Origin of the sequence: Streptomyces sp. NPDC058092 (assembly GCF_042884935.1) — a bacterium.
Classification (GTDB): domain Bacteria; phylum Actinomycetota; class Actinomycetes; order Streptomycetales; family Streptomycetaceae; genus Streptomyces.
The window spans coordinates 191,847-249,517 of the sequence record NZ_JBHVSY010000001.1; the positions used below are offsets into that span (position 1 = coordinate 191,847).

Genomic DNA, 57,671 nt, shown 5'->3' on the forward strand with positions numbered 1-57,671 from the left:
CGGCTGATCCAGCTGATCCACTTGCCGCACCCGCTTCACCGCACCACCGCGCACGGCACGGCGCCCCGCACCACGGGAGCGCCGTGCCGCGCTCCCCCTCGGCCATGTCGCGATCACCATCGGCCTCGGCACGATTCTCGAAGTGTCCGGCGGCGCCGAGGTGTTGAGCGCCCGCCTGCTGAACCTCTTCGGCGAGAAGCGTAGCCTGGCTCGCCATGGGCCTGAACGGCCTCATTTTCGGCATCCCGGTCTTCTTCGACGTTGGTATTTTCGTCCTCGCGCCGATCGTGTACGCCGCCGTCAAGGGCTCCGGCAAGTCGATCCTGCTCTACGCGATGCCGTTGCTGGCGGGCCTCTCGATGACCCACGCCTTCCTGCCGCCGCACCCGGGTCCGGTCGCCGCCGGACTCTTCCTCCCTCGGCTGGGTCATCCTGATGGGCGCCGTCGTCGGCATCCCGTCCGTACTCGCCGCCTGGGGCTACAAGCCGGTCGCGCTCTCCACCGTGCTCACTATCACCGGCACTCCGCTGGTGCTGATTCTCGCCGCGACGTTCTCCTCCATCGCGCTGGATCCCTCCACCTTCCGCTCCGTCATCGAGTTCTTCGGCAACCGTTCCTAACCAGTACACATGAGTGAGTCCTGGACCCACTGATGTGTACTGGGCGCATCCCGAACGGTTTTGGATGCGCTGGGTTGCCGCTTTCGCGTCCCGTTCGGTAACGGCTCTCCAGGGAGCCGGTCCGTTGCGGGCGGGCGGGTTCCCTCACGCGCTCGGGTGCCTGGTGGGGCCTGGGCGGTCCGATGCCCCGCACGATCACTCCGGTCGTGTGGGGGCGGTGCCGTCCTTCCCCAAGCTCTCAACTACGTTCGAGCAGGGGATACCGCATCCCGGACCGGGTGTCCGAGGGCGCGTCGTCCGATCGCGATGCCGGCGGCATCATGACGGGACATTCTGCGGTGCGGGGTGGCCAGTGGCTTCTGCCAGTGCTGGGCACCCCACATGCTGGTGTAGGCGGGATCGACCGCGACAATGCTCAGGCCCTGTTCGGCGGCCATGGAAACGAGCCGGGCCTTGAGTTTGCCGGTCGGGATGCCGGAGATCAGCTGCCGGAACCGCTTTTTGCGGCCATGTTTCTCGCGGGTCTTCTCGGCGGTGAAGTCGAGGTCTTCGATGCCGATTGCGGCGACCCCGACGTGCTTGGCCCAGTTGATGAGGCGGGTCAGTGCGTGGCGGATCTGGGCGTCGCGGTGCGTGGTGGTGCCGGACAGGTCGTAGGGGAAGCGGTGCGGGTTGCCGATGGGGTTGCCGTGTGGGTCGAGGTGGTAGGCGGCGAAGTGGTCGGCGTTGGTGTCGACACCGATCACGCCGAGGGCGCGTGCGGCCTCCAACGGGATGGTCTGGACGATGGGGCGTTGCCAGGACGCGGTGAGGTACCAGCGGCGACGGTCCACGTCGAGGTGGATGCGGTAGGCGACGGCCCGGTTCGCCTCGGTGCGGTCGGCCCACTCCTGGCCCCGGTGCGCGAAGCCGATACGGGTGGCGAGGATGTACCGGCCGTGCTTGGCGTTGGCCAGGTGGGCCAGCGGGGCGGGCAGCTTGATGGACACTTCACCGTCCGGGGTGACGCGGATTGTCTCGTTCCCGAACCGCTTCCCGGACTCGCCGTCGGCGGCGATGAACCAGCGTTCCGCTTCCCAGCGTTCCCGCCACTGCTCCTCGGTGAGCCGGGCGTCGGCGAGGTGATGGCGGGTGTTCAGGAGACGTCTGCCGCCCCGCACGACCCGCACCCGTCCGGCCTGCCAGTAACGGACCGCGGCAGCATGTCGCGCTTCCAGCCCCGCGAGACGGCGGGACTTCTGGAACCACTCACCCTTGGAACGGTAACCGCCCCCGGCCCGCTTCGTTCCTCGCTCGCCGATGGGGAGGGACAGGCGGTGCCGCAGCGTCCTGATCCCGGCCTCCAGCGTCTGGATGTGCGCGGCCTGGCAACGGCGCGCGAGCGCCCACTGATCGTGCGTGGCCTTGGTGATCGCACCCGCGATCCGCGACGACGACTGTGCCGTCAGGTCCCGCTTACGCGACGCCCAGCTGTCCGCGCCGTGCTCCAGACCATCCGCACAGCGAACCTTGAGATCACGGGAAGCGAGCGCGCCCTGATACGCGCCGACCGCACGCAGGACCTTCTCGTCCTGGGGCGTGAGGTCCTTGAGACGGTCCCGGACCGCCACCCCGCAAGGCCCCGGGACCACGAAGGGCGCCGCCAACTCCCGCAAACCACCCACCACAACACCCCCTCCCACCAGGCCAGGCACCTGCCACCCAGCCCAACGAGCAGCAACCGCCAAGGTCACCCATTCGGCCCCAGAACCCCCGTTCCCACCCCCGCACACCCACTGACAGGACTCACTCCCGCTCACTTCAGTGCAGCAAACCCGCAGCAGCTCGCAACCCCTTCGTCGCCCTGACGATGGCGCTGCTGCTCGCGTACTACCTGCTGGGGATCCGCCGCGGCTGGTCCCGGAAGCCCCTCGAATCGGTCTCCACTTCATCCCTCAAGCCGGTCGGCAACATCCTGCCTGTCGTCGGCGCGGGCGGCTCGATCGGTCGCGCATGCCGGCTTCGCCCTGTTCGCGGTAGCGGTCGGCCCATCGCTTTGCGGTGGTGGGTGGGGCATGGGGGTTTTCTGGTTTTGCGTGGGGAAGCGCGGGTTTGTGAGATTTCGGACGGTGAAACAGGGAAACCCGCGCGCAGGTCGGCCTGTTGAGGGCCATAGGCGCGCGGGTTGGGACTTGGGATGGTGCGGTGTCAGGCTCCGGTGAGCCTGCGGGAGGCGTCCATGAGGTGCTGAGTGGTCGTGGCGTCCAGAGTGATCGGGGTGCGCTGTTCGAAGCGACCGGCCTTGCCCCAGTAGAGGGGGGGTGCCAGTCGTCGCGCCGGGTGGCTTCGACGACGTTGTGCGCGGAGGTTTCGACGGAGTCGAAGAGGATCGGTCCGAGGAGCTTGGCGCCGGCCCGCATGTACCAGGGGGCGATGCGCAGGATGTCGGTCTTGGCGGTGCCCGCGTTGACGACGCCTGCGGCGAAGCCAGGTTCGGTGCGGGTGAGGTGTGCGGCGTAGTGGTGGTTGGCGAGTTGGATCGGCTTGCGGTCGTGACCGAAGTCGAAGGGCGCGAACTCGGGGAACTGGGCGAAGTCGGCGTCGCCCGGTGGGCGGGACGGCTGAGTCAATGTCGGCGTGGATCGGTGGCCGTCCGTAGTCGGCGTGCTGGGTCAGGCGCCGATGAAGTGCTCGGCCTGGTCGCGGCTGGTGTGGAGGGCCCAGTAGTCGAGGGCGATCTCGTCGGGCGAGCGGTAGGGGACGCCTTCCGGGGCTTCGGTGCCGATCACGAGGTTGATGGCCACGTTGGCCGCGTAGATGCCCTGGTCGGCGAGGGCGTTGTGGAGGTTGATCGCCCAGTTCCGCTGGCCCGCCTGGGCGATGTTGGCGGTGGCGAGCATCGGGTACGGGTTGATCGCGCCGCCGCCGGTGGTGAACACCAGGGTGCCGGATCCGGCCTCAAGCATCCCGGGCAGCACCGCCTGAACCGCGGCGACCGCCCCGTACAGGAGGCTGTCGATCTGCGGCCGCAGGGTGTCGATGGTCACCTCCTTGGGCGACGTCATGGACAGGCCCGCGTGCGGGGAGAACTCCAGGACGTCGATCTGCCCGAACCGCGCGATCGCGGTCTTGAGCGCACCGGTGAGCTGGGCGGGGTCGGCGACGTCAGCGGGAAAGCCTTCCGCGGTGATCCCGTTCTCGGTGAGTTCGGCGACCAGGGAGTCGAGCTTGTCCTTGGTACGGGAGATCAGGGCGACGTCGAAGCCATGGCCGCCGAAGACCTTGGCGATGGACAGACCCAGACCCGGGCCGGCTCCGACGATGGCGATGGTGGGCATACGTACTCCTTGACGAGGGGGTGGTGCGGTCCCGGCCGGTCGGCCGGGCGAAGACGACGGGGCGTGCGCGGGGGTCAGTCCCGGTCGGTCGGCGGGGTGGCGCCGGGCGGTGCCCAGTCGGTGGGACACGGCGCCTGCAGGGCGCCGAGGATGCGCTGCGAGACAGCACCGAGCTGACGCTGCTGCGCTTTGGTCAGCGGGTCGAAGACCAGGCGCCGCACCGCGTCGACATGGCCGGGGGCCGCGGCGGCGACCTTGTCCATGCCGTCGTCGGTGAGGGTGGCCAGGGTGGCGCGACCGTCGGAGGGGTCGGGATGGCGGCGCACCCAGCCGCGCTTTTCCAGACGGATAACCACGTTGGACAGCCTGGAGAGCGTGCTTCCGGCGTACTGGGCCAGCTCACTCATCCGCAGGGTGCGCTCCGGCGCCATCGACAGCGCGGACATCACCACGTAGTCGAAGTGGGCAATGCCCACGTCCCGCTGAATCTGCGCCTCCAGCGCCGCAGGCAGCTGGGTCAGTACATAGGCGAATGCGTACCACTGCTGCTGCTCGTCGGCGTCGAGCCAACGCGGCTCAGTGGTCTCCCGTTCCTCTTCCATACCCCCAACATACTCCAAGCGTGGAGCAAAAAGCCAAGCCGTTTACTCTTAGCTTGAAGTGAGAAGAAGCTATGGTTAGTCCAACCTTGAAGTTACTGGATGAAGTGGTGTGGACCGATGAACGTCTTCTTGTGGATCGTCGCGGGTGTGCTGGCGGCCGTGTTCCTACTGGCTGGGGCGATGAAGCTCAGCCGCCCGCTGCAGCAGCTGGCCGCCTCCGGACTGGGCTGGGCCGAGGACTTCAGTGCCGGACTAGTCAAGCTCATCGGCGCAGTCGAAGTCCTCGCCGCTCTCGGGCTGATCCTCCCGCCGCTCGTCGGCGTCGCGGAGACCCTGACCCCGGTGGCCGCCACCGGACTCGTAGCGCTGATGACCGGCGCGGCCGTCACCCACGGCCGCCGCAAAGAGTTCCAGATGATCACCGTCAACGTCGTCCTGCTGGCACTAGCGGCCGTGGTCGCCTGGGGCCGCTTCGGCCCGCACGCCTTCTAGCGCCCGGCCCCGTCGCCCGCCCGGTGCGGCGCGCGGGGACGCGCCGTTCCATGCCCCGAGGCGGAAGATCACCAGTCCGCTGTGAACGCGGACCAGGAACCGAGAAGGAAGCACACGATGCCCCCTGAGGAAAACGCCGGCGTCATCGCCATCTCCCGAGGCCCCGTCGTACCGCCGCGCTGCCCAGCAGCGCGGCGGCACGACACTTCACAACGGACGCACAGCATCTGGCCCGACTCGCGCACCGACCAGCACATTACGAACAAGCCTCAGCCGCCGTCGGTCGCCGTTCCTAACCTCCGTGGATAGAACATCTAGAGACCTTTAATGGCGGGGGTTACGGCGGTATGAAGTTGAAGCCGGTCTCGGCGAGGAAGCCCTCGGTGAGGGTGGGGCGATCTTGAGCCTGGAGCGATGTCAGAGCGGCTGACTATGCTCCCGATCATGAGCGATTCAACTCCCCAGTCACCCCCGTCTGCGACCACTTCTGAGGCGGAGTCCCTGCGTTCGGTCCTGGAGCGCAACCGACGGACCTTCGCCTGGAAGACGTCCGAGCTCGATGAGGCCGGGCTGCGGGCGACCACGGCCGCCAGTTCAATGACGCTCGGTGGCCTCGTCAAGCACGTGGCCTTGGTCGAAGCGGACTGGCTGGCCGTGAAGCTGGCCGGCCGCGAGTACGGGGCCCCCTGGGACGCTGTGGACTTCGATGCTGATCCTGACTGGGAATGGCGGACCGGGGCGCTGGACGCTCCGGAAGACGTCTATGCGGTATGGCACGCAGCGGTCGAGCGATCGCGGGAGCTTGTGGCCGAGGTCATCCAGGAGCGTGGGCTCGACGGACCGGCGTCGTTCACCTGGCCGGACGGTCGCATACCCAGCGTCCGCGACATGCTCCTGGACATGATCGAGGAGTACGGGCGACACACAGGCCACGCCGATATTCTCCGCGAGGCGGTGGACGGCCGCGTGGGCGAGAACGCACCCAAGGACTTCACCGTCTAGAGATCTCCAATGGCGGTGGGTTGCGGCGGTGCGAAGTCCAGGCCGGTCTTGGTGAGGAAGCCTTCGATCAGGCCGGTCCGGTACTGCATCCGCTTGAGCCGGGTCTTGACCAGCGTGGTCAGCTGGTCGATGCCGTGTTTGGCGAGGTTGGCCAGGGATCGTTTGAGGTGGGACCAGACGGCCTCGACCGGGTTGAGTTCCGGGGCATAGGGCGGGAGTTGGTAGACGGTGAGCCACTCGCGGGCGGCGATCAGTTGTCGCATCGTGCGGCTGACGTGGGTGTTGAGATTGTCCCAAACGAGCACGACGGGTCCGCCGAGCTGCTGGTGGGCGGCGTCCAGGAGGTGCGCGTAGTCGCTCTCGGCGAAGCCTTTGCGGCGGCCTCGGTGCGGGCCGCGATCGACGTGTGTGCGGTAGATCAGCCGCGGCCGACGACCGGGTCTGGTGCAGATCAGCGCGGCCAGCGAGATCCGCTTGGTGCCGGCCGAGGTCACCGCCACGACCGGGGTGTGCCCGCGCCGGCCCCAAGTACGGCCCTTCGGCGGCCTCAGCCCTTGGCCGGACTCGTCCTGGAAGCAGAGCCAGGCACCCAGGTGTGCCGCCGTCCTTTTATCACCGGCCAGTCCACCTCCCGCCAGGCCGTGATCCGTTCCTCGTCGCGCTCGGCCGCCCACCGGGTGGGCACCTGCACGCTCCAGCCGATCCGGTGCAGCAATAGATCCACCCCGGCCAGGGTTGTAGTCCACGCCGAACCGGCGGCGGATCACCTCGACGATCCGCGCCAGCGTCCAGCACTGGTCCTCGCCCCAGCCATGTGCTGCCGGACCGGCATCCAACTCCGCCTCCAGCCGTCGCAACTGCTCCGGGGCGAGCCGGCACCGAGCACCGCCGGGCCCTTTGGAGGCCAACGCCTGCCGGCCACCCGCGGCCAGCGTCCGCCGCCAGCGGTTCGCCGACATCCGCGTCACCCGGAAGTGTCCGGCCACCTCACGATCGCTGGCCCCGGCCTCGATCATGTCCGCCGCGGCCAGGCGCGTCAGTTCCCGCCGGGACCGCTCCTCCGCGGTCAACCCACCACCATCGGGATACCTCATACTCCCGGCATAGCGAATCCCGCGTCAGCAGTCACCCAGCCCAGAACCCCCGCCATTAAAGGTCTCTAGCGCCCCCACTTGTACGTACGCACACGTGCAGCAGCGCCGCCGGGGGAGCGGCGGCGCTGCTGGTCACCGGTGCCGGTCGGTGGTTACGGCAGGCCGTGGACGTGCGGGGCCACCGCGTTCGACCAGGCGTTGCCCGACTTGGCGTCCCAGTTGGTCGACCAGGTCATCGCGCCACGGAGACCCGGGTAGGTCTTCGCGGGCTTGAACGTGCCGCAGTTGGTGCCGACGGCCAGGCAGTCCAGGGCCGCGTTCACGACCGGGGGTGCCACGTAGCCGCTGCCCGCGCCGCTGGTGGAGGCGGGGACTCCGAGGCCGACCTGGGACGGGTCGAGGCCGCCCTCCAGCTGGATGCAGGCGAGCGCGGTGAGGAAGTCCACCGAGCCCTGCGAGTAGACCTTGCCGTCGCAGCCCAGCATCGAACCGCTGTTGTAGTACTGCATGTTGACGACGGTCAGGATGTCCTTGATGCCGAGCGCCGTCTTGAAGTACTCGCCCGACGTCGACTGCATGTCGATGGTCTGCGGGGCCATCGTGATGACGAGGCCGGAACCCGCCTTCTGCGACAGCGCGCGCAACGCCTTCGTCATGTACGTGGAGTTGAGGCCGTTCTCCAGGTCGATGTCGACGCCGTTGAAGCCGTACTCCTGGATGAGCGAGTAGACCGAGTTGGCGAAGTTGGTGGCGGAGGCGTCGCTGTTGACCGAGACGGACCCCTTCTCACCGCCGACCGAGATGATGACGTTCTTCCCGGCCGCCTGCTTCGCCTTGATGTCGGCCTTGAACTGGTCGACGGTGTAGCCGCTCAGGCCCGCCGTGTCCAGGTTGAAGGTGACGGCGCCCGGCGTGGTCGTGGCGTCGGCGAAGGAGACCGCGATGATGTCGTAGTTCGCGGGTACGTCGCCGAGCTTCTGCACGGTCGCGCCGTTGTTGAAGTTCTGCCAGTAGCCGGTCACCGCGTGCTTGGGCACCGAGGTGCCGGGGTCGGGGTTGCCGCCGCCCTTGGCCGTACGGCCGCCGACCGTGGCGGACTTGACGGACTCACCGGCCGCGTTGGTGGCGCTCACCGCGAACTGGTACGCCGTGTCGGCGGCCAGGCCCGTGATCGTGGCGGAGGTCCCGGTGGACGTGGTGGCCTTCGTGCCGTCCTTGTAGACGGTGTAGCCGGTCGCGCCGGGCACCGCGTTCCAGGACAGAGCCACGGAGGAGGACGTGGTCGCGCCGACGGCGAGACCGGCGGGCGCGGCGGGGATCTCCGGTGCGGGGTCGGTGCCGCTGACCGAGATGTCGTCCACCAGGTAGGCGGCCTGCCCGTACCAGCCGTGCGTGTACACCGTGACCGACGTGGTGTTCGGGCCCGTCCTGAAGCTGGTGGTGAGCTGGGTCCAGCTGCTGGAGCCGGGGGACCAGGTCGACACGTCGGTGGTTCCGGTGCCGCTCGCGCCGAGGTACGCGTACCCGCCCTGCACCCAGGAGCTGAGCGTGTACGTCGAGTCGGGCTTCACGGCCACGGTCTGGGTGCACTTCGCGTTGTCCTGGCCGGACGGGGTGGCCTTGAGGGCGGCGGTGCCCCCGTGTACGGGGGAGGAGACGGTGGTGCCGCTGCCGCCGGAACAGGTCCAGTTGGCGAGCCCCGACTCGAAGCCCGCGTTCTTGGCGACGTTGACATCGGCGGCCTGGGCGTTGCCGACGAGACCGGTGGCGGTCAGCGCGCCGGCCGCGAGGACGGCCAGGGCGCAGCCGAGGAGCGGCCGGGTGCGGCGCCTGCGGAGTTCGTGGCCGCTGAGGGGGGAAGGTTCCACTTTGCTGCCTCCGTGGGGGAGTTGGGGATGCCGAGCGGGGGTGTTGGGGGGAAGCCCGAGTAGGGGCGCTGGGGTGTACTCGGGGGTGCCCGGGGACGAGCCGGCGGGGTCGGCCGGCGGCACCTCGGGCTGTCCTTGGAGTGGTGCGGAGATGAAGGGGGAGCGGAGTCGGGCGACGGTGGTCACCGCTGGCCGATAAACTGGTCCAGACCAATCAAGTTGTCAAGACCTCTGGCAACGAGAGCCGCGCGGACCGCGTCCGCCGACCCGCTCTCCGCCCTTCCCGTCAGCCACCCCCGAACGCCCCCACGCAGGTTCCGGAACGGCCTTGGGCCCGCCAAGTGTTGACGTTTTGTTGACCCGGCGTGCCCCGTGCGGGTGACGTGGCCCAGATGTCCGGACAGTGACGATCCGGCCCTCGCCCGGGCGCCGGGCCGCCGGTTCCGCATCGGGTCTGACGTGCGGAAATGAATTCCGGCCGCAGGTAATCGAAAGGTGGATTCGTAACACTCCGCAGTGGTACAGGAGTTAACCGTTTCGGATTTGGTCCGATTTAGCACGGGGGCGTTGCCCGGACATCTCGTGCGCGCTGTCGTACTGGCCTCCGAAAAGTGTTCTCTGCCAGGTAAGACGTGGATAAAGTGCTGAGGCAGAACCGCGGAGCAGGAGCGATTGCGGCCTACGTCATGACCGGCGTTTGGCCGGAGCCGAAACGGGGAACAGCGTGCCGACCGCAATAGCAGTGACCAATGCTGATCTGGTACTACCTCCGACCGACCAGCAGACACCGACAGCTGCCCTGCTGCAGGCGCCCGACGCCCAGGCGCTGGAGATGGCCATCGGCGACATGCACGTGCTGCTCGAACAGCACGGGTACGTCGTCGCCGTCTATCCGACCAGCATCGCGCCCGCCCACGAGCGCCGCCTCCACTCCGTACGCTCCGTGCTGGAGAGCGACCGCATCGCGCTGCTCAAGGTGGACCTCCCCCCCTTGGGCATCGCCGTACTCGTCAGGCAGCTGCGCCAGTTGTCCATCTGTGACTTCAGCCCGGGAGTGGTCGCCTCCGCCGCCCGGCTGCTGTCCCACTACATCCACGCGGGCGCCCTGCTGAACTCGGTCACCAGGTTCGACCGGGTCCCGGTCGACCTCAGGACACACGCCACGTCCTGGGTGCCCGGCTCCCAGTTCGCCGTGGTCGCGGGACCGAATCCGCAGCTCATCAAGGTCGGCCCGAAGGCGGACCTGCCGACCGGCCCGGAGTTCGCCACCGACCTGATGACCGCCAAGGGGCAGTCCCAGTCGGAATGGGTGAAGCGGACTCTCGCACCCGCCTGGCAGGTCCAGTCCATTCACGAGGCGCCCCTTCCGTCCGATTCCCCGGCCTGGTGGGGAACCGGAAAACTGGTGGAATTCGCCGCCTATCTTCCAGACATCTCCGTCCTGTACCAATTGGTGTCCTCCGTACGTCGCGAGAACTGCCACTGGTGCGGAATGGAGCTCATCGGTGACCGCTGCGGGTTCTGCTCCTCCCCGCTGCCCGCGGCCGAGAACCGAATGCACCCCGCCGGTGTCCTCAGCCAGGGAGCGCCCGCACCACCGCAGTCCTAGCGCTTCCGCTTTCCTCCGTAGACGCCCTTCTGTCCGCTGCCCCACGCATCCGATTCGAACGAGGTTGTCCGGCCCATGAACTCCCGCCAGCGCCGCGGCGTGATACTCCTGCTTTTGTCGGTTCTGTGCGCCTTCGGCGCCTTCGCCGGCGTGCTCTCGGTGATCAGCGACGTCAACTCCAAGGTCGGCCCCGAGGTCTCGGCCTACCAGCTGAAATCCGACGTGGCGCCCTATACAGCCCTGTCCTCCGGTCAGTTCGAGAAGATCTCGATGCCGAAGCGCTGGCTCTCCACCAACGCGGTGACCGATCTCTCCGAGGTGAACGGCAAGATCGCGGTCACCCAGCTGCGCAGGGGCTCGCTGCTCCAGTCCGACATGATGCAGAAGCGCCCCGAACTGCAGCCCGGGGAGCAGGAGATCGCCATCATGATCGACGCCGCGACCGGCGTCGCGGGCAAGATCACGCCCGGCGCCACGGTCAACATCTACGCCACCTTCGCCGGTGAGCGCGACGGCGACCCCTCCCAGTCGAAGGTCATCGTCTCCAACGCCAAGGTGCTGGACGTCGGCAAGCTCACCGCCCTGGAGCCGAGCCGCGACGGCAAATCCAACATGGGCACCGAGGCCGTCCCGATCACCTTCGCGCTCAACACGCTCGACACCCAGCGCATCGCCTACGCCGAGTCCTTCGCGGCGCACGTACGCCTCGCGCTCCTGGCCTCCGGCAGCGACAGCACCATCCGCCCGGGTGACCGCACCTACACGCTCGACAAGGACAAGTGAGGATCCGATGACCACCAGGATCCTCCCGGCCGTCGGTGACATCGACGCGGCCAGATCCGTCACCACCCTGCTCAGCCAGCTTCCCGACGCGGAACCAGCAACTCCGGTCGGTGACTCGACCCAGCTCATCGACACCCTCGCCCGGCTCGCGGGCGAATCGCTCGACGATCTGCCCGAGGTCGTGCTGGTCCACGAGCGGATCGGCCCGGTGCCGGCGCTGGAACTGATCCGGGAGGTCTCCCTGCGCTTCCCCGCCATCGGGGTCGTGCTGATCACCGCCGACGTCACATCGGGCCTGTTCTCGTCCGCGATGGAGTCGGGCGCGCGAGGTGTCATCACCTTGCCCCTGAACTATGAGGAACTGGCCAGCCGGGTCCAGTCCGCCGCCCAGTGGTCCGTCGGCGTCCGCCGCCACCTGAGCGCCGGAGCCGATGTCTTCACCGGCCCCGGCGGTACGGTCATCACGGTCAGCGGCGCGAAGGGCGGGGTCGGCGCCACCGTCACCGCCGTACAACTCGCCCTGGCGGCCCAGACGTCCGGACGCACCGTCGCCCTGGTCGACATGGACCTTCAGGCCGGTGACATCGGCTCGTACCTCGATGTGCAGTTCCGGCGCTCCATCGTCGACCTGTCGACCATCACCGACATCTCGCCGCGCGTCCTGTCCGACGCGGTGTTCAGCCACGGCTCCGGCCTCGCGCTGCTCCTGGCCCCCGGCGAGGGCGAGAGCGCCGAGGAGGTCAGCGACCGCTCGGCCCGGCAGATCGTCAGCGCCCTGCGTTCGCGTTACGAGGTCGTGGTCATCGACTGCGGCAGCCAGCTCCAGGGCGCCAGCGCCGCGGCCATCGAGATGGCCGACACGGCGCTGCTGGTCACCACCCCCGACGTGATCGCGGTGCGCGGCGCCAAGCGGCTCGTACGCATGTGGGACCGGCTCCAGATCCGCAAGGCGGAGGAGACGGTCACCGTGGTCAACCGGTTCATCCGCAACACCGAGATCCAGCCGCAGCTGATCGAGAAGATCACCGGAACCCGGACGGCGAACACGGCCGTTCCCGCGAACTTCAAGGAGCTGCAGAGCGTCGTCGACTCGGGCCGGCTGCACGAACTCGATTCCAAGAGCACCGTCAAACAGGCCCTCTGGGCCCTTGCGGGCGAGCTGGGCATCGTGAAGGTTCCTGACAAGGCGGAGAAGAGCGGCACGAGGAGCGGCGCGAAGTTCAAGAACGACCGGGGCTCGATCAGGCGCCGACGCGACCGCGATGGCGACTCCCGGAACCGGCCGACGACCTAGGGGGCAAGTTGACCAATGGCACTTACCGAGACGACAGACATGGGGATACGGGGAAGGCGTTACGGTGACCCTTCCCCGGGCGGGCGCGGGGGTGGGATGCGCGTTCGCCTCTTCGGCCGGGGGCGGGACCGCGGCCAGACCGCGATCGAGTTCCTGGGCGTCACTCCGCTGATCATCCTGCTGGCGGTCGCGCTCTGGCAGTGCGCGCTGATCGGCTACACGTTCTCGCTGGCGGGGAACGCTGCGGATCAGGCCGCGCACCAGGGAGCCATCGCGCAGGGCCTGCGAGGGCAGGCGTGCCGGAAGGCGGCCGAGAAGGACCTGCCGAAGGCCTGGCGGGACGCGATGAAGCAGAAGCCGAACTGCCGCAGCTCGGACGGCATGTACAAGGCCCAGGTCAAGCTGCAGGTACCCGTCCTGGTGCCCGGCGTACTCAACTGGCCGTTCCGCGTCGAAGGCAACGGCGCGTTCCCGCTGGAGGCCGACCGATGAGCAAGCACCCACCCACACCCGGCCGAACGGCCGCCGCCACCACCGTCCGCCGCCGCGACAGGGGTCAGGTCGCCATCGAGTATCTGGGCTTCCTCCCCCTGCTGCTCCTGGTCGGCCTCCTCGCGATCCAGGCGGGCCTCGCCGCGTACGCCGCCAACCAGGCGGGGACCGGGGCCCGGGCGGGAGCCCGTATGGCCAGCATGTCGACAGGCGACTGCGACGAGCAGGCGGGCTTGGACGCGATGAGCGACTGGACGGCCGGCCGGGCTCACATCGAGGACAGGTCCTCCTCCTCCGACAAGGTCACCTGTACTGCCCGCGTCGATGTGCCCAACATCATTCCGGGTGTCCATCTCTGGGGTACGGCAGAACGCAGTTCCACGATGCCCCGCACCTGACCCCTGCGGCGCACGCGCCGCTGCTTCACCAGCGGTTCAACAAGCAAGTCGGAACGAGGAGTTACGGAATGAGTCTGCGGGCACGCATGACCGCCCCCGAGAAGAACGGCGGGGCGCGGGAGGACAGCCACATGGTGGCCACCTACCGCGCCAAGCTGCTCGAAGAGATCGACCTGGCAGAGATGTCCTCGCTCGCCGCCGCAGACCGGCGGGCCCGGCTGGAGCGCGTACTCAGCCACATCATCAGCCGCGAAGGACCGGTCCTCTCGACCGTCGAACGCACCCAGCTGATCCGCCGGGTCGTCGACGAGGCCCTCGGTCTCGGCATTCTCGAACCGCTCCTCGAAGACGCGTCCATCACCGAAATCATGGTGAACGGACCGGACCAGATCTTCGTCGAGCGCAGTGGCAAGGTCGAACAGCTCCCGATGCGCTTCAGTTCGCACGAGCAGCTGATGCAGACCATCGAGCGCATCGTCTCGACCGTCAACCGCCGCGTCGACGAGTCGAACCCCATGGTTGACGCGCGTCTACCCAGTGGTGAGCGTGTCAACGTGATCATCCCGCCGCTGTCGCTGAGCGGTGCGACGCTCACCATCCGACGGTTCCCGAGGGCCTTCACGCTCCAGGAAATGATCAACGTCGGCTCGCTCGACGAGCAGATGCTGATCCTGCTCTCCGGACTCGTCCAGGCCAAGCTGAACGTCATCGTCTCCGGCGCCACCGGTACCGGGAAGACGACGCTCCTCAACGCGCTCTCCGGCCTCATCCCGAACAGCGAGCGCATCGTCACCATCGAGGACTCCGCCGAGCTCCAGCTCCAGCAGAGCCATGTGATCCGGTTGGAGTCCCGTCCGGCGAACGTCGAAGGGAAAGGCCAGATCACTATCCGTGACCTGGTCCGCAACTCCCTGCGTATGCGCCCCGACCGGATCGTCGTCGGTGAGGTCCGTGGTGGTGAATCGCTCGACATGCTCCAGGCGATGTCGACCGGTCACGACGGCTCGCTCGCCACCGTCCACGCCAACAACGCCGAGGACGCGCTCATGCGTCTGCAGACTCTGGCCTCGATGTCAGAGATCAAGATCCCGTTCGAAGCACTGCACGACCAGATCAACAGCGCCGTCGACGTCATCGTCCAGCTCACCCGGCATGCCGATGGCTCCCGCAAGATCACCGAGATCGCCGTCCTCGACTCGCACGGCCGCGATCCCTACCGCATCGTGACCGTCGCCCGGTTCGACGCCCAGCCGATGGACGCCGAGGGCCGGATCAACGGAGAGTTCAGGTACCTCCCGATCCCGCGCAAGATCGCCGAGCGCCTCTACATGGCCAGCCAGCCCATCCCGCAGGCCTTCGGAGTCGCCGATTCCGCCGAACAGCTCGCCACCCGAGAGGCCAACTAGGACCGCGCCATGACGAATCTCCCTCTTCTCACGATCGGCGTCACGCTGCTCTGCGGTGTCACGGGCGTCGCGGGCCTGCACGCCTACTCCGGCGGGAAGGCCGACCGGGACGCCCTGGTGGACCGCCTCTCGCACACCGGCCACATCCCGGAGACCGGGCGCCGTCGCCGATTCCGCGGCCTCGACGCCAGGCTGCGCAAGACCGGTCTGGGCCGGAAACTCGAACTGAAGCTGGCCGCCACCGGCCTCGACATCACGCCAGGCGAGTTCTTCGTCTATTCGCTCGCTGCCATGGCCGGCCTCTGGATGATCGCCTCATCCATGCTCGCCAGCTTCTTCGGCCCGGTCGCCGCACTCATCGGCCTCTGGGGCACCAACGCCTTCCTGAACTGGCAGCGGACCAAACGCACCGAACGCTTCATCAACCAGCTCCCCGAACTCGCCCGTATCCTCGCCAACGCCACCCAGGCCGGCCTCGCGCTGCGTACGTCCATCAGCATGGCGGCCGACGAGATGGAGGACCCGGCGGGCGAGGAACTGGCCCGGGTCTCCCGACGCCTCGCCGTCGGCGAACCCCTGGAGGACGCGATGAGCGAGCTGACCGACCGGCTGCCCTCCCGCGAACTCGTCGTCCTCGTCACCACCCTCGTCCTGTCCAACCGGGCCGGCGGTACGGTCGTCAGCTCGCTGCGCAACCTCACGGAGACGCTGGAGGAGCGCAAGGAGACCCGGCGCGAGGTCAAGACCCAGCTTTCCCAGGTCACCGTCACCGCCTACGCCGTCCCGATGTTCGGCCTGGGCGCCATGCTCCTGATGAACGCGGTCATGCCCGGTGCACTCGACCGCATGACCGGCGCCTTCATCGGTCAGGTCGCGGTGGTCGTCTCCATCGCCCTTTACACGATCGGATTCATCGTGATCCGCCGCATGTCCCGGATCGACGTCTGATGGGCGGGGCGAACATGGGCCTGTTGCTCGCCGGTGTCATGGGTCTCGCGGTGTACGGAGTCATCGCCGGCATCCGCATGTACCGGCGCGACGCGAAGCTCCCCGGCGACCTCGCCATCGCCCTGGAGGTCGGTTCCACCCGCACCAGCGCGGTCGGTTCCGGCATCGACCGGCTCGGCATGCGCTGGGCCCCGGCGGTCCTGCGGATGATGGGCCCCAAGGCCGTCAACAAGAAGCGCCGCCAGATCGACCTGGCGGGCAACCCCGGCGGTCTTACGATCGACCGCTACGCCGCCCGCCGCGCCGTCTACGGCGGCCTCGGCGCGCTCGGCGCCTTCACGATGCTCCTGCGCGGCCAGATCTTCTTCGCGCTGCTGCTGATCGCCTTCGGTATCTTCTGGGTCGAGGTCGGCATCTGGTCCGCCGTACGTGTCCGCCGCGATCACATCGACCGGACGCTCCCCGACTTCCTCGACGTCCTCGCCGTCGTCGTCTCGGCGGGCCTCGGCTTCCGCCAGGCACTGGGACGCGTCGCCGAGAAGTACGAAGGCCCGTGGGCCGACGAACTCCGCATCACACTGCGCCAGATGGACATGGGCGTCAGCCGCCGCGAGGCCTTCGATCAACTGCGCAAACGCAATGACTCGGAGCAGGTCGCGATGTTCGTGACCACGCTCCAACAGGGCGAGGAACTCGGTGCGCCGATCGTCGACACACTGATCCAGATCGCCAACGACATGCGCCGCACCGACGCTCAGAACGCCCGCCGGAAGGCCGCCAGGGCCGTACCCAAGGCGACCTTCGCCGTCACGACGTTCCTGCTCCCCGGAACGCTGGTGCTGCTGACGGTCGGCTTCGTCTACGGAGCCAACATCGACTTCGGCTCCCTCACGGGCGGATGACGTGAACTCGGCGGCCGGCGGGCAGGACGGGCGAAGGGAGGTGACAGGCTCATGTCGTTCCAACTCGGCGGCATCCAGACTGGGCTGAATGTCGAGGTGCGTCAGGCGATTGCCGATCCTGGAGCACGTCCGGCGTTCGCGATCCAGGTCAACGCGCTCCAGGCGATGTGCCGCCAGGTCTTCGGCTTCCGGCTCGCGATGATCGCCATGGCCACACCGTTCGCGATCGGCCACACCGCGAAGGGACTGGCCTCCTGGCTGATCGGCTCGGCCATCCTCGTCACCTTCATGGGCTCGTACGTCCTGTTCCGAGACTGGGAACGCTTCGGCCCCGTACTCCTGCGCCACCCCTGGCTGCTTGGCATAGACGCCTTCTTCGGCGCCCTGCTGCTGATCACCGGCGGCCCTGAGTCCACCCTCGCGTATGTCACCGTGTGCACCCCGCTGCTGGCCGGACTCGTTTCCGGCTGGCGAGGGGCTGCGGTGTTCGCCGCACTTCAGATCGTCATCGTTCTCGGCGTGTACAACACCGGTCCGAAGCTGCAACCCGCCGACGCCACGGCGGTCCTCCTCCCCGGCTTCTGCGTCATCGCGGGTGCCGTCGGCGTCACCCTGCGCAACCTGCTCCTTCGCTTCGGGACGGCCAGCCAGGCCCTCACCGAGACCAGGGCCCGCCTCGCTGTCAACGAGGCCGTGGAGGGCGAACGCACCCGGCTCGCCCGAGAAATGCACGACTCCGTAGCCAAGACCCTGCACGGTCTGGCACTGGCCGCCGACGGCCTGGCCGGCTCGTCCGACCGCATGGACCCGCTCACCGTCAAGCACCAGGCCGAACTGGTAGCCCGCGCCGCCCGCCGGGCCGCCGCCGAATCCCGCGAACTCCTCTCCGACCTGCGCCGCGAGTCCGGACTCGACGGTGGCGTGGACGTGGTATGCGAACTCCGGGCACGCGCGGACGACTTCACCCGCCGCCACGGCCTCACCGCCACCTTCAGACTGCTCGACGACGCACCGATCCCGCACGTCCCCCAGGCCGTCGCGCGCCAGCTGCTCACCGTCGCCTCCGAGGCGATGGAGAACGCCCACCGCCACGCCCGCCCCACCTACCTCGTCGTACTCGTCGGCGTGAAGGGCGATGTCCTGCGCGTCAGCGTCTACGACGACGGACAAGGCCTGCCCCCGGGCACGACGCTCGACGACCTCCGGCAGGCCGGCCACTTCGGCCTCGTCGGCATGGTCGAACGCGCCGCGTCCATCGGCGCCCGCATCCGGATCGGAAAGGGCCAGGCGGCCAGCGGAACCGAAGTCCGCCTGGAACTCCCGATCGCCGCTCTCACCACCGCTCCGGAACCGCAGCAACCCGACTGAACCGCGCAACGTCCCACTCCACCCTCACCCCCCATAGAACCCTGAGAGGAGGTCGCAGATGCCGGACGACGTCTCCCGCGCGTCGGGCCAGAACTGGGCCGCACAGAACCACGCCTCCCAGCACACGACCTCGCACATCACCCCGCTCAACTCGGAGCCCGGTTCGCACGGGTTCCCCGCCCCCGTCCCCCAGCAGTCCGCGGCATCCGAGTCCATGTATCCCTTCCCCGCGCCCCCGCCTATTCCCGGTGCCCTGCGGGTCGTCGTCGCCGACGACAACCCGGTGGTCCGGGCCGGACTGGGCGTCCTGCTCTCCGGCCGCGACGACATCGACGTCGTGGCCGAGGCCGCGGACGGCCGCCAGGCCTACGACAGGGCCGTTCTGCACCGCCCGGACGTCGTCCTGCTGGACGTCCGCATGCCCGGCGTCGACGGCATCTCCGCCCTGCCCCACCTCGTCCGGGTCGCACCGGTCGTGATGCTGACCTACAGCCGCGAGAGCGAGATCGTCCACGAGGCGCTGCGCCTGGGCGCGAGCGGCTACCTGGTCCACGGCGAGTTCACCGCCGACGAGTTGGTGCAGGCCGTACGCGACACCAAGAACGGCCGGGCCCACTTCACCGCCACAGCAGCGAACGCGCTCCTGGCCCACATGCGCCAGGGCCCCGGCCCGCAGGGACGAGCGCTCCCGGAGGGCCTCGGCGCGGCCCTGACCACAGGTGTTCCCTACCAGGGGCCCGGCTACGACGGTCACGTCCCGAGTTCCGCTCAGCAACACGGTGCGCCTGCACATGCACCCAAGCCCGAACCGGTTCCACCTGCGATGCGACCGGGCCGCCCCGCACAGGGTCTTTCGCATCTGCAACCAGCTGTGGCACAGTCTTCCGTGACCGGGGGCTCGGGCGTTGCTCCCAACAGGCGGCAGTACGGGCTGAGTTCGCGGGAGGTGGAGGTCATGGAGCTGATCGCGTCCGGCATGAGCAATCAGCAGATCGCCGCCACCTGCTTCATCAGCGAGAAGACGGTCAAGAACCACATCAACCGCATCTTCACCAAGCTGCACAGCGCCACCCGCAGCGAGGCCATCGCCCGCTGGCTCGGCACAGCCCCCACGGCGGGTCCGGGGGCGCACGGGGCCGGTGGTCACCGTGGCTGAGCGTCGCAGCGGCAGCGTGGTGGTACGTGCGGGGCGTGGGGCCCCGCACACGCCGACGCCGGAGGCCCAACTCACGCTTTGGGCCCGGGAATGGGCCCTGGGACCCTCCGGTGAGCAGGGTGTGCCGCCGTATGTTTCTCATGTCGCCGGCGGCTCCGGCCAGGAGGAAGCCGGAACCGCGGGCGACACCCAAGAAACGTGCGAGTCGGCCGACCACCGGTCGGCCGAACCCGGAGGGGAATTCCATGTCGAAAATCACCCTGAAGACCGCCGTGCGCGTCAACGGCTGGGCCAACACCGCGGTCGGCGCGATCCAGAAGCGTTACGAGGCCAAGGACCGGGGTCAGACGGCGTTCGAGTACCTGGGCATCATCCTGGTGGTCGTGGCGATCATCGGGGCGATCATGGCTACGGGTATCGGCGGCAACATCTCGAGCCGAATCGACGGCCTGGTGACCTCCATCACCTCGGGGGGCAAGTGATCGGACGTAGCCGCCGCGATGCAGGGCAGGCCTTCCCCATCTACGTAGTGATGGTGGCGGGCCTGCTCTTCCTCGTGTTCGCATTCTTTGCCGTCGGCAAGGCGTCAGCCTTGCGCAATGGAGCCCAGGGTGCAGCGGATGCTGCCGCACTGGCTGCTGCTCAACAGAATCGTGAAAACTTCGGGACCGGGTTCCTCGCGTCGCTCCCCGGGGACATGCTGGAGCAGTTCCTTCAGGCCCACCGGGTTTACGGGTGCCCCGCGGCTCGCAAATTTGCCGCAGAGAATCAGGCAAAACTCAGCGACTGCTTGCCGACGCTCGGCGGCTATCGAGACCGGATCAAGGTTGAGGTCAAGGGCCGTAAGCCGGTGGACTCGTCGGTGATTCCCGGTACGAAGAAGAGGGTCGCGAAGGCCACGGCCACTGCCATTGTCGAGTTCCGTTGCCCCGGGTGGAAGGCCTTGGACTTCAACGATGACGGTGTCAAGGACTTGTACATCTTCACGTGTGAGGGCGCCGGGACGGTCGAAATCGCCCCGGGCAGTCCCCCGCCCTGGTCCGAGGTGAGCAAAATTCTCTACGACGTGCACCTGGTCGACAATTGACGGCGAACGACGAGTAAAGGAATCAGAACCCATGAGCATTCGGCGCTCCACCAAGTCCCGAAGGGCGGTGGCAGCCGTCTCGCTGGCGGCGGCCTTGGCTCTGGCCGTCACAGGTTGCGGCACTGACGGTGGTGGCAAGAAGACGAACGATGCTGGTTCGTCGCCGTCCTCCGAGCCTTCCAAGTCCTCCGACGGGGACAAGGGGGCGAAGCAGGAGGACACTGCGGCCGGGGACAACGTGGACCCGAATGTGAAACTCGCTCAGGTCAATGGCCGCGACGGGCTGATCCTTGTCGTCAATGAGGTAAAGCGCGATAGTGGCGGGTTCGTCACTGTCAATGGCGTGATCAAGAATGAAGGAGAAGATGTTAGCAGTGGCTCCCAATGGTCGGGGAGCGAGAGTGCCATCGTGGCCAAGAATCCGAATTCTGTAGCAGGCGCGACACTTGTGGACAAGGTCGGCAAGAAGCGTTACTACATTCTTCGGGACACGGATGGGCGATGCCTCTGCACAACCGGACTGACAGCGATCCCTTCCGGAAAGTCTGTCTCTGTCTTCATGCAGTTCCCGGCACCGCCGGAAACCACCAATGAAGTCGACTTCACACTGCCGACGTTCGCCACTGCCTCGCTGAAGATTTCTGGGTGATGGCCGACATGAAATGCGTTCGTACACGGCACGGGCAACGCCATGTCGCAGGGCGGGCCATCGCTGTAGCGGTACTGCTGGCCGGCAGTACCGTCTTCGGCGCGACGACGGCTCTGGCTGATGACGACCCGAGTGTGCCGCCGGGCACCGAGTCCACATCAGTGCCCCCGGTCGAGCTCGACCCCAACGATCCCGATCTGAAGATGCCCGAAGGCGGCATGCTCGCCCCGGCCAAGGTTCTCGACATCGTCCAGGTGATCGAGGACGAGGGCGGCGAAGAACGTCGCGAGGACAGCAACGCGAACATCAAGTTCGCGCTCCAGGCCGAAGTCCTCTTCGGCAAGGACAGCGCCAAGCTGAGCTCCGCCGCCAACGCGCGTATCGCGGCCATCGCCACCGAGATCAAGAAGCAGAACGCCACCAAGGTGCGCGTGTTCGGCTTCACCGACAATCTGGGTTCCTCGGCCCACGGTGACGTGCTGTCCAAGCAGCGCGCCAACGCCGTGCAGTCGGTGCTGGTCCGGCAGTTGGGCTCGAACGTCACCTTCGATATCCGCGGATACGGCGAGCAGTACCCGATCGCCGACAACAGCACGGAAGAAGGCCGCAAGAAGAACCGCCGCGTGGAGGTCTCCTTCCCGCGCGGTACCTCTTCCTGAGCACCCGGACCCCCACAGGGGCCCTGTAGGGTCTCAAAAGCCTTGGCAGAATCTCACGGCAGTTGGCAGATGGATGGCAGAAATGCCACTGCCATGAGACTTGCAGTTCAGGGGCTTCACTCGTTTGGGTGGCTCGGGCGGTAGTCCGGGTCACCCAGGACGGGCGCTCAGCGCCTCGTCTCGTACCTGGTCAGGATCACGCCGCAGGGAAGCGTCCGCGTCTCCACCAGGTTGAGGTTCACCCAGTTGTCCAGCGCGGTGAAGAACGGCGTGCCGCCGCCCACCAGGACCGGCGCGGTGGCCAGCACGTACTCGTCAATCAGCCGGGCCCGCATGGCCGCCCCGGCGAGCGTCGCGCCGCCGATGTCCATCGGGCCGCCGTCCTCGGCCTTGAGCCGGGTGATCTCGGCGACCGCGTCGCCGGTGACCAGGCGGGTGTTCCAGTCGACCTCGTCGATCGTCGAGGAGAACACCACCTTCGACATGTCCCGCCAGCGGCGCGCGAACTCGATCTCCGCCGGGGTGGCGTTGGGCTGCTGGTCGCCGGTCGGCCAGTAGGAGCTCATCGTCTGCCACAGCTTGCGCCCGTACAGCGACAGGTCGGTCGCCTGCAACTGGTCGGACCAAAACTGGAACAGCTCGTCGCTCGGCACGCTCCAGCCGATGTCGTCGCCGGGCGCGGCGATGTAGCCGTCCAGGGTCAGGTTCATGCCGTAGATCAGTTTCCGCATGGCGCCAGCCTTCCGTGAGTCGGTCTCACGCGTACAGACCGGCGCGGCGCGGAAAACTCATCGGTGTGCGATCTGAGCTCACATGTAGTCCTCGTGCTCGGTGGCTCAGCCGCAGACTCATCGTTCCGCCGAGGAAATGGCATCGATCTGAGACTGATCTTGGGTGACATCGCGGTGAGACAACAGAGAACCAGCAGGTCACAGAAGATCGACATTTCATCGGCGGCGAGACCCTACAGGCCCTGTAGGGTCTCAGATTTCGCTGCACAGTCTCACGCCTGCTGCATATCGGCTGCACTTATGAAGTGGACGTGAGACAACCAGTAAATCACCAGGTCACAGTCTCCTGTGGCATTGAGCCTGTCGGATTCTCACCGCTTCTCGTTCGTGCTGTCGGATTCTCATAGCGTCGCGCGCTGAGCGACGACGTTTGCCCCGTACGTGGGGTTTGATCTCATTTTCCTGGTCCGGTTCTCGCGGTACCTGTCACGGTCGTTTCGGCAGGTACGCGGAGCCGGAGGTGGCGATGGATCTGGGTCTGGTCGATATCGAGTGGGCTGACGGTGAGGGCGGCGCTCTGCGCCAGGCCGCGGAAGGTGATGGCCTCGCCGCGGCGGATCATGTCCCGTAGCCCCTTCTCGGCGCGGGCCCGTGCGGCGGCGCTCTTGCGGGCGGCGGCCTGGCGGAGGTTGTCGGGGTTGCGGCGCATGCCGGTCACCTCCCGTCCCGGGTGCGGGTGATCGCGTCGGATCCGGCCGCTGTGGGAAGCACGCCTGAGTCCGGTGCCGCACGTCCGGCAGCACCTGGGAGCCGCACTCCTGGTCAGCCTGATGGTGGTGAACAGCCGCACTGACCTCACTCCAGTGGCAGCTGAACTCGGCGGCCCTGCAACGTCGCCCGCGTCGCCGACTGGATCGACACCGCACCCAGAACACGACGCCGGGCCACGCACTTCCGCACTCTGTGCTCAGCCACCGCATGATCTGCCCGACATCACCAGCAGAGCCGCGTCGTTGGGTTTCGCGTCGAGGGCGCGATGCATGAAGAGAGGGCGCCGTGTCCCGGCGGGGCGGGTAAAAGCCGGTCCGTAGGGAAAGATGACAAGGCGCGGTCCTTACCCGTGCTGTAGCGGGCTGGAGGGAAGTTCTCGTGAGACGAACGCCTGCAAACGCAGGCACCGAGATCGCAGGGTGGGCCATCCCAGGGGACGGCGGGCAATGGTCTGCCCCCCTGCAGTGCAAAACCCGGGACCTCTCGCTGCTCAACCCCGGCCTTCCCCACGTAGAGCCGCACGTCACGGCGTGGGCGCAGAAAGTGGGGCTGCTGTCTGCGGAAGCGGCTGAGCAGGCCCGCAGGGAGCGTCATATTGCCTTCGCCGGACGGGTCTGGCCATGGGCACCCCCGGAGCGGCTGGCAGAGCTGTCTCGCTTGGCCCTGTGGATGTTCGTCGTCGATGACCGCAGTGACGCCCGCGGGGACGATTCCGGAGCGGTCGACACAGAGCTGCAAGCCATGATGCGCATCGTCACCTGCGCACAGGACGTTGTGCCCGAAAAGGCGCCGGGGACCGTACGCGTCCTGGCAGAGGTCGTGCCCCGATTGGCCGATCAGATGAGCCCCGCATGGAGCGATCGCTTCCGCCGGCATCTGGCGGAATGGATACGCACCAACCAGGACATGATCCGGCGCCGGGTGGAACGCAGCGTACCCACGCCTCATGCCTACGTCGCCTGGCGCCGGGTCTCCGGAGCGGTCGGCTGGTGCTTCGACCTCACCGAATACGCACAGGATGCGGAACTCACCGAGCTGGTGTGGTCCTCGCCGGCCTGCCGACAGCTGCGGGATACCGCCGCCGACATCATCTGCTGGACCAACGACCTGTACTCCCTCGGCAAAGAACTACGCACCGGCGAAACCAGCAACCTCGTCGTGATATTGCAGCACCATCACCACTTGACGCTGCAGGACGCTGTCAACGAGGTGCACCGCCGGCTCTCCCTGCGAATCATCGAATTGCCTGCCGCAATAGTCAGTCTGCAGACCACCGCCCTCGCCATGAACCTGACGGTGCAGGAACAGGCCGCAGTTGACCGGTACGTGGACGGGATCCGCGCATGGGCTCGTGGATTTCTCGAATACAGCCAGGAGTCGGCACGGTACGCCGAGGCCTCCGTTCCCCCAGCAACGGCGGGGCTGCGGTTGTGAGCCAGGATTACTGTGGAACGGGCGACCGGTCGATGTCCGCCCGACCGGCTCGGGAAGCCTCCCGAGCGCACTGTCAGCTCGCCGGACCGCCCCCGGTCCTGCTGCCGGCCCTTCACCGGCTGGCGGTACGCCCCGGAAAGCCCCGAGGCCGACGCCGGGTTCGACGACTCGTCCTGGCGGCTCTGCGACCTCACCACGTCCCACAGGCACGGCTGGGCCAACGACGCCTTCAAGTCGGCCCGTGGACATGCCCCCGACGGTCCCGCACGCCGTTCTCCCAGGTCAACCCACGAATCCGCCGATCACGTGTGTCTGCCTACCGATGAAGTCGGGAGACCCCGGCGACGATGGCCCGTGAAGCCGAACCCCACGCCGGCGTTGCGAGATGCCACCGCACGATCGCCCGCATCCAATCCCCCAACATCTCTGCCGTGTATATGTGTGTTTCGCTAGGCTTCCCCGCATGCTGGCAGAGCAGGGGGAACAAAGTGTCGGAACGTCACCGCACCGGGAGGACCACCGTCGTGGACGGACGCGATCGGGTGGGTAAGCCCCTGTACGAGCGCCAAAACGAGGTGGTCGCTGCTCGGAATGCGGTGGAGGGGATCTGCGCAGGCGGCGGGGACGGCGAAGGCAAGCAGGGTGGGCTGCTGTTCTTCAGCGCTGCCGCCGGGCTGGGCAAGACGACCGTGCTGGCCGAGGTCCGGCGCATCGCCACTGCCCGCGGCTGCACTGTACTGTCCGCCCGAGGCGGCGAGCAGGAGCATACCGTCCCCTTCCATGTCGTACGCCAGCTGCTGCAGCCCGTCCTCGCTTCCTGCACCGAGGCCGAGCGTCGCGAGATGTTCGGCGGGTGGTACGAGATCGCCGGCCCGGCCGTTGGTCTGTTCGCTCAGCAGACCGGTACCGCCGCCCCGGACCCGCAGGGCGTCCGGGACGGTCTGGACTGGGTCGTCACCCAGCTGGCCGTGCGACGGGCACCGATAGTGATCGTTCTCGACGACGCCCATTGGGGTGATCTGGAGTCACTCGCCTGGCTCGCCGCGTTCGCGGTGAGAGCGCAGGAACTTCCCGTGCTGGTGGTCCTCGGCTACCGCCCGGACGAAGTGCCCACCGAGGCCGCGACGTTCCGCGAACTGATCGACGGCCGCAGCGGACGCCCGATTCCCCTGCACGTTCTCAGCCCGGAGGCAGTGGGCGAACTGGTGCGAAGTTCGCTCGGAGCGGAAGCCGACGACCTCTTCTGCCGCGAGTGTTGGGCGGTCACGGGCGGCAACCCCTACGAGGCCGTCGAGCTCATCGCCAAGGTCCAGGACCGCAGCCTCGCCCCGAACGCGGAGTCGGCCTCCCTGCTGCGCGAACTCGCTGCGAGCGCACGCGGCGCCGGACTGGTCAAACGGCTGGAGAGGCTCGGCCACGCCTCTGTCCGGCTTGCCTGGGCCGCCGCGGTGCTCGGCACCGAGATCTCCCCGGAGCTGGCCGCAGCAGTGGCCGGACTGCCACCGGCCGAGGCCCAGGACGCCGTGGACCGGCTGCGCGTCGCCCGTATTCTCACCGGCAGCCGGACACTCGAGTTCATCCATCCACTCGTCGCCACCGCTGTATACCAGGCCATCCCGCCGACCACCCGCACCGCGCTGCACGGTCAGGCCGCCTGGGCGGTGGCCGACGCGGGCCTGGGCGTCACAGCCGCCGCTCGGCATCTGCTCGAGACCCATCCCGAGGACGACCCACACACCGTCCTTCAACTGCGCGCTGCCGCGCGCGAGAATCTCCGTCTTGGCGCGCCCGACGCGGCTCGACGCTGTCTGGAACGTGCGCTGCGCGAACCGCCGGCGCCCGAGGATCGCGCGGGCGTGCTCTACGAACTCGGCTGCTCTGCCCTGCTCACTGCCCCGGCCGTCACCGTCAATCACCTCACGGCAGCCCTGGAGCAGCCCTTCCTGGACCCCGCGCTCAGGGAGGACGCCACCTTCCGGCTGGCTCAGGCATTCGCCCACAACGACCAGCCCGCCAGAGCGGCCGCCGTCGCGGGCGCCGAGGCGGCACAGGCAAAGTCCGCTCGAGCGCGGCTGCGCCTGCAGGCAGCGCATTATCTGTGGCTGGCCTTCGACGCGCACGAGGCGCAGGCGTCCGAGCGCTCCCGTCGGCTCGTACGGCTTGCCGAGCACGTGCCCGGAAAGGACATCGAGGAGCGGGCCCTGCTGTGCGTTCGAACCTGGGACGCGATGTTGCGCGGGGAGCCGACCGCGAACACGCTGGCCATTGCCGCACGTGCCCTGGGACTGAGCTACACCGACCCGGACTGGGGTTTCGAACTCCCGAGCCTGACCGCGCTCAGCTACATGTACGCCGACGAGTGCGACCGCGCGGAAGAACTGTTCAGTTCGGCCATCGCAGAGTGCGAGCAGGTCGGGTGGAGTGGTGCCCACCTCTCTTTCGGCTTCACTCTCCTCGGCCTGGTCTGGTTCCGGCGCGGGATGCTCGTCGAAGCAGAGGACTGCGCGCGTGAGGGAGTGCGCCTGGCCGAGCGGGTGGGCCCCCGGGTGCCCGCCCAATGGTATGCCGTCGGACTGTTGCTGGACGTCCTGCTGTCCCGGGGCCGCGTCGAGGAGGCGCTTCGCGTCGCCGAGACGTACGACTTCGCGCCTCCCTACCCGAACGCGGTGGCCTTTCCCGACTCCCAAACCGTCTACGGACGACTGCTTCTCGCCCGTGGTCTGCGCGAGGAGGCTGTGGCACAACTCACCGCGGCCGGGAAACGGCTGGAAGCCAAGGGCATCCTCAACCCGACCTGGTGTCCCTGGGCGGGATACCTCGCCATCGCCATCGCCGAGGAGGACCCCCAGGGCGCCCGCGCCCTCGCAGCGGAGATGCTGCGTCGGGCAGAGCGCTATGGGACGCCCACCGCCATCGGTGAGGCGCTGTGCTTCGGCGCGGCGGTGGACGAGGACGGGCAGGCGCTGCCCCAGCGAGAGCGCGCGGTGAAGGTACTGAGCCGGTCCCCCAACCGGCACGCGTACGCTGAGGCGCTGATTGACCTCGGCGCGGAGCTCAGGCGCAACGGCCGCACCGACAGGGTAGCCGAGCTGCTGTTCGAGGGTATCGAGCTGGCGGACCGATGTGGTGCCGACCATCTCGCTGAGCGAGGCCGTGCGGAGATGGCCAAGGCGGGGCTGCGGCTGCATCGGCAACGCACTTTGGCGCAGCGTCGGGTGAGCGCCGCAGAGCAGGGCTGACCTCGAGCGAGGCAACGGGGTCGGCCCCCCTGAATGGGGCCTGTGTGATGTCGTGATCAATCTTGCAGATCCGGATCCGCCTGGAAGGCGGATCCGGTGGGAAGACGATCGCGACGCGCAGGCAACTCACCGATGAACAGTGGAAGTTGATCGAACCGTTCCTGCCGATAGCTGAGTACGGCCCGTACCCCGAGCGGCTGCGGGATCAGTTTGAGGGGGTGATCCGGCGGTTCAGGACAGGCGCGCAGTGGCGTGAGATGCCGGCCGTGCTTCACAGGCGGCACCCGCTGCCCGGGACGGTGACGATCACCGGCGGGTTGCCGAGCCTGGCACACAGCTTGCTCATCGTGACCTCGACGACGGTGGTGAACGGGTCGGTGTTGGCGTCCCACGCCTTGGCGAAATCGTCAAGTGGCCTTGGGCGCTCGAACGGTGTGGATCTCGGCGAAGGACAGGAGAAGTGCGGCGGTCCGCGGCGGATCCTCCAGAATGGGTGTGTGTCCGGCACCGGGCAGCAACTCGACTTTCGCGCCCGGAACGACGCGGTAGTCGGCCGCGGACGAGGGTCGCCATCTGCGGTCTTGGTCGCCGAAGATCACCTGCAGCGGCTTACCGAGGGCCATCAGCCGATCCGGGAGCGCATGCTGGTTCAGATAGGCGGTGGACGCCTGCATTGCTGCGGTGACCGCGTGATAGGTCATGCCGCGCAGTTCGTCGACGAGTTCTTGTGGGACCTGGTATCCCGCGCGGAATGCCGTGCTCGCGAACTGGCGGATCTGCTCGTCGGTCGGTGGCCACTGTGCGGGGTGGAACGCGGTGGGCCCCGGTGCGATGAAGGCATCCATGCTGGGGCCGGTGTTGATGAGCGCGAGCGCGGTCACCAGGTCGGGTCGTTGCTCGGCGAGAGCGGTGGCGGCATAGCCACCGCTGGAGTGGCCGACGACTATGGCGTGCTCGACGCCGAGCCGATCCAGTGCCATGCCGATCCTGCGTCCCTGCTCCGGGGTCGCGTAATCGCCGTCGACCGGTTCGGCCGAGCGGCCGTGCCCCGGCAGGTCGACTCGGATGACGCGATGGAGCGTGGTCAGCAGCGGAACCAGGGCGTCCCACGAACGGCTCGAGGCGGCGGATCCGTGGATGAGCAGGAGCACGGGGGCGTCGCGCGGGCCATCCTGGCAAACGTAGATGTCGCCGTGCTCCAGGCAGAGGATCGGATCCTCGGGGGCGCCGGCGTCGCCGTTCATATGAGGGTGCCTGTCGGGAGGAGTCATGAGCCCACTGTCGCCGCCGGTGCACACCGGCGGCTTGGACAAACGTTCCCTCCTTGGCCCGCGTAGCATTTGGTGATGGGGTCCACCATGAGTGAACGTGACGATTCCGCTGTGTGGGACGTCGCACGTCCGCAGCGGCCCAGCCGGGTGGCTGGTGTCGATATGGCAGGGTTCCGTGTCCCCGGCCCGCCCGTCGGTGGCCTGCGGGTGGTTCCGCACCCGGCCGTGATGCTGATCCTGGAGTTCGGGGCGAGCGCGTCCACCATGGAGGATGGCGCTGGGCGGCGACATCGGGGAAGTCTCGTCGCCGGGCCCGGGTTCGGCTCCGGAGGCGGGGTTCGGGCGTGGGGCGAACATGTCGAGTGCGTGCAGGTGCGCCTGTCCCCAGTGGTCGCAGGTACGGTTCTGGGCGCCTGTCCGGCCGATCTGGCCGGTTCCCTGGTGTCCCTCGACGAGGTGTGGGGCAGGGAGGCGTCACGGATTCGCGAGCAACTGGGCGAAATCCCCTCGTGGGAGGACCGCTTCGCGTTTACGGACGCGTTGCTCGCCCGCCGACTTGAGGCGCGGTCGCCGGTGGACCCGGCGGTGGCCTGGGCCTGGAACCGGATCGTCGTCGGCAGGGGCCTCGTCCGGGTCGACCACCTGGCGGCCGAACTCGGATGGAGCCGCAAGCGTCTGTGGTCCCGGTTCCACTCGCACATCGGCATTCCACCGAAAAGTGCCGCGAAGCTGGTCCGCTTCGACCACGCCGTGCACCGACTGGTCGCGGGTGAAGGCGCAGCCCAAGTCGCGGCGGACGGCGGCTACTACGACCAGTCCCATCTGCATCGGGACGTCATGGCGTTCACCGGTACAACCCCGGCGACCGTGCTGGGCGAGCCATTCCTGACGGTGGACGACCGCGCATGGCCGACCGTGGGAAACCCAACCAAGACCCGCGTTTCCACGGATCTCGGCTCGGTGGTCCCCGACGTCGGCTCACGAGGTCGCTGAGGAAGTGCAGCGACGCTGAGACGGCCCACAGTTGAAGTGGCGTGAGACAGCGGAAGAAGTCGCAGGTCGCAGCGTCGCCGTATGAAGCCGAGCGCGAGATCATACAGGCCCGGCACCGCGAGCGTGTCGCGATGCCGGGCCCTTGTTGTTACAGCAGGTGGTCGGCTTTGCCGGCCTTGATGTCGCGGATCATCTGCTGAAGCGCCTCTCGGCTGTCGGTGAGGTAGTGCGCCTCGGCGCCGGTGACCGCGATATAGCTGTTTCCCGCTTCATCGGTGCCGATCCGGTAGCAGGAGTTTCCTTCGCCGCAGAACGAGTCTTCCCAGTTGACGTCCGACATCGGTCATCTCCTCAGAGTTGGCGTGCGATCGTGTGGATGAAGTCCCGCGACTTGTCCGGCGACAGCGCGATCCCTTCCATCCAGTCCAAGTGGGCCCGGTACTTTGCGAGTTGTGCGTCCGAGTGAACGAAGACGGGGCCATGCGAGTTGTCGATCTGCACGGTGTCGAGCTGAGGCACCGGTCCTTCCGCGTACAGGACGGTCTGTCCGGCGCCCGGGAAGGCTCCCGCCTCGAACGGGATGACCAGCAGCGTCACATTCGCTTGCTCGGACTTCTTCAGCAAATGATTGAGCTGGGCACGGGCCACGTCGCGACCGCCGAACTGCATGCGGAGCGCTGCTTCGTGGACGATCCCTGTGTACGGCGTGGGCCCGTCCCCGTCCAGAACCTCTTGGCGCTCCACGCGATGTGCAAGCCGCAACGCGACTTCCCGTTCCGGCAGTTGGGGGATGACCACCCGGAAGAGGGCCAGGGCGTGGTCGGAGGTCTGGAGCAGCCCCGGGATGTGCATCGAGTACGCGGCTCGCATACGCAGCGCGTGCGCTTCAAGTTCGGCGATGTCGAGCAGACCTTGAGGCAGTGTGCCTCGGTACCTCTCCCACCAGCCGCGCCCGCGTGGTTGGGCCATCTCGACGAGTGCGTCGACGTACTTCTCGTCCGTGCACTCACAGTTGCAGGCCAGCGTGCGTAGGCGATCCGGGCTGATGGGGCGTGCGCCCGCCTCGATGTTCGAGATCTTGCCACGGTCCACACCGAGCAAACCGGCCGCGAACTCGGCGGAGAGGTCGGCCGACGTGCGCATCCTCCGCAGCTCGGCACCGAGTCGCCTCTGACGTTCGGTAGGAGACGTCCTTGCTGCCATGCCGGTCCTTTCTGCATGCGGTCACCGGCAGTCTGCCGCGTGCGCGTGCTACTCGGCCACGAAAGGGTTCAATCACCAGGATCTGAGGGTTATTTTGCCCCCATGGGGCTACATTAAGTGATGCACCGCTCACGCAGTGACGAGCTGAAGTGCATCACGCGGTCCTGCCCGCAACCTCCTTCCCTGGGAGGGGCAGTCCCGCGTCAGGGAGACAAGCCACTGCTCGTCCGCAGCGCAACAGTGTGAGCCACCTGTGCGCGCCCGCGCGAAAGAGAGATACCGCCAACTCGCCACCCGTATCAGGGGAGTCAGCCATGCACTCGTCTCCATTCACCGCAATCTGCCCGGTTCTTGCCGAGGCACGTACGGCGGGCCTGTATCCGCATCCTCATCCCCAGCCCCATCCCCACCCGCATCCGGATCCGCGCTCGGCCGCACCTCGCAGCCCGCACCAGCAACTCCCACAGCTCCCGCAGCCCTACCTGCGCTCCAAGGGCCGCTCCGCGCGCGGCCTCGCGCTGAGTTTCACGCTGCCGGGCGATGTCCGTAGCGCGTTCATCGGGCGTACGGCAATTGCCGCCGCGCTGAAGGCGTACGGGCTCGCCCCGTACGTCTGGTCGGCCACGCACGCTGCGGCCGAACTCATCGCCGTCACGGCCAGGATGAGCCCGGGAAAGGAGCTCTACGTCTCCCTGCGCCACCGGGACGACGCGCTCCGCCTCCTCGTCTGGGACCAGCACCCGCAGCACCCCGAACCGGACATGGCCACGCTCTGCGAGACGCGGCGTCGGCGGGCGCTCTGGCTGCTGGCCGCTGTTGTGGACGACTGGGGCGGGGAGTGGGGTGCCTGCGAGGCCAACCCGCCGCAGCGGGGCATCAAGTCGTGGGTGCAGCTGCCCCGTTGAGACGCGCGGCAATGGTCCCGACGCGCGGCTGGGATCGGTGTCTGCCGTACGGGGTCAGGGTCGTCCGGGTCGTCGACAGGTGCCCGGCATGCTGCGACTGCAACCACTCCGAGGAGATCAGGAACCCGTTACGGTGACGGGCATGTCTGACACCGACTTCTGGACCTCGCCTCCCGACCGCATAACCCAGGGCAGCGGCGGCCGCTACGAACTGACCGTCCTCCACCCGCCGTTCACAGTGGACGCCGGCGAGCTTCCGCCCAATGCCCGGGACCGGGCAGCGGAGTTCGCCCGCTCCCTGGAGACGATCGACGACGTGATCGAAGACCTCGGCCCCCGTAAGCAGAGCGACACGGTTACGGTCGCCACGAGGGCTGATCTGGACGTCGTCCAGGTGGGGGCGTGGGGGAACGTCATGTCGATCTCCGATCCGGCGTTCGCGGACGACGGCAACGACATGCCGCTGCTCGCGGAGGCCACCCGGCTGCGTGAGCGCTTCCCCGACGCGCGGATCGTAGGCCGGGTGGAGGTGCACTGCGGCGCCGAGCACACCGAAGACCTCGTGTGGCTGCCGGACGGCACCATGTTCCATACCTGCGGCTGGCCCGGTGACGAACCGTTCGTCGTGACCGGCGACCCGCAGGCGGTGATGTCCGCCCTCGGGATCACCGCGGAAGTCCTCGAAGACCTCGACGTGTACTTCGACCTGGACGACGACCCGAACCAGAACGACTGGGGCGCCCTCGCCACGGCATGCCTCGGGGACGCGGACCCGTGGGGAAGGGCCGATCTGGACGCCTCCTCACTGCGGGTGCGGCACAGTGAGCACGCGACCAGCCACATGGAAAGCCTGTACTTCACCGGCTGAGCACTCTTCAACTTCCTTCGCATGCAACCGGGTTGACGTGTCGACACGCCCTTAGCAGCTTCTTACATGCCGGCGGATCGTTCTAGGGTGAACGGGCGGCGCGTACACGTCACGGGGGCCTCACGCGCCGCCCCTATCCCCTCAAGGCCCCACACGTGAGGGAAGATCACACTTGAATAGAGCACTGCGCATACCCAAGCGGTGGCGTCTGGCAGGCCGCGTTCTGGCCGTGTTCGGGATCGCCTCCGCGATCACCGTGACCGGCCTGCCCGGCATCGAGACCGACACCGCCACCGCCGCGCCGCGCGCCGTCGCGGCCAGGATCAAGCCCGGCGCGAAGCGCTGCGACGTGAAGAACCTGGGAAGCAAGTACCAGAGCACGCCGACGAACTCGGGGTTCCCCAACGACCCCACCGGCTCGAACTTCTCCGCCTGGCAGGGCAACCCGAAGAACTTCAACTACGACCTGCCCGGCAAGGCGTACGACGGGGTGAAGCCGCCGACGGCCACCGACAGGACCGAGGCCCTGTCGAAGGTCCCGAACGACACGGAGAAGAACTACAAGGCGTGGCAGAAGATCGCGGACAAGTCCGGTGACCCGGAGGACCGTAAGTTCGAGATCTACGCCCGGTACTTCCACAACAAGGAGGGCCTGAGCTTCGACCACTGGTTCGAGCACCGGTTCATCCGCAACCAGACCAACAACCACAAGGGATCGGCGTTCGAACGCCAGCTCGTCCGTGACTTCCGCCTGGTCGGGCCGGACTGGCTGTGTGAGGTCACCGTCGAACTCATCGACGCACAGGGCAACGTCGTCGACACGCGCCGGTACGACGCCTACAACCAGCGGACCAAGGAGTTCAACGAGTTCAAGTCGAACTCGGAGCTGACGAACAAGCAGCTCGCGAAGGACCGGAAGATCGCCCGGTTCATGTCGGACCACAAGTTCCGGTTCACCGGCGCGAAGACGTTCACCGAGGGCCAGCGCAAGAAGATCGACAACCTGAACCGGTACGTCAACCGGCTGCGGCCCGGCCAGACGAACCAGGTCCGCGGTAACCAGCGGATCTACAACCCCGTCCCGCGGACCAAGCCCATCAAGGGCTACTCCGACTACCAGCGGTGGTTCGCCCCGGGCTGCCAGGGCGGTCAGGGCAGGATGCAGCTCGCCGCCGCCTCCACCTGCGGCACCCGCGGCCCGCTGAACGACCGCATCAACGGCTCCGGGAAGACCCTGAAAGAGGCCAAGAAGATCCAGGCCGACGCCCGCCGGATCGACACCCGGGGCACCCTCCCGCGCGGTGGCCCGGGCGGCGTCGACTTCACCACCCTGGAACTGCGCTACGTCGGCGGCCTGGGCAAGGGCAAGGGCATGCAGTACTCCATGCGTGCCGACCAGATGCCCAACCCCGACGAGAACCCCGGCTTCGGCGGCGAGGCGCGCATGCAGCTCTCCTCCGACGCCCTGTTCACCTGGCTCGCACTCACCCCGGAGAAGTTCTGGGTCAACCTCAACCCGGACGAGCCCGACCGGGTCATGGACGCCAAGTTCGGCAAGACCGACGCGGGCCGGGTCCTGCTCGAAGCCGACCTGGAGATGAAGCACGACTTCTCCGAGGCCCTCAACCCCGACAAGCACGCCGGCGCCAAGCGGTACTGGGACACCGCACCCCGCCAGAACGGCATGCCCTGCTTCCCCGGCGTGCGCATGTGGATCGAGCCCAAGCCCGCCCAGGTCCGCGAGCAGGACGGCGGAATCTACATCCTCGACGCACCCCTGAAGGTGTCCACCCAGTGGCTGGACGTTGAGTGGCAGGCACCCGGCTCCACCGAGTGCAAGGGCCTGACCGACGCGCAGAAGCGCGCCATTGAGGCGAACGCCCGCACGAACGTGATGCCGGTGGTAGAGGAACGGGTCAACACCGACCCCGACTACGCCGACCTGCGCGCCGTCTACACCGCCCGCGTCGCCGCCGAGTACATCCGCCAGCAGGACGCGAAGACCCCGACCGACTTCCACAAGATCATCAACTCGAACGACGGCTCCGCGTGGCCGCTGCGCGCCCCCAACGAGAACTGGACCCGCGAAGGCGTCCACAAGCGCTACATGGACTCCATCAAGGAGGGCATCGAGTGGTTCGAGCTGGAGTACGGCGGCAAGGTCTACAACCAGGGCGTCGGCGGCGTGGACTTCTCCAAGCAGCCCAAGCAGAACATCTCCCGCACCCGGTTCAACGTCGAACACCGCACCCTGGACAGCACCACCAAGACGTCCCTCCAGTCCGATGACGTCTCCTACCGGGACACCGACACCCTTTACCTCGGCGGCGGCCGCAACGTGGCGGCCGGCGAAGGCGAGGACCCCAACCCCACCCCCACCCCCACGAAGCCTGGTCCCGACCCGACCAAGCCGGGTGACGACCCGTCGACCCCGGCCCCGGACCCGACCCGGACCGGCGGGAACACCCAGCCGCCGGCGAACAAGCCGGACCCGGACGGCGGCCTCGCCGACACCGGCTCCGACACCCCGATCGGGCTGATCTCCGGTATCGCCGCGGCGGTCTTCGCCGCCGGCGCGGCCCTGGTGTGGTGGATGCGCCGCAGGCGTCAGGACGCCACCGGCTGAACCGACCAGCGGCGATTCGCACGCTCAACACGAGAAGGGCCCCACCCCCGAAAGGCGAGGGGGTGGGGCCCTTCTCGTATGCGCTCTACGGCTTTGCTTCGGCCGTCGACCCGGTCCACCGAGAACAGCGCACGCAGCGCGTCCTGAGGGCCCGTCCCCTGTCGGGCGGATCGGCCGGGGCACGGGATCACCGGGAGTCGGGGCCACCACGTGGAGCCCGGGCCGTGACCAGGAGGCCGGTGAGCAGGCCGGCGAGCAGTGTGAGGCCGACCGCCCACCAGAGGATGACGGAGTAGCCGCCCAGGACCGCCCTGTCCATCTCCCTCACGACGCCGGCCAGTGCTGCCGGAAGCTTCTGCCCGCCGAGCAGGACGCCTTGCTCGGCTGCTTTGGTCAAGCCCTCGGGAGCGCCTGACGTGTGATCCAGCCGGCCGGCGACCGCCGAGGCGAGGATGCCGCCGAACAGGGGCGAGGCGGCCCAGCCGCCCGACTGCTGGGCCATGCTGACCATCGCCGCAGTCCCGCCGGAGTCCTGCGGGGAGATCCCGCCGGTCGCGGTGGCGAAGAGCGGCACGAAGGCCAGGCCGAGACCGAAGCCGATGAGGAGAGTGCCGGGCAGCACCTGGGTGGCGTACGCACTGTCGGTGTCGAGGCCGGTCAGGAGCGCCAGGCCGATCGCCGCCAGTACCAGGCCCGGCACGATGATGTTGCGGGGCGCCAGCCGGCGGTACAGGCGGGCGGAGACCTGAGTCGAGGCGATGACGACCGCACCGGCCATGGGCAGCAGGGCCACGCCGATCTGGGACGGGCTATAGCCGAGGGCAAACTGCAGGTACCTGGTCAGGACCAGCTGCTGGACGAACACGCCCATGCCGATGAAGGTCAGGGCGAGGCAGGAGCCGAAACGGTTGCGGTCCTGGAAGACGTACGGCGGCAGAAGAGGGTTGGTCGTGCTGGTCTGCCACCAGGCGAAGAGCAGGAGCAGGGCGAGTCCGCCCACGAGGAGGATCACGACCAGGAGATCGGCCCAGCCGTGCGACTCGGCCTGGCTGAAGCCGTAGACGAGGGCGGCGAGCCCGACGGAGCCGAGCAGCAGGCCTGGTACGTCGAGGCGGGCAGGGGTGCGGACCGGGGTGTCGTGTACCAGGGCGGCCGCACCGATCAGGCTCACGGCGAGCGGGATGCCGGCGTACAGACACCAGCGCCAGCTCAGACTGTCGATCAGCCATACGTTCGCGTACAGGCCGATCGCCGTCCCGCCGCCGGCGATCGCCGCGTAGATCCCGAAAGCCCTGCCCCGCTCCTTCGGATCGGTGAAGCCGGCCGACACCAGCGCCAGCACGACCGAGGAGAGCAGCGCGGCGGACGCGCCCCGCAGGACGGCGGCCCCGAGGAGCGCGCCGAGAGAAGGGGCCGAGCCGCCGATCGCGCATGCCACCGCGTAGCCGGCCAAACCGGTGATCAACATCCGTTTGTGGCCGAGGAGATCGGCAATGTGTCCGCCGAGCAGCAGCAGTATGCCGAATGCCAGCCCAGAGGCGAGGGGCATCGAGTCCAGGTCGTCGGCGGAGAGGTTCAGATCGGCGAAGATCGACGGGAGCGCCATGTTCGTGGTCGTCGAGCCGATCAGCACCAGCAGCTGCGCCAGCGCGGCCACCCCCAGTCCCCACCACCGCCTGGGGTGCGGGACCTGGGCACCGGCCGGGGCGGGGGGCATGGGCAGGCCGCCGGGCACCGGGCCCGCGGATGGTGCGAATCCCGGCGGCGCCGGGCGGTGGTCGGGGGTCGTCGGGGTGTAGGCGGGAGGCGGGGGAAGTGGCTGGGGCTGCGGGGGATGCTGGGCCTGGGCAGGAATACGCGGGTCCGACTGCGCGACCCGTGTCTCGGGGGTGAAGTCCAGCAACTTGGCTGCGTGGCGCCCGAGTTGGGCGAGCATCGAGCCGGGTAGCCATTCGCCGTCCTGGTCGGTGGCCGTGCGGGCGGCCACGTCGGCGGGCGTGGGCCGCTGTGCCGGGTCCTTGTGCAGGCATTCCCGTACGAGATCGACGAGCGACTCCGGTACGCCGGTCAGGTCCGCCTCCTCCTCCGCGATCCGGAAGAGATGCGCGTTCAGGCCGGTTTCCGTGGCGCCGAAGAGGAGGCGGCCGGTCGCGGCGTAGACCAGGACGGCCCCCAGGCAGAACACATCGCTGGCCGCGGTGAGTTCGAGGCCGCGCACCTGCTCGGGCGACATGAAGCCGGGGGAGCCGATGAGCATCCCCGTGCGGGTGTGCAGGCTGTCCCCGGCGAGGCTGTCCATCGCCCGTGCGATACCGAAGTCGATCACGCGCGGGCCGTCCACCGTCACCAGCACGTTGGACGGTTTCAGGTCGCGGTGGATCAGGCCCGCCGCGTGGACCGACTGAAGAGCCACTGCGAGGCGGTTGGCGAGCGTGCGGACCGAGTGCTCGGGCAATGGCCCGAAGTCCTTGGCGACCACGGTGGTCAGATCGGGCCCGGGGATGTACTGGGTCGCCACCCAGGGCACCGGGGCCTCGGTGTCGGCGTCGAGCACGGCTGCCGTCCAGGTCCCGCCCACCCGCCGGGCAGCCGCCACCTCGCGGGCGAACCGCTTACGGAATTCCGGGTGCTGGGCGTGCTCGGCCTGCACCACCTTCACGGCCACGGTCCGTCCGGCTTCCGAGCGTCCCAGGTACACCAACCCCATACCGCCCGCGCCCAGACGGGCTATCAGGCGGTACGGGCCGATGCGTGTCGGATCCTCGGTGATCAATTGGTCCACGGCAACAAAGTAGTTGAGGAGCCCGGACCCCGGTGTCGATTCACGGTGAATGAATCCGCCCTCGGCCGTACTGCGCAGCCGTACCGGCAGCTCCCGCAACTCCCGCAGCCCTGCCTGCGCTCCAAGGGCCGCTCCGCGCGCGGCCTCTCGCCGGGCCTCATGGCACGCCACCGGAGCATGGGGGTCAAGAACAAACGTGACACTCCGGGGGCCGGATGTCACGTTCCAGGACAAGGGCCCCTACCCCCGGAGGCATTTCGAAGCCGCTTTCCGCCTCCGTGGGGTGAGGGCGACGAAACGCGCGGCGCTCGTCGCGTACCGGCCGCTGGCGTCACGAGGTCTTGACGGCGTACGGGCCCGGCACGGAGGTCGTCACCGTTCTTGGCGTAGCGGCGTTAGCGCGACGGGAGCGGTGTCCGGCTGTCAGTCCCCGCGCCTAGGGTGCCCGCGTGATCAGCTGGATACAGGGCTCGTTCCGCGGCCACGAGGTGAATGTCGTCCTCGCCCGCGGCGTCCCCCTCGACACGCTCACCCAAGGCCTTCGCGACCGGCAGCGAGAACCGCTCGCCTCCGGCGAAACGGACGGATGGGCGTGGGCGGTGCATTCTCTGAACTAGAGATACAAGACCGTTCCAGCGGCCGCTGCCCGCGTATTTCGGAACTGGCGTGGCCAATTGCAGCCCGAATTGCCTCGGACCGCTGCTTCGCGTTCGGCTCTTGCTGCCGTGAGTGAGGCTCTTGACCCTCACGTGGCGTCAGGCTGCATAGTCGGTGCCGTGGGAGATCACTGGACCGTGGGACGCGTGGCCGAGCTGGCCGGCGTGAGCGTCCGCACGCTGCATCACTATGACGAGATCGGGCTCGTTCGGCCGTCGGCGCGGACCCTGGCCGGGTACCGGGCCTATTCGGCGGGCGACGTGGAGCGGCTGCGGGAGGTGCTGGCCTATCGGCGGTTGGGCTTCGGGCTGCGGGAGGTTGCGGAACTGGTCGGCGACCCGTCCACCGACGCGGTCGCGCACCTGCGCCGACTGCGCGGCCTGCTGCTGGAGCGGCGTGATCGCGCTGACGCCATGGTGGCGGCCATCGACAGGGAACTCGAGGCACGGGCGAAGGGACTGAAGGTGACACCGGAGGAGCAACTGGAGATGCTCGGTGCACGGCTGTACGACGCGATCGGCGGCGCCTACACCGCGACACGGCGTACCGAGCCGCGGATCGCCGCGCAGATCTGGGACGCGCTCGGGGACGCGCAGACGGTGCTGAACGTCGGGGCCGGCACCGGCTCCTACGAGCCTGCTGATCGCGACGTGACTGCAGTGGAGCCATCGGCGGTCATGCGGGGGCAGCGGCCGGCCGGCTCGGCGCCGTGCGTGGCCGCCGCCGCGGAGAGCCTGCCGTTCGAGGACCACTCCTTCGACGTCGCGATGGCCGTCTCCACCGTTCACCACTGGGCGGACCCGATAGCGGGGCTGCGCGAGATGCGGCGCGTGGCCCGCCGCGTGGTGGTGCTCACGTTCGACACCGACGAGCCCGGATGGCAGGACCGGTTCTGGCTTACCCGCGACTACCTGCCCGAGTTCGCCGCCGTCCTCGCAGAATTTCCCTCGCTTGCTGGGATGGCCGACGCGATCGGCGCCCGCGCTGAGCCGGTGCCCATCCCGTGGGACTGCGCTGACGGCCTGTTCGAGGCGTACTGGCGCCGACCGGGGGCGTATCTGGAGGATCACGTGCGCCGTGCAATGTCGGTGTGGACGAGGGTCGGGCCGGAGGCCGAGCAGCGGGCGGTACGAAGCCTCAGCGACGACCTCGCATCCGGCCGTTGGGCCGAGCGCAACAGCGACCTCGCCGACCTCGACGCGGCAGACCTCGGCCTCCGCCTGCTCATAGCTTGAACCGCGTGGCAGCGTCAGTGTCATGGCGGCTCCTGGACGGCCCGCCGGTCATGTGCGGCGCTGAGCGGGCATGGCGCTGGGACAGGACAGGACCGGCGGCGCGACCCGGCATGCCCGGGTCGATCGCCCGCGAGCTCAGCTGATCGATCCGTGCAAGCTTGTCCTCCGCTCCGGCGAGGCTGATTCGCAGACCTTCGATCTCGCCGAGCCATCCTTCGCGTTCGGCTTCGGCGATACGGGCGAGCAGGTTGTCCCGGATCTCCTCCAACCGGGCGCGTTGGGCCGGTTCGGGTCGGAGGAGCGAGCAACGAACACAAGCGTGTTCATGAACACAAGGGCTTGAAAAGGCACGAGCGCAGATGCCGATGGATACCTTGCGCTTCTCGAAGTGCGCGAGGAATGCGTCCCACTCCTCCTCGGTGGGGGTCCGGTACTCTTCACCGGGTCGGGTGGCCCGGCGGCAGGCAATGAAGGCGCGGTGAGCCTCGATGGCTTCGGCCGGATAGATCGCCTTGTAGCCCATCGTCGTATCAAGGCTCTTATGGCCGCAGATCACTTGGGCGATGTGGGGTGGCAGGCCGTTCATGATGGCGTCGGTCACGAAGATGCTGCGGAAGTCGTGCGGCGAGGGGATTCCTCATATCCCGCGAGTCGAAGCGGAACGTTTCGACCTTGTGCCGACGGCTGTCGGGCCCCCGCTCGTACGTCCACTGTTTGGTCGCGGTGGTCGCCCGCCCACGGCCGTACTCGCGCGACGCGGACCGCCTGGGCGGGTCCCCGACCCACGTCACCTCCCACTGCTCGTCGAGGGTCCGCACCTCGCGCTTCGAGGGGACCAGGCGCATCCGGGTCCTGATGGTCCGCTCCAACTGCCCACGGGAGAAGGAGGAACCCGTGACAGGCTCCAGGATCCGCCACTCCGCCACCAGGTCGGCCTTCTCCGAGGGGTTGGCGCTGCGCACGGCGAACGGCACGTCCGGGCCGTGACCAGCGGAAGCGGCTCCTCGACCCGCCCCTCCGTTCCGTGAGGGCCGCAGCCCCCGTCTCCGTCGCACCTCGCGGCGCGGTACCCGAATTGACCTCCGCCACCGGCGGACAGTTCCGAGGCGCCGGAGAGGATCAGCACCGCGGCGTACGCGTCCGGGCATCCGTGCCGACTGCCGACCAGCCCGGACGACCGGAGTAGGCGTAGTGCCACGCACAACGCACACCCGGGCCGGAGGGAGCCCGTTGGCGCGCGAGATCGCCGGGGGCGACCGGCCGCCCGGAGAGCAACGCGGCGTACAAGGCCTCTGATTCCGGGTCGACGTCCAACACCTCAAGCCTGGCGGCCGTTCTGGCCGTCCGGACGGCCAGAACGGGGGGCGGAACAAGTGGCGCAGACTCGCCATTGACGACCTTCCGCCGGGCTCGGATGTTCCTGGCAGTGAGCCGGTCCGCTTCACTTCCACCGACAGCGCACCCGAACTGTCAGCCTGCGTTAACCCTGACGCTGCCGTTATGGCGTCACTCGGGTGCGTCCCGGCCCGCGCCCCCGAGAGGCAACCGATGCATATCTCCTCCGAACGAATACGGCGAACCGCCGCCACCGGGGCGGCTCTTGCCGTCGCCCTGTCCCTGACCGGTCTGCCCGGTGCCGCAAGCGCGGCGCCTGCCCCGCCCGGTCCGCGCCCGGCGGGCGCGGGAACGCTGCCCGTGTCGCAACGGCCGGCCCCGTCCATGGTGACCCTGATCACCGGGGACAAGGTCGCCGTGACGACCGCCGCCGACGGCAGGCAGTCGGCGAACATCGTCGACGAGGCCGGCTCGTCGAAGCAGTTCGAGATCACGAGCGGACCCGACGGCGACCTGTACGTCTACCCGGACGACGCTCTCCCGGGCGTCAGCGCCGGCATCGTCGACCGCGAATTGTTCAACGTCACCCGGGCCGTCAAGGACGGCTACGGCGACACGAAGTCCGGCAAGGTGCCGGCCATCGTCGACTTCCAGGGCACACCCTCCGCCGCCGCCTTGAAGCAGCAGTCCGAGGAACTTCCGGGCAGCGAGAGCAAGCGGGTCATGCCCCGGCTCGGGCTGACCGCGGTGAACGTCGACAAGGCGAAGGCGGCGTCCTTCTGGAATGCCGTCAAGCCGCGCCCCGGAAGGGCCAGGAGCGGGGCAGGCGCCGTCTCGCCCGGCAGCGCCGGTGTGGCAAAGCTCTGGTACGACGGCAAGGCGAAGGTGACGCTGGACCACAGCGTTGCTCAGATCGGCGCCCCCGAGGCCTGGGCCGAAGGCTACGACGGCAAGGGTGTGAAGGTCGCGGTGCTGGACACCGGCGCCGACCTGAACAACGCGGACATCGCGCCCAGAATCGCTGCCAGCCAGAGCTTCATCGCAGGGGAGACGGCCCAGGACGGCCACGGTCACGGTACGCATGTCGCGTCCACCGTCGTAGGCAGTGGCGCCAACTCCGGCGGCAAGTACAAGGGCGTCGCCCCCAGCGCCGACCTCCTCGTCGGCAAGGTGCTCAGCAATGAAGGCTCCGGGGCCGAGTCGGAGATCCTCGCCGGTATGGAATGGGCGGTGGCGCAACACGCCGACATCGTCAGCATGAGTCTCGGGATGTCGAACCCCGATCCGGACGGGGACGTGCTCACCGAGGCCGTGGACTCGCTCAGCGCCTCCTCCGGCACCCTGTTCGTCATCGCGGCAGGCAACGACGGCAGGAAGGGCGAGTCGACCCTGGGCAGCCCCGGCGTTGCCGACGCCGCGCTGACCGTCGGCGCGGTGGACGGGTCCGACGTACTGGCGGACTTCTCCAGCCGCGGCCCGCGCCTCGGTGACATGGCCATTAAGCCGGAGATAACCGCTCCAGGTGTCGACATCGTCGCCGCCCGGGCGGCCGGCACCGCCATAGGCACCCCGGTCGACGCCCACTACACGGCGCTCAGTGGCACCTCGATGGCCACCCCGCATGTCGCGGGCGCAGCGGCGATCCTGGCCCAGCGCCACCCCGACTGGACCGGACAGCGCATCAAGCAGGCACTGGCCGCGCACTCCCAGCGGTCGGACAGCCAAACCGTCTACCAGCAGGGCTACGGCCGGGTCGACATCCCGGCCGCGCTGGACTCCGTGCTGGAGCTGTCGGGCAAGGCCGACTTCGGCCTGATCAAGTGGCAGAAGGACACCTACAAGAAGCAGAGCCGGACGATCACCTTCCGTAACGCCGGAGCGTCGGACGCCACTGTGACGCCGGTCGCCTCGGCCAAGCGGAGCGACGGCAAGGACGTCGCCGAGGGCGCGATCGTCCTCTCCAGCTCGGGCCTGACGGACGGGAAGCTGACCGTCCCGGCCGGCGGCAGCGCCGAGGTCACCGTCACTCTCGATCCGAACGTGGTGACGGCCGGCCAGTACAGCGGCTACGTCACCGCGACCGCCGACGACGGCGCGCCGGTGCACACCCCGATCGGTTTCATCAAGGACGCCGAACACCGCGATGTCACAGTCAAGTTCACCGACCGCTTCGGCAACGTTCCTCAGGTTGTCAACGTGGCCGTCCACGGCATGGACAACAGCACCTCCAAGTCCGCGCGGCTGTGGGCCACGGACAGCGCCACCTTCTCGCTGCCGGTCGGCCGCTACTCGGTCGAGGGCACGCTCTACACCGCGTACCCCGGCGGCAGTCCGATGGACCTGTACTCGGGCGACCTGTTCGCCGTGCCCGAGATCGATCTCGCCGACCGGGACCGGACTTTCGCCGTCGACGGCACCACCGCCACCGACTTCACCGCCGAGACAAACGGCGAGAAGCGGCCGTTGGAGGACGCCGCGTACTCCATAGCTCTGCAGCGCCACGACGGGACCGGGGGCCATCTCGGCATGTTCGCCCTCACCGGCCTGCGCAATACGACCGAGCAGAAGTCCGGCGCCATCCCCAGTGAGGCGGCCACCACCGGCGCCCTGGGGCTGGAGAGCTTCGTCACCCGGCACGAGCCGCTGCTCCGCGCGTCGGTGACCAGCCCCGAGCGCCTCAGTATTCCCCTCAAGTCTCCGCAGCTCGCCCAGCGGTTCGAGGGCACCAAGAACGTCCCGCTGATCGACGCCGGCACCGGCACCGAGCAGGACTTCGCCACCATCGGCGCCACCGGTAAGGCGGTGCTCATCTCCGCGTACGACACCAGGTCCGTCAATGCCCAGGTCCGCCGCGCCGCGGCCGCCGGGGCCGTCGCCGTGATCGTGGCGCCGTCCACCCCGGGCCCGCGTGGCAGCGGGGTCGCGGGTGACCTGACCATCCCGGTCGCCGACACCAGCTACGACAGCGGACGCACACTGCTCTCGCTGCTCGCCAAGGGCAAGGTCACCATCAGGCTGGACGGCGCCCTGGAATCCGGCTACACCTACTCGGCGCAGTTCGCCGACAAGGGCCGCATCCCCGCCAGTCTGGCCAAGACCGCGGCCACCCGCGATTTCGTCAAGGTGCACAACACTTTCCACTCCGACCAGACCCGGCACATGGGCCACGAGGTCCTCAGTGCCTGGAGCCCGGGCCAGCCGATATCGGTCCACCAGATCCAGAACATCAATCTGGGTGTCAGCAGGGATGACTACATACTGGCGAGCCCCGATCTGGACTACCAGCCCACTGTGTATTCCAACTTCGGGGACAACCTGTCGATGGAAGTCCCTCGTCTCAAATACAGCACGCCGGGCAAGAACTACCAGCAGCACTGGTTCGCCGCGCCGATGCGCGTGTCCCCGTACGATCCGGGGTACTGCACCTTCTGCCGCACCGACACCTGGATGCGCGGCATGTCCGTCGGATACGGCGGGGACAGCGACCCGACACATGTCATGGGGGGCGGGCAGAGCAGCCGCTGGAGGTACTTCCGCGACGGCGAGCAGATCACCGACCCCAGCAAGCTGATGGTCCCGCAGAAGGCCGACTACCAGTTCGTCCAGGACCTGACCCGGGCCAGGGACAGTCTGGGTATCACCTTGGGCGGAAAGGTCCACACCGAGTGGAACTTCACGTCCGCCGCGGCGACCGGCATGGCCGTCAAGGACTGTGAGAAGTACCGGCCCGAGCCCACCGTCTGCGAGTCCATGCCCGCGGTCATGCTCGGTTACGACGTGCCGTTGAACATCCTGAACCAGGCAGCGGCCGGCCGGGCGTTCGCCTTCACCGTGGACGCCGGTCGTCCCAAGGGCTGGACCGGGTCCGGCGGCATCGCCGGCGCCAAGGTGTCGGTCTCCTACGACGACGGGGCCACCTGGAAGTCCGCCAAGGTGCTGCGCAAGGACAGCAACTCCTTCCGGGCCCTTGTGCAGCATCCCGAGGCAGCGGACACCAACGGGTTCGTGACCCTCAGGACCGAGGCCTGGGACGCCGCGGGCAACCGCACCGTCCAGACCATCACCCGGGCCTACGCCCTCAAGTAGCGAGACGCTCACGCCGGGCTGGACGCGGCGACTTGCGTGCTCGGCGCGAGCCCGTCGTTCAGCTCGGCCCTGTCCGAGGCAAGCAGCCAGGCCCCTGAAGGGTCACGGCTGAAAGTCAGTGTGTGGGGAAGTGAGTACTGCTCGTACTCCGGCGTATGCGTCGGCCGGGCGGCAGGAACGGTGCCGTATCGCGCGAGCCGGACACCCTGGCGGCCTCCATGTCGTGCCCGTGCCGGTTTCTCGTCCAGGGCTCCCACCGGCGAGCTCGTGGGCACGGGGCCGGCTCGGCCGGGTGTACCGAAATGCCGATGGCTCCGACCTCGCGTAGCGTGGCAAATCGGTTGCGAAGAACATGCCCGACCGCGCGTACGTGAACGTCGACGCAGTGCAGAGCGAGTACGCCAAGCACGAGTCCAGCTGAACACCTCGGCCGGGGCGGCGACGCCGTCCCGGTCTGCTCCCCCATGACCCGCGGAGGTCGGACGTGAAGCTCGGCTTGCACTACTGGAACTACTCGACACCGGCCGACCCCGCTCTCATCGCGCCGACCCTCGCGGAGTCGGTGCGGATCGCCGAGCAGGCGGGGATCGCGTCGTTCACCGCGATGGACCACTACTTCCAGATGGACACCGGGCAGACCGTCGCCGACGAGCCCATGCTGGAGGGGTACACCACGCTCGGCTACGTCGCGGCGGTGAGCGAGCGCATGACGCTCGGCCTGATGGTCACCGGAGTGATGTACCGGCACCCCGGGCTGCTGGCGAAGATCGTCACCAGCCTCGATGTGCTGTCGGGCGGCAGGGCCAGGCTGGGCATCGGCGCCTCCTGGTACGAGCGGGAGCAGTACGGGCTCGGAGTGCCCGTGGTTCCGGTCGCCGAGCGCTTCGAGCGGCTGGAGGAGACGATCCTGATCTGCCTGCAGATGTGGAGCGACGACAACGGCCCCTTCCACGGCCGTCATTACCAGCTCGCCGAAACGCTGTGCGTGCCCGAGCCGATCGGCGAGCGCCCCTCGATCATGATCGGCGGCGGGGGTGAGAGGAAGACGCTGCTCCTGGTCGCCCGGTACGCGGACGCCTGCAATCTGTTCGCCACCGGCCAGGAGGAAGTGGCCCACAAACTCGATGTGCTGCGCGCCCACTGCGCCGCGGAGGACCGGGACTACGACGCCATTACGAAGACCGTGATGTACAACGGCCCGGTGCTGGACCGGCCGGACGTGTTCCTCGCCGACGCGGAGGCGTACGCGAGCCTGGGCATCAGCGAGATCCAGGTGCTGCCGGACCGGCACCCGGTCAGCTTCACCCACCAGGTGGCCGAGCACCTCGCACCCGCGATCGCCGGGATCGGGTAGCCGAACGCCGAACGCCGAACGCCGTGCGACGCGGGTGCGATCGCGGCTCGCCGCCGAGGCAAGGCGGTCAGCGGCAACAGCCCGGACCGGCACTGCGCAAGGCGGACGCGTCCTAGACCCCGGTGGTGCCGTCGACGATCTCCCGGATCATGTCGAGGTGGCCGTTGTGCCGGGCCGTCTCCTCGATCAGGTGCAGGACGATCCAGCGCAGATCCGGGTAACGGCCGTCGCTGCGTGGCCGTTTGGCCGGCGTGTCCAAGTCGTGGGAGGCGACCAGTTCGCGGTAGCGGGTGGTCCGTGCCTCGTACTGCGCCAGCACATCGGCGAGCGGCATGTCCACCGCGATGCGCATCTCGCGGTCGGGGTCCTCGTCCGTCCAGGGGCCCTCGTCCTCGCCGCCGAGGAAGTCCACCTCGAACCAGGCGTACTCGACCCAGCTGAGGTGGTTGATCAGCCCGGCGATCGTCATCAGCGGGGAGCCGGGCAGCGGGGCCCGGCGGGCATCCTCCGGTGAGACGCCCTCGCACTTCGCGCGTGCGGTGTCGCGTACGTAGTCGAGGAAGGTGGCCAACTGGGTGCGCTCGTCCCATGCGGGAGGCGAATCGGTGCGTGTCATCGACGTACACCATGGGCGATTCAGCCGGCGTTGTCCATCGGATAGTCCAAGGGCGACGGACACCGGCCGGTGACCTCGACGCGGTCGGGCAGGGGGACCTGAGTCCCCCTGGAAATGGGGGTCAGGCCCAATGCTCCCGGCGCCGTCGCACGACAGACTGCTCTCTGCCGGACCAAGAGGCCACTCGCAGGAGGCAGCAGCCATGACCGCACCAGCACCGCCCAGACCCTGGCAGCCGCCACTGCGGGGACTCGCCCTGGTGGCGCAGAAGGTGCCACAGCTCGCACTCTTCGTCCTGATGGTGATCTCCCTCGTGTATCTCGGGCTCGGCGTGGGTGTGCTGCTCCTGCCGCTCGTCGTGGCGGGTGTACGGAAGCTGGCGAACCGGTCGCGGCGCCTCGCGCACACCTGGTCCGGGGTCAGGATCTCCGAGCCGTACCGTCCGCTGCCGGCCCGCGAGCCGGGATTCGCCGGCCGGTGGCACCGGTGCCGGCACCTGCTCTCCGACCCCGCCACCTGGCGGGACATGCTGTGGACGGTCGGCGACCCCGTCGTCGGCACCGTGCTCGCGCTGCTGCCCGCGGCGCTGCTGGTCTACGGGCTGGAGGGCCTGGTCTTCCCGTTCGTCTGGGACGCCCTCGTGTCGGCCGGCTACGACGACCACTACGCCGGTCTGATCCGGGTGAGCGGCGAGCGGGGCGTGGGCACCTGGCTGATGCCCCTGGCGGGCATCGGGTTCATCGGCCTCGGCCTCTGGGCCGGACCCCGGCTCCTCACCGCCCACGCCCGGTTCACCCGCAAGCTGCTCGGCCCGCGCCCCGGGGACGAACTCGTCGCCCGCGTCGGGCATTTGACCCGGACGCGCGGGGCGGTCGTGGACAGCCAGGCGGCGGAGCTGCGCCGCATCGAACGCGATCTGCACGACGGGGCGCAGGCCCGGCTGGTCGCCATGGGCATGAATCTCGACGCCGTCGAACAACTCCTGGACACCAACCCCGAAGCCGCGCGGGCCCTGTTGGCGCAGACGCGGGACTCGTCATCGAAGGCGCTCGGCGAACTCCGCGACCTTGTCAGGGGAATTCACCCACCGGTCCTCTCCGACCGGGGACTGGGCGACGCCGTACGTGCCCTGGGGCTGGACAGCCCCCTCCCGGTCGACGTCGTCGTCGATCTGCCGGGGCGGCTGGACGCACCGGTCGAGTCCGCCGCGTACTTCGCCGTCGGTGAACTGCTGACGAACACGGCGAAGCACGCCCGTGCCGGACGCGTCTGGATCGACATCCGGCACGACGACGACGCGTTGCGCATCAGCATGAGCGACGACGGGATCGGCGGTGCGAACGCGTCGGCGGGGACCGGGCTGCGCGGAATCGAGAGCCGCATTGCCGCATTCGACGGCATACTTGCCGTGAACAGCCCCCAGGGCGGACCGACGATGGTGACCATGGAGATCCCGTGCGCATTGTTCTCGCCGAAGATCTCTTCCTCCTGAGGGAAGGCCTGGTCCGCCTCCTGACGGCCCACGGATTCGAGATCGCCGCCGCCGTCGACAACGGCCCCGAACTCCTGGACGCGCTCATCGAGCACCGGCCCGACGTGGCGCTCGTGGACGTACGCCTCCCCCCGACCTTCACCGACGAGGGGCTGCGCGCCGCCATCGAGGCCCGGACCAGGATCCCCGGACTTCCGGTGCTGGTGCTCTCGCAGTACGTGGAGCAGCTCTACGCCCGCGAGCTCCTCGCGGACGGCTCCGGCGGGGTCGGCTACCTGCTCAAGGACCGGGTCTTCGACAGCCGGCAGTTCATCGACTGTGTGCGCCGGGTGGCCGCCGGAGGCAGTGCGATGGACCCGGACGTGGTGGCGAAACTCCTGGCGGGCAACGCGAGCGACGAACCGCTGGGCCGGCTCACCGCACGCGAGCGCGAGGTGCTGTCGCTGGTGGCGGAGGGCCGCTCCAACGCCGCCGTCGCGGGACGGCTCGGCGTCAGTGAGAAGGCCGTCACCAAGCACACGTCGAATGTCTTCGCGAAACTCGGCCTGGCACCCTCCGACGACGACAACCGCCGCGTTCTCGCCGTCCTCGCCTATCTGAATTCCTGAAGTTCGCAGCCGTACAGGCGCCGCACAGCCATCACGGGCGTGCCGCGCCCGATGAGGCATGACCTCATTCGGGGGAGAGGCCCTGGTTCCGTCGTGCCCGCGACCACGCGGCGGCGGCACTCGCCGCGCACCCCGCGCCCCGACTACGCAGTCCCCCTGCCCGACCCTGGACGAGGAGCCCCCATGTCAAGACCGCACAGCTGGGCCGACCGGCTCGTGACCTCACCTGCCGGAAGGAAGGGAAAGTGGCTGACGCTGATCGCATGGCTGATCATCGTCGCCGTGTCCGTGCCGCTCGCCGGACAGCTGTCCGGCATCGAGAAGGACGAACTCACCGTCGAGCTGCCCCGCGGGGCCGAGTCCACCGAAGTCGCGGGCCTCGCCGACCGGTTCGCCGACGGCAGGATCTCGCTCGGCATCGTCGTCTACGCCCGCGCCGAGGGGCTCACCGCCGAGGACAAGGCGAAGGTCGCCGCCGACATCGAGGAGTTCGCCACGCCGGCGGCCGGGCCGGTCGGGCCTGCCAGACCCTCCGCCGACGGCAAGGCGCTCACCGTGCTGGTGCCCCTCGACAAGGAGGACGGCACCGCGCTCGCGGACAACGCCGAGAAGGTGCGGGACCGGGCCACGGCCGGCCGGCCCGACGGCCTCGAAGCGAAGCTCACCGGCCCGGCGGGCAACTCGCTGGATGCCACCGACGCCCGTGAGTCGACCGGCCGCGCGCTGACCGTCATCACGGTCCTCGTCGTCGCCGGGCTCCTGCTGATCACGTACCGCAGCGCGATCCTGTGGCTGCTGCCCCTCCTCGTCGTGGGCGTCGCCTTCCTCACCACCCAGGCCGTCTCGTACCTCCTCGCCAGGGGCTTCGGCCTGACGGTCGGTGGCGGGAACGAGATCGTGGTGACGGCCCTGCTGTTCGGTGTGGGCACCGACTACGCGATGCTGCTGCTGGCCCGCTACCGCGAGGAGCTGCGGGTCCACGACGACCGGCACCTGGCGGCGCGGACCGCGCTGCGCCGGGCCGTACCGGCCATCGCCGCGTCCGCCGCGACCGTCAGCATCGGTCTGCTCTGCCTCACCCGGGCGGACGTCGGCTTCAACTACACGCTCGGCCCGGCCGGCGCCATCGCCATCGGCTGCGGACTCGCCGCGATGACCACACTCTTCCCGGCCGTGCTGGTGCTGCTCGGACGCTGGGTGTTCTGGCCCCGCGTGCCGCGCGCCGGGACGGCCGGGAAGAACGCCGGCCACCGCCTGTGGGACCGGATCGGCGACCGGATCTCCCGGCGCCCCCGCCTCGTGTGGATCGGCTCCGCTCTCGTCCTCACCGTCCTCGCGCTCGGCTCGCTCGGCCTGAAGACCGGACTCGACGACGAACACCTCGTGGTCGGCAAGCCGGGCTCGATCGCCGGCCAGGACCTCCTCGCCGCCCACTACCCGGCCGGACAGAGCCGGCCCGCCGAGGTCATCAGCAAGGCCGGCGCCGCCCCCGCGATCGCCGCCGCACTCAAGGGCATCGACGGGGTCGCCGAGGTCGCCCCGGCGGAGAAGTCCACCGACGGCACCCTCGCCGCCACGCGCGCCGTGCTGAAGGACAGCGCGGACAGCGCGGCCGCGGCCCGCACCGTGGACCGGATCCGGACCGCCGTGCACGCCGTGCCCGACGCCGACGCACAGGTCGGCGGGCCCACGGCGATGGCCCAGGAGAAGGCAGCGGCCCAGGCCCACGACCGCAAGGTGGTGATCCCGCTGGTGCTCGCCGTCGTCTTCCTCATCCTGGTGGCGCTGGTACGGGCGCTGGTCGCCCCGCTGCTTCTGATGGCGACCGTGGTGCTGTCCTACTTCGCGGCGCTCGGCATCAGCCGGCAACTGTTCGAGCACGTCCTGGGCTTCCCGGCGGTGGACGTCCAGGTCATGCTGATCGGCTTCCTGTTCCTGGTGGCGCTCGGCGTCGACTACAACATCTTCCTCATCCACCGCATCCGCGAGGAGGCCGGTCACCGAGGCCACCGCGCCGGGGTGCTCGCCGGCCTCACCTCCACCGGCGGCGTCATCACCAGCGCGGGCGCGGTGCTCGCGGCGACCTTCGCCGCACTGACCACCGCGCCGCAGGTGGCGTTCATCGAGATCGGCCTCGTGGTGGCCATCGGTGTCCTCATCGACACCTTCCTCGTCCGGTCCGTGCTGGTCCCCGCCCTGGCCCTCGATGTCGGCCGTACGTTCTGGTGGCCGGGCCGGCCCGACTCCGCGGCTGCCGCAGCACGGGCCGCCGAGGAGGCCCCCGCCGCGGCCGCGGTGGTCGCGGACGGCGGAGGCCGTGGTGTCCGGTGCCCGTGACCGGCGGGCCCTGCTCATTGGGGCCCGACCCTGGGCCCGTGGGCCCAAGCCCGGGCAGGCGGGGCTCATTACGCTCGTACGTGACCGACCGTGAGCACATCCGACCCGGCGCCCGTCACGGGCGCATGTCCGGCGCGCCCATACGCACGTTGATCTGCACCCTCCACCTGTATCCGTTCCCTGGGGTGATGTATCGATGAGTAACGGTTTCTTCTACTCGTACCATCTCGGCTGGAGCCGCCCGGACGCCGAGTCGCTCTTCGGCGATCTCGACGCTGCGGGGCTGCGGCTCAGCCACCCCGTCACACGGCGGGTCACGCTCCTCGGCCCCGGGCCCGATCCGTGGGGCACTCCCTCGTGGGTGACCAGGGAACAACTGGTACTCCTGGCCGGCCTGCAACGGATCGACACGGTCGACTTCCTGCTGTGGGTGAACAGCGGAACCGACGTCCCGGCGCGTGTCCGGCGGATGAGGGACGGAGTCGTCGCGCTCGAATTCGGATTCGGGCGGCTCACGCGGGACGAGCAGGAGGTGGCCGCGCGGGCGATCAGGGAGGCGATAGGGCGCGCTTCCGTGCTGTGCATCGGCTTCGTCGTCGACCGGGAGGGCGCTTCCGCGGCCACCGACTGGAGCGGTGTCGTCATCAACGGCACGACGTTCTTCGACAGTTGGCCCGACACACTCGCCGTACGGCACGAAATCGCCGCGACACAGCCGCAGTTGTCCGGAGTGGCATCGTTCGACCAGTCGCCGTGGATGCTGTTCGGGAGCGAGGTCCCCAGCCGTTAGCGCTGTGCCCGGGCAAGGCCTTGCCGGGAGGGGCACCGGCAGGTCAGAGCCACCCGCGCAGCGCCATGAACCCCAGCAGCAGCCCCACCGCGAACACCCCCGGCACCACGGCGAACACCGCGGGCATCACCACCGGCCCCCACGACCCCGGCCCCGCCACCGTCGCGTGCTTCGCCGGGTCCGCCGGGTCGTAACTGACCCGGACCGGCGCCCCGACCGCGAAGCCGAACGGGCCCGGGGCATGGTCGGTGAACTCGATCTCGCGGCCGTCGCGGGTACGGAACGCGAAGACGTACTCGGTGACGTAACTCCGCTCCGTGCCCGGCCCCCGGTCGACCGTCCGGCGGTCCGCGCACCGGCCCTCGGCGCGCTCGCCGTGCCGGACCAGCCGCAGCACGCGGCTCAGCCGCAGCGCCGACCGGATGGCGAACGCGCCGAGGAGGAGGCCGAACAGAAGCAGGAACGTGGCCGTGCCTCCGGGCAGGATCTGCATGAACGAGAGCCCCTGATCCGCTACTTGACCGTGATCGACTCGACGAACGCGTCGAGGTCCTGCCGGCTCAGCGAGCCCTTCACCGCATTGATCCGGACCAGGAACGGCACGTCCTTCGAGTCCATTCCCGCCACCAGGACCCCGGTCATCCGGGTGCCTTGCGCCGGGGTCTGCTCCTTGCCGCTCGACGTGAACTCGTAATCGATCCTGCGCGCGCCGAGGGCACCGTCGTCGCCCGCGAGCTGCACGTCCGAGGTCTCCTTGCGGGTCGCCCCGAGCCCGATACCGGCGCCCGCCGCGGCCGCTGCCTCACCGGCGTCGTCCACGCCCGAGGCGAAATCGAGCTGCACCGAGACCAGGCCGGTGCGCAGCCCGCCCACCTCCTTGACCGCGACGGCGGCGTTGGCCTTGGCGCGGTCGGCCGCGGGCTGCTCCTTGTAGCCCTTGTTCGCGGGGTAGCCGACGGAGAGGCTGCCGGTGTCGAGCCGGTCCCAGCCGTCCGGGAGCGCGGCTGCGTCGTCGCCGCCGCAGCCGGTGACCAGGGCGAGGCCCATGACGGCGGCAGCAGCTGCGCCGAGTGCCCGGGACATCTTCATCGTCGTCATCGCCTATCGCCTCGTCGTCGTGCGTGCTTGCTGCGCACCGTAGCCGTACCCGGTGTACGGACTACTTCGCGCAGTAGCTGTACGGAAGGTACGAGCGCTTGTCGCCCTGCGGAGCCCCGAGGAACTGCGCGTCCGTCAGTGTCTCCTTCTTGTGCTCGTCCGAGATGGAGATTCCCAGACTCATGCCGAGGGAGATCTCGAAGCCGAACTCCTGGGCGTCCGTCTCGCCGTGGTACTTCATGGTGCTCGACAGGCCGTCCTGGAACATCAGCTGATCGAACGGGTCGGTTCCGGTGGGCTTCTGCTGCGGGGAGTGGTCGCCGAACAGGTACTCGAACGGGGCGGTGTTGTTGCCGGAGCCGTCCAGCCACTGCTCGGCGACGGCCCGCTTGTCCTCGGTGGCCTTGTCCGTGTCCTTGCCGAAGACGATCGAGTTCGTCCTGACCTCGATGCCGGTCTCGCCGGAGGAGTCGGTGCCGCTGACCTTGCCGCCGCGCTTGTCCTTGCCCTTCTCGCCGTTGTCGCCGCTGATGTCGCCCTTGGCGGACGTCGAACCGTTCTCGACGGTCTGGGTCATGTCGATGCGGACGATCTTGCCGGTCTTCTGGTCGCGGGTGACGGTGATCGCCCCGGTCCGGCTGTCCTTCGCGGCGGCCGCGCCGCCGAGCGGGCCGGCCGAACCGCTGACCTTGCCCTCCAGGTCGAGCTTGGCGGTGTACGTGTACGACTCGTTGCCGTTGACGCCGTCCTTGGTGATGGTCACCTCGGGGGAGAACTTGGCCTTGCCGCCGAGCTTGGCGCCGAGCTTCGTCTCGTCGCCCGCGCTGATGGAGAGGCCGCCGTCCGCGTACGCGTTGAGACCGATCGTCGAGTACGAGATCTTCTTGTCGCCGATCTTGTCCTCGACGTCCTTCTTCTTGTCGGCCCACTTCATCCCGGAGTACCAGCCGCCGCCGTAGCCGCCGCTGTACTTGGTGGAGGTCTCCCACATCTTCATTTCCTCGATGTCGTCCCGCATCTTCTTGGCGTCCTCCTCGCTCTTGAAGACCCAGGTGTCACCGTTGGTGATCTTGATGCCGCCGCCGACGTCCACATCGGCCTTGCCCAGCTTGCCGAGCTTGACGCCGGGGGTGCCGGCGGTGACGCCGGCCGAAGCGGCGTCGGTGAACGTCATGTGGACCAGCTTGTCGTTCTCGTCGACCCTGCCGTCGTTGTTCACGTCCGTCCTGGCCTGGCTGACCTTCTGCTGGAAGCCGTACTCGTTGCCCCACTCGAACCAGCCGATCTTGACCTTGTCGCCGACGGTTTCGGAGATGCTGGAGACCTGGCACATCTTGGGCTCGTAGTCGGCGTCCGTCTTCGGCTTCGCGGTGGTGTCCCCGCCGCCGGTGGAGCAGCCGCCACCGCCGCCGCCCAGCGAGCTGATCGCACAGCGGATGCGTTCGCCGATCTGCCCGCCGACCCCCGCCATGGCCATCGCGCCGATCATCGTGACGACGAGGACGATCACCCCGAGGTACTCCGTGGCGGTGGCCCCGCCGTCCCGCCAGGAGTACGGGTGGTACGGCGACGGGGCGGGCTCTTCGTCGCGGTCGTCCAGCAGCCGGTCGACGGCCAGCCCCGCGGCCGAACCGGTCGCCAGTGTGACGACCGGCATCAACGTGCCCTCCAGGCCCACGAGATGCCAGGACACGGCGAATCCGTGGGCGAGCGCGGCCAGCGGGACACCCAGGGAGGCGAGCAGGGTCAGCGGCCGGGACTCGCGCTGCTCGTCGGGCAGGACGCGGGCCGAGGCCAGGACCGTGAGCACGGTCGTGATGACGGTCGGCACGTGCAGCAGGCCCAGGCGCCAGCCGAAGCTCGCCAGCCGCTCGTCGGTGGCGAGCATCTCGACGAGCCCGCGCGACACCAGATATCCGGCGGCGATGTAGACGAGAGCGCCGGCGGCCCAACTACGGGTCAGGGCGAAGAACACGCCACTGCTCGCGCCGGAACCACCCCCGACTCCCGGTGGTATGCGGCCCGTGCTTCCGCTTTCCCAGCCCCCGCCACCACTCACGGTTCTTCCTCTCCGACGCCTGCTTGACATGCCTGTGCCCGCAGTTCCGCACTTCGGGTGTGGCGTGAGCGTACGGGTGTACGAGCCGGGTGACCTGGGCCCTTGGCCCCAAACCCGGGCCCAATGAGCGATGCCCCGCCCCGCCCGCGGGGTGCGGGAGGGGCAGGGCATCGGGGGAGGAGGGGCGGGGCGGGAGAGGCGCGGGTCCGGCCACGGGGCGGCCGGTCCGGGGTCCGCTCCGGAGGGTCAGTCCAGGTCGTCCGCGAACGTCCCCGCGCGTTCGGCGACCTCCGGCCTTCGGACCCGCAGCACGGCGAAGCCGACGATGCCGACGACCAGCGCGCCGACGAACACGTACGGCAGCACGCTCAGCGGCCAGGCCGGGACGGGCCACAGGTTGCGGTAGAAGACGTAGATCATCGCGGCGGCGCCGATCAGCCCCAGGCACCAGGTGACGATCAGTCCGCGGGCCCCGATCCGTCGTACGAACAACGGCGCGGCCAGACACACCAGGGTGTAGCTGAGCATGTAGCCGAAGACGCCGACGGTGTCGATGTACGACGTCGCGTTCAGCGGCTCGGTCCCGGCGCCGACCACGAGTACCGCGGGAACGGCGACGAACGGGGCGACGGCCCAGATCGCCACGGACGGGGTCCGGTGACGGGGGTGGGCGACACCGAGCCGGGCCGGCATCACACCCTCCTTCGCCATCCCGAACAGCAGCCGGGCGGCGACGGTGATGCAGGCCATCACCACGGCCACGAACGACGCTGCGAAGCCCGCGTGCAGGAAGAACTTCAGGAAGCCGAGACCCGACAGCTCCGCCAGTTCGTCCATCGGGTCGCTGCTCCTCGCCAGGGCGTCCGCCCCGCCGAACCCGGCGACCTGCGCGTACGTGGCGAACATGTAGAGCACACCGGCCAGTACGGCGCTGCCCATCACCGAGCGGGGAATCGCCTTGTACGGGTCGGTGGCTTCGGCTCCCAGCGATGCGGCGCCCTCGAATCCGACAAAGCCGAGGACACCCAGCACCACCGCGAAGACGACACCGTCGAGGGTGGAACCGCTGAGGCTCAGCTGATCGGTGTCGATGATGTTCCCGCTCTTGAAGAAGGCCGGGACCAGCACGACGACGATGAGGACGATCGACACGACCTCCAGCACGGAGGCGACGCGTGCCGCCGTCCGCACACTGGCGATGGTCAGTCTGATCGCGACGGCGGCCAGCAGCACGTCGAGCAGGATCTGGCCGGGGATGCCGGTGAAGAGCCCGATGCCGATCTGGTCGAGGGCGCGCGCCGTGTAGTACCCGGCGCCCGCGAGCGAACCCGAACCGATGCACACCGCTCCGATGAGCAGGGCCCAGCCGGTCACGAACGAGCCGGGCGCCCCGAGCGAGAGCCGGGAGAAGGCGTACAGCGAACCGACCCCGGC

General features: G+C 68.7%; 47 protein-coding genes and 5 pseudogenes (2 of these 52 cut by a window edge). 34 read left to right on the forward strand and 18 right to left on the reverse strand.

Annotated elements, in window-relative coordinates; all coding sequences use genetic code 11:
- Positions 1–7, forward strand: the end of a protein-coding gene (locus ACFVV1_RS00975; protein ID WP_362206908.1) for a RidA family protein. The gene continues 404 nt to the left of window position 1, outside the view; 7 of the gene's 411 nt are visible here — the last part of the coding sequence; its start codon lies beyond the left edge, outside the window; its stop codon occupies positions 5–7.
- A gap of 90 nt (positions 8–97) precedes the next feature.
- Positions 98–612, forward strand: a pseudogene (locus ACFVV1_RS00980) (GntP family permease); the annotation flags it as partial.
- Between the two features lie 5 nt (positions 613–617).
- Here the strand turns inward: ACFVV1_RS00980 and ACFVV1_RS00985 are convergent.
- A pseudogene (locus tag ACFVV1_RS00985) lies at positions 618–2,285 on the reverse strand (IS200/IS605 family accessory protein TnpB-related protein).
- Positions 2,286–2,449: 164 nt separating this feature from the next.
- Here ACFVV1_RS00985 and ACFVV1_RS00990 point away from each other — a divergent pair.
- A pseudogene (locus tag ACFVV1_RS00990) lies at positions 2,450–2,609 on the forward strand (GntP family permease); the annotation flags it as partial.
- 663 nt (positions 2,610–3,272) lie between these two features.
- Here ACFVV1_RS00990 and ACFVV1_RS00995 read toward each other — a convergent pair.
- Positions 3,273–3,938, reverse strand: coding sequence for an SDR family NAD(P)-dependent oxidoreductase (locus ACFVV1_RS00995; RefSeq protein ID WP_389982517.1), 666 nt, complete (start codon positions 3,936–3,938; stop codon positions 3,273–3,275).
- A 74-nt stretch (positions 3,939–4,012) separates the two neighbouring features.
- Positions 4,013–4,540, reverse strand: coding sequence for a MarR family winged helix-turn-helix transcriptional regulator (locus ACFVV1_RS01000; RefSeq protein ID WP_389982520.1), 528 nt, complete (start codon positions 4,538–4,540; stop codon positions 4,013–4,015).
- A gap of 117 nt (positions 4,541–4,657) precedes the next feature.
- On the opposite strand from ACFVV1_RS01000, the gene ACFVV1_RS01005 reads away from it, so the two are divergent.
- Positions 4,658–5,032 (forward strand): DoxX family protein, encoded by a 375-nt coding sequence (locus ACFVV1_RS01005; RefSeq protein WP_389982523.1) that lies wholly within the window; start codon positions 4,658–4,660, stop codon positions 5,030–5,032.
- 444 nt (positions 5,033–5,476) lie between these two features.
- The gene (locus tag ACFVV1_RS01010; protein WP_389982526.1) at positions 5,477–6,034 is read left to right on the forward strand and encodes a DinB family protein; all 558 of its coding nucleotides are present in this window, start codon (positions 5,477–5,479) and stop codon (positions 6,032–6,034) included.
- Here ACFVV1_RS01010 and ACFVV1_RS01015 read toward each other — a convergent pair.
- Positions 6,031–7,128 carry an IS630 family transposase gene (locus tag ACFVV1_RS01015; RefSeq protein WP_389982529.1) on the reverse strand — a complete coding sequence of 366 codons (1,098 nt, stop codon included), beginning with the start codon at positions 7,126–7,128 and terminating at the stop codon, positions 6,031–6,033. The two genes, ACFVV1_RS01010 and ACFVV1_RS01015, sit on opposite strands and share 4 nt — an antisense overlap.
- A gap of 152 nt (positions 7,129–7,280) precedes the next feature.
- Positions 7,281–8,996 (reverse strand): chitinase, encoded by a 1,716-nt coding sequence (locus ACFVV1_RS01020; RefSeq protein ID WP_389982532.1) that lies wholly within the window; start codon positions 8,994–8,996, stop codon positions 7,281–7,283.
- Positions 8,997–9,720: 724 nt separating this feature from the next.
- On the opposite strand from ACFVV1_RS01020, the gene ACFVV1_RS01025 reads away from it, so the two are divergent.
- From ACFVV1_RS01025 to ACFVV1_RS01090, 14 genes are all read left to right on the forward strand, one after another.
- Entirely contained in the window at positions 9,721–10,605 is an 885-nt protein-coding gene (locus ACFVV1_RS01025; RefSeq protein ID WP_389982534.1) for a hypothetical protein, read from the forward strand.
- A gap of 75 nt (positions 10,606–10,680) precedes the next feature.
- Positions 10,681–11,388: a Flp pilus assembly protein CpaB gene (cpaB, locus tag ACFVV1_RS01030; RefSeq protein ID WP_389982536.1), complete on the forward strand. Its 708-nt coding sequence runs from the start codon at positions 10,681–10,683 to the stop codon at positions 11,386–11,388.
- A gap of 7 nt (positions 11,389–11,395) precedes the next feature.
- The gene (locus ACFVV1_RS01035) at positions 11,396–12,682 is read left to right on the forward strand and encodes a CpaE family protein (RefSeq protein ID WP_389982538.1); all 1,287 of its coding nucleotides are present in this window, start codon (positions 11,396–11,398) and stop codon (positions 12,680–12,682) included.
- A 96-nt stretch (positions 12,683–12,778) separates the two neighbouring features.
- Positions 12,779–13,174, forward strand: a complete 396-nt coding sequence (locus tag ACFVV1_RS01040) for a TadE family protein (RefSeq protein WP_389982541.1) — start codon at positions 12,779–12,781, stop codon at positions 13,172–13,174.
- On the forward strand, positions 13,171–13,572 hold the full coding sequence (locus ACFVV1_RS01045; RefSeq protein ID WP_389982544.1) for a TadE/TadG family type IV pilus assembly protein: 402 nt from the start codon (positions 13,171–13,173) through the stop codon (positions 13,570–13,572). The genes ACFVV1_RS01040 and ACFVV1_RS01045 overlap by 4 nt, the downstream gene beginning before the upstream one ends.
- 68 nt (positions 13,573–13,640) lie before the next feature.
- Positions 13,641–14,978 (forward strand): CpaF family protein, encoded by a 1,338-nt coding sequence (locus tag ACFVV1_RS01050; protein WP_389982546.1) that lies wholly within the window; start codon positions 13,641–13,643, stop codon positions 14,976–14,978.
- Positions 14,979–14,987: 9 nt separating this feature from the next.
- Complete coding sequence (locus ACFVV1_RS01055; protein WP_389982549.1) at positions 14,988–15,926, forward strand: type II secretion system F family protein; 939 nt, start codon at positions 14,988–14,990, stop codon at positions 15,924–15,926.
- Between the two features lie 14 nt (positions 15,927–15,940).
- Positions 15,941–16,828, forward strand: coding sequence for a DUF5936 domain-containing protein (locus ACFVV1_RS01060; protein WP_389983867.1), 888 nt, complete (start codon positions 15,941–15,943; stop codon positions 16,826–16,828).
- A gap of 51 nt (positions 16,829–16,879) precedes the next feature.
- Positions 16,880–18,196 (forward strand): sensor histidine kinase, encoded by a 1,317-nt coding sequence (locus ACFVV1_RS01065; protein ID WP_389982552.1) that lies wholly within the window; start codon positions 16,880–16,882, stop codon positions 18,194–18,196.
- Between the two features lie 58 nt (positions 18,197–18,254).
- On the forward strand, positions 18,255–19,352 hold the full coding sequence (locus ACFVV1_RS01070) for a response regulator (protein ID WP_389982555.1): 1,098 nt from the start codon (positions 18,255–18,257) through the stop codon (positions 19,350–19,352).
- Between the two features lie 245 nt (positions 19,353–19,597).
- On the forward strand, positions 19,598–19,834 hold the full coding sequence (locus tag ACFVV1_RS01075) for a hypothetical protein (protein ID WP_389982558.1): 237 nt from the start codon (positions 19,598–19,600) through the stop codon (positions 19,832–19,834).
- 50 nt (positions 19,835–19,884) lie between these two features.
- A complete protein-coding gene (locus ACFVV1_RS01080; RefSeq protein WP_389983870.1) occupies positions 19,885–20,439 on the forward strand; it encodes a pilus assembly protein TadG-related protein in 555 nt (184 codons plus the stop codon).
- A gap of 31 nt (positions 20,440–20,470) precedes the next feature.
- The gene (locus ACFVV1_RS01085; RefSeq protein WP_389982560.1) at positions 20,471–21,088 is read left to right on the forward strand and encodes a hypothetical protein; all 618 of its coding nucleotides are present in this window, start codon (positions 20,471–20,473) and stop codon (positions 21,086–21,088) included.
- Positions 21,088–21,747 (forward strand): OmpA family protein, encoded by a 660-nt coding sequence (locus ACFVV1_RS01090; protein ID WP_389982562.1) that lies wholly within the window; start codon positions 21,088–21,090, stop codon positions 21,745–21,747. Before ACFVV1_RS01085 ends, ACFVV1_RS01090 begins: the two co-directional genes overlap by 1 nt.
- Positions 21,748–21,914: 167 nt before the next feature.
- On the opposite strand, the gene ACFVV1_RS01095 is transcribed toward ACFVV1_RS01090, so the two are convergent.
- Together ACFVV1_RS01095 and ACFVV1_RS01100 are read right to left on the reverse strand one after the other, a co-directional pair.
- Positions 21,915–22,478, reverse strand: a complete 564-nt coding sequence (locus ACFVV1_RS01095; RefSeq protein WP_389982564.1) for a dihydrofolate reductase family protein — start codon at positions 22,476–22,478, stop codon at positions 21,915–21,917.
- Between the two features lie 454 nt (positions 22,479–22,932).
- On the reverse strand, positions 22,933–23,187 hold the full coding sequence (locus ACFVV1_RS01100) for a hypothetical protein (RefSeq protein ID WP_389982567.1): 255 nt from the start codon (positions 23,185–23,187) through the stop codon (positions 22,933–22,935).
- A gap of 440 nt (positions 23,188–23,627) precedes the next feature.
- Here ACFVV1_RS01100 and ACFVV1_RS01105 point away from each other — a divergent pair, with 440 nt between their 5' ends.
- The 3 genes and pseudogenes from ACFVV1_RS01105 to ACFVV1_RS01115 form a co-directional block, all read left to right on the forward strand.
- Positions 23,628–24,683: a hypothetical protein gene (locus tag ACFVV1_RS01105; protein ID WP_389982570.1), complete on the forward strand. Its 1,056-nt coding sequence runs from the start codon at positions 23,628–23,630 to the stop codon at positions 24,681–24,683.
- Between the two features lie 524 nt (positions 24,684–25,207).
- Complete coding sequence (locus ACFVV1_RS01110) at positions 25,208–27,922, forward strand: ATP-binding protein (protein ID WP_389982573.1); 2,715 nt, start codon at positions 25,208–25,210, stop codon at positions 27,920–27,922.
- Between the two features lie 107 nt (positions 27,923–28,029).
- A pseudogene (locus ACFVV1_RS01115) lies at positions 28,030–28,188 on the forward strand (transposase); the annotation flags it as partial.
- 5 nt (positions 28,189–28,193) lie between these two features.
- On the opposite strand, the pseudogene ACFVV1_RS01120 reads toward ACFVV1_RS01115, so the two are convergent.
- Positions 28,194–28,319, reverse strand: a pseudogene (locus ACFVV1_RS01120) (helix-turn-helix domain-containing protein); the annotation flags it as partial.
- Between the two features lie 10 nt (positions 28,320–28,329).
- The gene (locus ACFVV1_RS01125; protein WP_389982576.1) at positions 28,330–29,193 is read right to left on the reverse strand and encodes an alpha/beta fold hydrolase; all 864 of its coding nucleotides are present in this window, start codon (positions 29,191–29,193) and stop codon (positions 28,330–28,332) included.
- Between the two features lie 162 nt (positions 29,194–29,355).
- Between ACFVV1_RS01125 and ACFVV1_RS01130 the strand changes: the two genes are divergently transcribed.
- A complete protein-coding gene (locus ACFVV1_RS01130) occupies positions 29,356–30,186 on the forward strand; it encodes a helix-turn-helix domain-containing protein (protein ID WP_389982579.1) in 831 nt (276 codons plus the stop codon).
- A gap of 148 nt (positions 30,187–30,334) precedes the next feature.
- Here ACFVV1_RS01130 and ACFVV1_RS01135 read toward each other — a convergent pair whose 3' ends face one another.
- Both ACFVV1_RS01135 and ACFVV1_RS01140 read right to left on the reverse strand, forming a co-directional pair.
- A complete protein-coding gene (locus tag ACFVV1_RS01135; protein WP_389982582.1) occupies positions 30,335–30,526 on the reverse strand; it encodes a hypothetical protein in 192 nt (63 codons plus the stop codon).
- Between the two features lie 11 nt (positions 30,527–30,537).
- Positions 30,538–31,389 (reverse strand): helix-turn-helix domain-containing protein, encoded by an 852-nt coding sequence (locus tag ACFVV1_RS01140; protein ID WP_389982584.1) that lies wholly within the window; start codon positions 31,387–31,389, stop codon positions 30,538–30,540.
- A gap of 314 nt (positions 31,390–31,703) precedes the next feature.
- On the opposite strand from ACFVV1_RS01140, the gene ACFVV1_RS01145 reads away from it, so the two are divergent.
- The 3 genes from ACFVV1_RS01145 (at position 31,704) to ACFVV1_RS01155 (ending at position 35,788) form a co-directional block, all read left to right on the forward strand.
- Positions 31,704–32,294, forward strand: coding sequence for a hypothetical protein (locus ACFVV1_RS01145; RefSeq protein ID WP_389982587.1), 591 nt, complete (start codon positions 31,704–31,706; stop codon positions 32,292–32,294).
- 142 nt (positions 32,295–32,436) lie between these two features.
- Positions 32,437–33,162 carry a DUF6333 family protein gene (locus ACFVV1_RS01150; RefSeq protein WP_389982589.1) on the forward strand — a complete coding sequence of 242 codons (726 nt, stop codon included), beginning with the start codon at positions 32,437–32,439 and terminating at the stop codon, positions 33,160–33,162.
- A 172-nt stretch (positions 33,163–33,334) separates the two neighbouring features.
- The gene (locus tag ACFVV1_RS01155) at positions 33,335–35,788 is read left to right on the forward strand and encodes a hypothetical protein (protein ID WP_389982592.1); all 2,454 of its coding nucleotides are present in this window, start codon (positions 33,335–33,337) and stop codon (positions 35,786–35,788) included.
- 187 nt (positions 35,789–35,975) lie between these two features.
- Here the strand turns inward: ACFVV1_RS01155 and ACFVV1_RS01160 are convergent, their stop codons facing one another.
- A complete protein-coding gene (locus tag ACFVV1_RS01160; protein WP_389983873.1) occupies positions 35,976–38,570 on the reverse strand; it encodes an MDR family MFS transporter in 2,595 nt (864 codons plus the stop codon).
- A 449-nt stretch (positions 38,571–39,019) separates the two neighbouring features.
- Between ACFVV1_RS01160 and ACFVV1_RS01165 the strand changes: the two genes are divergently transcribed.
- Both ACFVV1_RS01165 and ACFVV1_RS01170 read left to right on the forward strand, forming a co-directional pair.
- Positions 39,020–39,187, forward strand: coding sequence for a hypothetical protein (locus ACFVV1_RS01165; RefSeq protein WP_389982595.1), 168 nt, complete (start codon positions 39,020–39,022; stop codon positions 39,185–39,187).
- 177 nt (positions 39,188–39,364) lie between these two features.
- Entirely contained in the window at positions 39,365–40,462 is a 1,098-nt protein-coding gene (locus ACFVV1_RS01170; RefSeq protein ID WP_389983876.1) for a MerR family DNA-binding transcriptional regulator, read from the forward strand.
- Here ACFVV1_RS01170 and ACFVV1_RS01175 read toward each other — a convergent pair.
- A complete protein-coding gene (locus ACFVV1_RS01175; protein ID WP_389982598.1) occupies positions 40,452–41,063 on the reverse strand; it encodes an integrase in 612 nt (203 codons plus the stop codon). The two genes, ACFVV1_RS01170 and ACFVV1_RS01175, sit on opposite strands and share 11 nt — an antisense overlap.
- Before the next feature lie 947 nt (positions 41,064–42,010).
- Here ACFVV1_RS01175 and ACFVV1_RS01180 point away from each other — a divergent pair.
- Both ACFVV1_RS01180 and ACFVV1_RS01185 read left to right on the forward strand, forming a co-directional pair.
- Entirely contained in the window at positions 42,011–45,883 is a 3,873-nt protein-coding gene (locus tag ACFVV1_RS01180) for a S8 family serine peptidase (protein WP_389982601.1), read from the forward strand.
- Positions 45,884–46,367: 484 nt separating this feature from the next.
- Complete coding sequence (locus ACFVV1_RS01185) at positions 46,368–47,237, forward strand: LLM class F420-dependent oxidoreductase (RefSeq protein WP_389982604.1); 870 nt, start codon at positions 46,368–46,370, stop codon at positions 47,235–47,237.
- Positions 47,238–47,349: 112 nt separating this feature from the next.
- On the opposite strand, the gene ACFVV1_RS01190 is transcribed toward ACFVV1_RS01185, so the two are convergent.
- Positions 47,350–47,853: a DinB family protein gene (locus ACFVV1_RS01190; protein ID WP_389982607.1), complete on the reverse strand. Its 504-nt coding sequence runs from the start codon at positions 47,851–47,853 to the stop codon at positions 47,350–47,352.
- Positions 47,854–48,055: 202 nt separating this feature from the next.
- Here ACFVV1_RS01190 and ACFVV1_RS01195 point away from each other — a divergent pair, with 202 nt between their 5' ends.
- The 4 genes from ACFVV1_RS01195 to ACFVV1_RS01210 all read left to right on the forward strand — a co-directional run bounded on the left by ACFVV1_RS01195 (position 48,056) and on the right by ACFVV1_RS01210 (position 53,080).
- Positions 48,056–49,345, forward strand: a complete 1,290-nt coding sequence (locus ACFVV1_RS01195; protein ID WP_389982610.1) for a sensor histidine kinase — start codon at positions 48,056–48,058, stop codon at positions 49,343–49,345.
- Positions 49,309–49,953 carry a LuxR C-terminal-related transcriptional regulator gene (locus ACFVV1_RS01200; RefSeq protein ID WP_389982613.1) on the forward strand — a complete coding sequence of 215 codons (645 nt, stop codon included), beginning with the start codon at positions 49,309–49,311 and terminating at the stop codon, positions 49,951–49,953. Before ACFVV1_RS01195 ends, ACFVV1_RS01200 begins: the two co-directional genes overlap by 37 nt.
- Before the next feature lie 183 nt (positions 49,954–50,136).
- Entirely contained in the window at positions 50,137–52,290 is a 2,154-nt protein-coding gene (locus ACFVV1_RS01205; protein ID WP_389982616.1) for an MMPL family transporter, read from the forward strand.
- Between the two features lie 196 nt (positions 52,291–52,486).
- Positions 52,487–53,080: a hypothetical protein gene (locus ACFVV1_RS01210; RefSeq protein WP_389982619.1), complete on the forward strand. Its 594-nt coding sequence runs from the start codon at positions 52,487–52,489 to the stop codon at positions 53,078–53,080.
- 43 nt (positions 53,081–53,123) lie between these two features.
- On the opposite strand, the gene ACFVV1_RS01215 is transcribed toward ACFVV1_RS01210, so the two are convergent.
- The 4 genes from ACFVV1_RS01215 to ACFVV1_RS01230 all read right to left on the reverse strand — a co-directional run.
- A complete protein-coding gene (locus ACFVV1_RS01215) occupies positions 53,124–53,573 on the reverse strand; it encodes a DUF3592 domain-containing protein (protein WP_389982622.1) in 450 nt (149 codons plus the stop codon).
- Between the two features lie 20 nt (positions 53,574–53,593).
- The gene (locus tag ACFVV1_RS01220) at positions 53,594–54,169 is read right to left on the reverse strand and encodes a hypothetical protein (protein WP_389983879.1); all 576 of its coding nucleotides are present in this window, start codon (positions 54,167–54,169) and stop codon (positions 53,594–53,596) included.
- A gap of 70 nt (positions 54,170–54,239) precedes the next feature.
- Positions 54,240–56,237, reverse strand: coding sequence for a hypothetical protein (locus ACFVV1_RS01225; protein WP_389982625.1), 1,998 nt, complete (start codon positions 56,235–56,237; stop codon positions 54,240–54,242).
- 246 nt (positions 56,238–56,483) lie between these two features.
- A protein-coding gene (locus ACFVV1_RS01230) for an APC family permease (protein ID WP_389982628.1) crosses the window boundary here: on the reverse strand, positions 56,484–57,671 show its 3' portion. 243 nt of this gene lie beyond the right edge of the window; the window shows 1,188 of its 1,431 coding nt (coding positions 244–1,431); its start codon lies beyond the right edge, outside the window; it ends in the stop codon at positions 56,484–56,486.

What these genes read in the sequence shown, in the direction of transcription:
- ACFVV1_RS01135 (WP_389982582.1), bottom strand. Translation starts at nt 30,526, where the DNA reads ATGTCGGACGTCAACTGGGAAGACTCGTTCTGCGGCGAAGGAAACTCC.
- ACFVV1_RS01100 (WP_389982567.1), bottom strand. Translation starts at nt 23,187, where the DNA reads ATGCGCCGCAACCCCGACAACCTCCGCCAGGCCGCCGCCCGCAAGAGC.
- ACFVV1_RS01205 (WP_389982616.1), top strand. Translation starts at nt 50,137, where the DNA reads ATGTCAAGACCGCACAGCTGGGCCGACCGGCTCGTGACCTCACCTGCC.
- ACFVV1_RS01015 (WP_389982529.1), bottom strand. Translation starts at nt 7,128, where the DNA reads ATGAGGTATCCCGATGGTGGTGGGTTGACCGCGGAGGAGCGGTCCCGG.
- ACFVV1_RS01075 (WP_389982558.1), top strand. Translation starts at nt 19,598, where the DNA reads ATGTCGAAAATCACCCTGAAGACCGCCGTGCGCGTCAACGGCTGGGCC.
- ACFVV1_RS01195 (WP_389982610.1), top strand. Translation starts at nt 48,056, where the DNA reads ATGACCGCACCAGCACCGCCCAGACCCTGGCAGCCGCCACTGCGGGGA.
- ACFVV1_RS01140 (WP_389982584.1), bottom strand. Translation starts at nt 31,389, where the DNA reads ATGGCAGCAAGGACGTCTCCTACCGAACGTCAGAGGCGACTCGGTGCC.
- ACFVV1_RS01080 (WP_389983870.1), top strand. Translation starts at nt 19,885, where the DNA reads ATGGTGGCGGGCCTGCTCTTCCTCGTGTTCGCATTCTTTGCCGTCGGC.
- ACFVV1_RS01065 (WP_389982552.1), top strand. Translation starts at nt 16,880, where the DNA reads ATGTCGTTCCAACTCGGCGGCATCCAGACTGGGCTGAATGTCGAGGTG.
- ACFVV1_RS01000 (WP_389982520.1), bottom strand. Translation starts at nt 4,540, where the DNA reads ATGGAAGAGGAACGGGAGACCACTGAGCCGCGTTGGCTCGACGCCGAC.
- ACFVV1_RS01150 (WP_389982589.1), top strand. Translation starts at nt 32,437, where the DNA reads ATGTCTGACACCGACTTCTGGACCTCGCCTCCCGACCGCATAACCCAG.
- ACFVV1_RS01060 (WP_389983867.1), top strand. Translation starts at nt 15,941, where the DNA reads ATGGGCCTGTTGCTCGCCGGTGTCATGGGTCTCGCGGTGTACGGAGTC.
- cpaB (WP_389982536.1), top strand. Translation starts at nt 10,681, where the DNA reads ATGAACTCCCGCCAGCGCCGCGGCGTGATACTCCTGCTTTTGTCGGTT.
- ACFVV1_RS00995 (WP_389982517.1), bottom strand. Translation starts at nt 3,938, where the DNA reads ATGCCCACCATCGCCATCGTCGGAGCCGGCCCGGGTCTGGGTCTGTCC.
- ACFVV1_RS01215 (WP_389982622.1), bottom strand. Translation starts at nt 53,573, where the DNA reads ATGCAGATCCTGCCCGGAGGCACGGCCACGTTCCTGCTTCTGTTCGGC.
- ACFVV1_RS01070 (WP_389982555.1), top strand. Translation starts at nt 18,255, where the DNA reads ATGCCGGACGACGTCTCCCGCGCGTCGGGCCAGAACTGGGCCGCACAG.
- ACFVV1_RS01095 (WP_389982564.1), bottom strand. Translation starts at nt 22,478, where the DNA reads ATGCGGAAACTGATCTACGGCATGAACCTGACCCTGGACGGCTACATC.
- ACFVV1_RS01045 (WP_389982544.1), top strand. Translation starts at nt 13,171, where the DNA reads ATGAGCAAGCACCCACCCACACCCGGCCGAACGGCCGCCGCCACCACC.
- ACFVV1_RS01145 (WP_389982587.1), top strand. Translation starts at nt 31,704, where the DNA reads ATGCACTCGTCTCCATTCACCGCAATCTGCCCGGTTCTTGCCGAGGCA.
- ACFVV1_RS01035 (WP_389982538.1), top strand. Translation starts at nt 11,396, where the DNA reads ATGACCACCAGGATCCTCCCGGCCGTCGGTGACATCGACGCGGCCAGA.
- ACFVV1_RS01090 (WP_389982562.1), top strand. Translation starts at nt 21,088, where the DNA reads ATGGCCGACATGAAATGCGTTCGTACACGGCACGGGCAACGCCATGTC.
- ACFVV1_RS01220 (WP_389983879.1), bottom strand. Translation starts at nt 54,169, where the DNA reads ATGAAGATGTCCCGGGCACTCGGCGCAGCTGCTGCCGCCGTCATGGGC.
- ACFVV1_RS01190 (WP_389982607.1), bottom strand. Translation starts at nt 47,853, where the DNA reads ATGACACGCACCGATTCGCCTCCCGCATGGGACGAGCGCACCCAGTTG.
- ACFVV1_RS01085 (WP_389982560.1), top strand. Translation starts at nt 20,471, where the DNA reads ATGAGCATTCGGCGCTCCACCAAGTCCCGAAGGGCGGTGGCAGCCGTC.
- ACFVV1_RS01010 (WP_389982526.1), top strand. Translation starts at nt 5,477, where the DNA reads ATGAGCGATTCAACTCCCCAGTCACCCCCGTCTGCGACCACTTCTGAG.
- ACFVV1_RS01055 (WP_389982549.1), top strand. Translation starts at nt 14,988, where the DNA reads ATGACGAATCTCCCTCTTCTCACGATCGGCGTCACGCTGCTCTGCGGT.
- ACFVV1_RS01005 (WP_389982523.1), top strand. Translation starts at nt 4,658, where the DNA reads ATGAACGTCTTCTTGTGGATCGTCGCGGGTGTGCTGGCGGCCGTGTTC.
- ACFVV1_RS01130 (WP_389982579.1), top strand. Translation starts at nt 29,356, where the DNA reads ATGGCAGGGTTCCGTGTCCCCGGCCCGCCCGTCGGTGGCCTGCGGGTG.
- ACFVV1_RS01180 (WP_389982601.1), top strand. Translation starts at nt 42,011, where the DNA reads ATGCATATCTCCTCCGAACGAATACGGCGAACCGCCGCCACCGGGGCG.
- ACFVV1_RS01210 (WP_389982619.1), top strand. Translation starts at nt 52,487, where the DNA reads ATGAGTAACGGTTTCTTCTACTCGTACCATCTCGGCTGGAGCCGCCCG.
- ACFVV1_RS01040 (WP_389982541.1), top strand. Translation starts at nt 12,779, where the DNA reads ATGCGCGTTCGCCTCTTCGGCCGGGGGCGGGACCGCGGCCAGACCGCG.
- ACFVV1_RS01125 (WP_389982576.1), bottom strand. Translation starts at nt 29,193, where the DNA reads ATGACTCCTCCCGACAGGCACCCTCATATGAACGGCGACGCCGGCGCC.
- ACFVV1_RS01050 (WP_389982546.1), top strand. Translation starts at nt 13,641, where the DNA reads ATGAGTCTGCGGGCACGCATGACCGCCCCCGAGAAGAACGGCGGGGCG.